Genomic DNA, 56,585 nt, shown 5'->3' with positions numbered 1-56,585 from the left:
CATTCGCTCGCATCCAAGGGATGGCCGACACCGCTTTCACCGAGCCGCTCCAGCCCCGCGGCGGCGAGCAGCGTCACGTCGGCTTCGCCCGCGGCCAGTTTGGCGATGCGGGTGGCGACGTTGCCGCGGATCGGCACCACGGTCACATCGGGCCGGTGGTGGAGCATCTGCGCCGCCCGCCGCGGCGCACTGGTGCCCACGCGCGCGCCTTCGGGAATGGCGCGGATGCTCGCCGCGCCGAGCAGCACGTCGCGCACGTCGGCGCGCGGCAGGACGGCGGCGATCGTCAGCCACTCCGGCCGGATCGTCTCGACATCCTTGAGCGAGTGCACCGCGCCGTCGATCCGGCCGTCGGACAGGCAGTCTTCGAGTTCCCTGGTCCACAGCCCCTTGCCGCCGATTTCGGCCAGCGGGCGGTCCTGCACCTTGTCCCCGCTGGCGAGCACCGGCACCAGCTCGACCGCGTTCTCGTCCCACCCATGCGCCTTGCACAGCCGTGCGCGCGCCTCGTGCGCCTGGGCGAGCGCGAGCGGGGAACGGCGGGTGCCGAGGCGGAGCTTGGTGGAGACGGTCATTGGGCGCGCTTGCCGTAGCCAAGCAAAGCCTTAAGGAAAAGCCGGATGGGCATCGTGCTGGGCATTGAATCGAGCTGCGACGAGACCGCGGCCGCGGTCGTGGCGCACGACCGCTCGATCATCGCCCAGGCCATCGCCAGCCAGGACGAGAGCCACGCGCCCTATGGCGGCGTGGTGCCGGAGATCGCTGCGCGCGCGCATGCCGAGCGTCTGGCGCCGATGATCGAGACGGTCATGCATGAAGCGGGCGTTGCGCTGGCCGATCTTGACGCAATTGCGGCTACCGCCGGACCGGGGCTGATCGGCGGCGTGATGGTGGGTCTCGTCACCGCCAAGGCGCTAGCGATGGCGGCGGATGTGCCGCTGATGGCAATCAATCACCTCGAGGGGCACGCGCTCAGCCCGCGACTGGCCGATGCCGAGCTTACGTTTCCCTACGCCCTGCTGCTGGTGTCCGGTGGGCACTGCCAGATCCTGCGGGTAGAAGGCGTCGGGCGCTATCGCCGCCTCGCAACCACCATCGACGATGCGCTGGGCGAAGCGTTCGACAAGACCGCGAAGATCCTCGGCCTCGGCTTTCCGGGCGGGCCGGCGGTCGAGCGGCTGGCGCGCGAGGGCGATCCGCGCGCGGTGCCCTTGCCTCGCCCACTGGTCGGGACCGCCGATCCGCAATTCAGTTTCGCCGGGCTCAAGAGCGCGGTTCTCCGGGCGAATGAGAGCGGACGCCATACCCCGCCCGACATCGCGGCGAGTTTCCAGCAGGCGGCGATCGATTGCGTGATCGACCGGCTGACCGTCGCGCTCAATGCGATGGAGCCCGTAGATGCGCTCGTGGTTGCGGGCGGCGTAGCGGCGAACGCGTCCGTTCGCGGCGCGCTCGAAGGCCTGGCATCCCGACGCGGTCTACGCTTCTCCGCCCCACCCCCGGCGCTGTGCACCGACAACGCGGCGATGATTGCGTGGGCGGGGCAAGAGCGGCTGGCGATCGGCGCGCCCGCCGACCCGCTCGACATCGCCGCACGGCCACGCTGGCCGCTCGACCCGGCAGCCGATCCGGTGCGCGGCGCGGGATACAAGGCTTGACGATCGCGGTCCTCGGCGCGGGCGCGTGGGGCACGGCGCTTGCGCAAATGCTCGCAAGCGACGGGCGCGAGGTGCTGCTATGGGCGCGCGAAAGCGAACTGATCGAGGAGATCAACGGCAGCCATCGCAACAGCCTGTTCCTGCCCTCCGCGAGCCTCGCGCCGACAGTTCGCGCGACCGGCGATCTGTCCGAGGTCGCGGACGCCGAAATCCTGCTCGCGGTTACTCCGGCCCAGCATCTGGCCAGCGTGCTCGGCGCGATGCCTTCACATCCTCGCGATCTGGTGCTCTGCTCAAAGGGCATCGAAGCGGGCAGCGGCCGCTTGATGAACCATGTCGCGCGTGATGCCGCGCCCGGCAGCGACATCGCGGTGCTGTCCGGCCCCACCTTCGCGCACGAGGTCGCGGCGGGTCTTCCCACCGCGGTCACGCTGGCCTGCGGCGGCGGCGAGGAGCAGTGGGCGCGGCTGCACCCGGCGATCGCCCGTCCGACCTTCCGCCCGTACTATTCCGACGACGTGACCGGTGCCGAGATCGGCGGCGCGGTCAAGAACGTGCTGGCGATCGCCTGCGGCGTGGTCGACGGGCTCGGCCTTGGCCAGAATGCCCGCGCCGCGCTGATTGCGCGCGGTTACGCCGAGATGCTGCGCTTCGGAGAGGCGCTAGGGGCCGAACGCGATACGCTAGCGGGCCTGTGCGGCCTGGGTGACCTGGTGCTGACCTGCTCATCGACCGCCAGCCGCAATTTCAGTCTTGGCAAGGCGCTCGGTGAGGGCGGCGATCCGGCCGCGCTGATGGCCGACCGGCGCACTGTCGCGGAAGGCGCGCACACTGCGCCGGTGCTGACCGAACTCGCCGCGCGTCACGGCGTCGCCATGCCGATCGTAGCGGCAGTCTATCGCCTGCTGCAGGGCGCCCCGGCAATCGCGATCGTCGCGGAACTGCTCGCCCGCCCGCTCGGCCCGGAAACCGACGCGTGACGGCAGAGCACGACCAGGGCGATATCCAGGCACTCGCCAAGGGAGGGCGGCAGAACTTCGTCGGCTTCCTCGTGCGGTTGGCGGGCATGCTGCCGTTCCTGTTCATCGCCGGCCGGCTCTACGGCGCCGCCGCGCTCGGCCGCTATGCCTCGGCGCTGGTGGTGGTCGAGATCGTCGGGCTCATATGCTCGATGGGTGAGAAGCGCGGGCTCGCCCAGCGGCTGACCGAAGGCTCCGACACGCACCCTGCCAACGTGGTGTTCGACGGGATGCTGGTCGCGACCCTTGCCGGACTCGTGGCGGCGGCGTTCTTCTGGCTGGTGCCCGCGCCGCTGTTCCCGAGTGGAGAGTACACCCAGCTCGATCGGCTGATCGTGCTCGCCATTCCCGGCTATGCGCTGACCGAGATCGTCCTCGCCGCGCAAGCCTACCGGTTCGACATCGCCACCACCGTTCGCGCGCGCTCGATCGTGCTGCCGTGGACGCTGTCGATCCTTGCTGGCGTGCTGTACTTTGTGCTCCCCAAGTCGGGCCTGTTGCTGGCCTATCTGGGGTCGATCTACGCTGGGCTCGCCACCGGCCTATGGGCGTTCCTCAAAACCTACGGCTTGCCCAAGCTGTGGCGGCCGCGTCCGCGCGAGATGGCCCGCTTGACCGCGCGTGCGCTGCCACTCGCCACCGCCGATGCGATCGAATGGGGGACGCGGCGGCTCGACATCTTCATCCTCGGCCTGTTCGCCGCCCCGAGCGCGGTTGGCGTCTACTACGTCGCGCAGCAGGTCGCTTCGCTGCCGCAAAAGCTGAAGACCAGTTTCGAGCCGATCCTGGGGCCGGTGATCACGCGCAACCTCAAGGAAAAGAACTACGACGCGATCGCCAAGCAGGTGTGCCAGGTCGGCTTCTGGATCACCGCCGCGCAGGCGGGCATTGGGCTCGCACTCGGCATTCCCGGCGAAGGGGTGATGGGTTTGGTCGGACCGCATTTCGTCGGCGGTACGGGCGCGCTTGCCTTCTTGCTTGCGGCGGAGGTCGTCGCGGCGACCGCGGTCGTATCCGAGGCGGCGCTGATTTACGTTGCGCGGTTGAAGAACCTCGTCATTTCGCTCGGCACCATCGGGCTGCAGGCCCTCCTCACCGTCGGCGCGATGCTCGCGATCGAGAACCTGAACCTGCCGGAGAACTACAAGGCTGCCGGTGCTGCCGCCGCGCTGATGCTGTCGCTCGCTACCGCGAGCTTGGTCAAATCGATCCTGCTCAGCCGCATCCTTAAGAAGCGGATCAATAATTGGCGCTGGGCGCTGGTGATCGCGGGCGCGCCGGCGATCATCGTCGGCTGGCTGGCGACCAAGCTGCCTGAGTGGGCGGAACTCGGGGTCGGCGTGCCGGCGATCCTGCTCGCTTATGGCTGGGTCATCTGGCGCTACGGCTTCGGTCCGGAGGACCGCGTGCTGTTCCGCCGCAATCTCGAACAGGCGGAGGATGCCGCCGCCCCACCCCTGACGGAGGTCCGCCCGTGAACGATCTTCTTGCCGAGAACTGGCCGCTGCTGCTCATCGGCGCCATCGTGGTCATGCTGCTGCTGTGGTGGCTGCTGATCGCCAACCGCAAGACCAGCGTCACCGTCGACCGGCGCGACACCCTTGACGAGGGCGCCGCACCCGCCGCGCGCAACCAGGCGCTGATCGACGCGCCCGCTGCCGCGGTCGTCACCCCGCCGCTGGTGCCCGATGCCATCGGCGGCGCGGGCGTAGCGGTCGCCGCCGCTGCGCAGGAAGCCCGGATCGAGGCTGAAGTCGGTGCGGACGATCTCACACGCATCAAGGGCCTTGGCCCCAAGCTCGCCGCGACGCTGGGCGAACTGGGCGTCACCCGCTTCGACCAGATCGCCGGTTGGAGCCACGCCGATATCGACCGGATCGACGCGCAACTGGGACGTTTTCAAGGGCGTATCCGCCGCGACGACTGGGTCGCGCAGGCGCGCTTGCTGGCTGACGGCGACACCGCCGGGTTCGAACAGCGCTTCGGCGCCACCTGACCGGGAACAAACGCCCGCGGTGCGAGTTAGAGCGCGGACCATCCTGTATCCCGCGGAGATTTGCCTCATGGCCCAGCAGTGCGTCCTCGTCGCCGAAGATGAGCTGATTATCGGTGTCGACCTGTGCGACACGGTCGAGGAAGCCGGTTACGAAGTCGCGGGGCCCTACGATTCGGCGAGTTCGGCGATCGACGCGCTGGAGCATCGCACGCCCGATCTCGCGATCCTCGACGTGCGGCTCGAGGATGGCGAGGTGTTCCCGCTGGCCGAGAAGCTGATGGCGGCCAACGTGCCGGTGATCTTCCATTCGGGCGAGGTCTCGCCGACCGAGGTCAGCGACCGCTATCCCAACGCCCACGCGCTGGCGAAGCCCTGCCCGCCCAACCAGATCATCGCGACCATGCGCGAGGCGCTCGCCGAAGCCTGACCTTGCGCGGCTCTCGCGGTCCTGCGAAGGACCGCGCATGACTCCATTCGATTGGCAGGACCCGTTCGGGCTCGACGCGCAGCTTACCGAAGACGAGCGGATGATCCGCGACGCGGCGCACGCGTTTGCGCAATCCGAGTTGCAGCCGCGAGTGATCGAGGCCTTCGCCAACGAGGCTGATGCGCCCGAGCTGTTCCCGCTGATGGGCCGCGCTGGCCTGCTCGGCGCGACAGTGCCCGAGGAATACGGCGGTGCGGGCGCGAGCTATGTCGCCTACGGTCTCATCGCGCGCGAGATCGAGCGGGTGGATTCGGGCTATCGCTCGATGGCGAGCGTGCAGTCGAGCCTCGTGATGTACCCGATCTTCGCTTACGGCTCGGAGGAGCAGAAGCGCAAATACCTGCCGGGTCTCGCCAGCGGCGAATTGATCGGCTGCTTCGGTTTGACCGAGCCCGATGCAGGCTCCGATCCTGGCGGCATGCGGACGTATGCCAAGCAGGACGGCGACGGCTTTGTCCTGTCGGGGTCCAAGACCTGGATTTCTAACGCGCCGTTCGCCGACGCGTTCGTCATCTGGGCCAAGAGCGAGGCGCACGGCGGCGCGATCCGCGGGTTCGTGCTCGAGAAGGGCATGGCGGGGCTTTCGGCGCCGAAGATCGAGAACAAGCTTTCGCTGCGGGCCAGCACCACCGGCATGATCCTGATGGATGAGGTCAAGGTCGGCGCTGAAGCACTGCTGCCCGAAGTCAGCGGCCTCAAGGGCCCGTTCGGCTGCCTCAACCGCGCGCGCTACGGCATCTCGTGGGGCGCGATGGGCGCGGCCGAATTCTGCTTCCACGCGGCGCGCCAGTACGGACTCGACCGCGAGCAGTTCGGCGTCCCGCTCGCTTCCAAGCAGCTCTACCAATTGAAGCTCGCCGACATGATGAGCGAGATCGCGCTCGGCCTGCAGGCGTCCCTGCGGGTCGGCCGGCTGATGGACCAACACCAGTTCGCGCCCGAGATGATCTCGATCGTCAAGCGCAACAACGTCGGCAAGGCGTTGGACATCGCCCGCAAGGCGCGCGACATGCACGGCGGCAACGGCATCAGCGGCGAATACCAGGTGATCCGCCACATGGTGAACCTCGAGACGGTCAACACCTACGAGGGCACGCACGACGTCCACGCGCTGATCCTCGGCCGCGCGGTCACGGGCATCCCTGCGTTTTGATGAAGCTCCACGCCTATTTCCGCAGCTCGACCAGCTACCGGCTGCGGATCGCGCTGAACCTCAAGGGGCTCGACTACGAAATCGAGCCTGTCAACATCGTCAAGGGCGAGCAGCGCGGGGCCGAGTTCCTGTCGCACAACCCGTTCGCCGGGGTGCCGCTGCTGCAGGCGGGCGGCCGCGACCGGGCGCAGTCGGTGGCGATCCTCGAGTGGCTCGACGAGGCCTATCCCGATCGCCCGCTGCTGCCGCGTGATACCGAAGATCGCTTCACCGCGCGCGAGCTCGCCTATGCGATCGCGACCGACATCCACGCGATCAACAACCTCTCGGCGCTGCAGTACCTCAAAAACGAATTGGGGCAGGAGCAGGACGCGATCGACACCTGGTACCGCCACTGGCTGGTCAAGACGCTGGTCCCGGTCGAAGCGCGGCTGGCGCAGGTCGGCAGCGGCGACTACCTGTTTGACGCTCCGGGCCTGTTCGAGGTCGTGCTGATTCCGCAGATGTACAACGCGCGCCGGTTCAACCTCGACACCGGCGCGATGCCCCACATCGAGCGGATCGAGACAGCCTGCCTCGCCCTCCCCGCATTCCAGCGCGCCCATCCCGACAACCAGCCGGATAGCCCTCCAACATGAAACTCGCCTCTCTCAAGCACGGCCGCGACGGCAAGCTCGTCGTCGTCTCCAAGGACCTGACGCGCTACTCCTCGGCCGAGCACATCGTGCCGACCATGCAGGCCGCGCTCGACAACTGGGAGCAGGTGGCACCCTACCTCGGCGCGCTCTACCGCGACGTCGAGCACTGGAGCGTGCCGTGCGGCCGGTTCCACGAGCATGACGCGGCGAGCCCGCTCCCTCGCGCCTACCAGTGGGCCGATGGCAGCGCGTACATCAACCATGTCGAGCTGGTCCGCCAGGCGCGCGGCGCGAAGGTGCCCGAGAGCTTCTATCACGACCCGCTGATGTACCAGGGCGGCAGCGACGGCTTCCTTGCCCCGCGCGATCCGATCCCGCTCAAGGACGTCGCCTGGGGCTGCGACATGGAGGGCGAGATCGCCTGCGTGGTCGACGACGTGCCGATGGGCGTCTCGAAGGAAGACGCCGCGGAGCACATCAAGCTGCTGATGCTGGTCAACGACGTATCCCTGCGCGGCCTCATCCCCGGCGAGCTGGAAAAGGGCTTCGGCTTTTTCCAGTCGAAACCCGCGAGCGCGTTTTCACCGGTCGCGGTGACGCCCGAGGAGCTCGGCGACGCCTGGGCGAACAGTGTGATTAATCTGCCGCTGATGGTCGACTACAACGGCCAGCCGTTCGGCCGCGCCAACGCTGCGCAGGAAGCAACCTTCAGCCTCGCCGACCTCGTCGCGCACGCCGCCAAGACGCGCTCGCTATGCGCGGGCACGATCATCGGCTCGGGCACGGTGAGCAACAAGGGCGCCGATGGCGGCCCGGGCACCCCGGTCAGCGCCGGCGGGGCGGGTTATTCGTGCATCGCGGAGATCCGCATGATCGAGACCATCGCCGACGGGAAGCCGGCGACCCCCTTCATGCAACCCGGCGACACCGTCTCGGTCGAGATGCGCGATGCGGCGGGGCACTCGATCTTCGGCAAGATCGAACAGGAGGTGGTCGCCGCGTAAGACGCTTGCGCGAGCGGCCTTTCGAAATCATGGTATCTCCCCAGACAAGGGAGAGAGCCATGACCGATCCATTCGACCTCACCGGCAAAGTCGCCGTCGTCACCGGTTCCTCGCGTGGGATCGGGCGGGCGATCGCCGAACGGCTCGCGCAGCGCGGCGCCAAGGTGGTGATCTCCAGCCGCAACCAGGACGCCTGCGAGGAAGTCGCCAGCGCGATCAACGCCGAGCATGGCGAAGGCAGCGCCGTCGCGATCGCCGCCAGCATTTCTTCGAAGGACGCGCTGACCGCGCTGGTTGAGAAGACGCACCAGGCGTTCGGCCCGATCGACATCCTCGTCTGCAACGCGGCGTCCAACCCGCACTACGGCTCGCTCGACACGATCGAAGACGGGGTCTTCCAGAAGACGCTGATGAACAATGTCGTGTCTAATCACTGGCTGATCCAGCTCGCGCTGCCCGACATGCGCGCGAAGAAGGACGGCGCGATCCTGGTGATCAGCTCGATCGGCGCGCTGCGCGGCACGCCGGTGCTCGGCGCCTACGCCATCACCAAGGCGGCCGACATCCAACTGGTGCGCAATTACGCGGTCGAGAACGGCAAGCACGGAATCCGTGTCAACGGGATTGCGCCGGGGCTGGTGAAAACCGAGTTCGCCCGTGCGCTCTACGAGAACCCCGATGCCGCCGCCGCCGCGGTGGCTCGCACGCCGATGGGCCGGCTTGGCGAACCCGACGATATCGCCGGGCTTGCGGTCTACTTGTGCAGCCCGGCCGCGAGCTGGACGACCGGGCAGACTATGGTGGTGGACGGCGGCTCGACCGTCTGAACCGGAGGGCCTCTTAACCGCTACCCTCATCGTCACCCCGGGCTTGACCCGGGGTTAGGCTTCTCTTCGCCGAGCTCGGAAGAAGAAAAGCACTGGCCCGGATCAAGTCCGGGCCGACGAGGTAGTGTTGTCATCGTGGCACCCGCTTGCCGCCATTCCAAAAAGCGGTATGCTCGATTCGTTGAGCCGCGAAACAGTGGCCGGCGGGAGAGTTACCGATGGCGTGGGATTTCGAAACCGATCCCGAATTTCAGGCGAAGCTCGACTGGATGCAGTCGTTCGTCGACGAGAAGGTCGAACCGCTCGGCTACCTCGGCATCCACCCCTACGATGTGAAGAACGAGCGCCGCAATGCGCTGGTCCAGCCGCTGCAGGACGAGGTCAAGCGCCAGGGCCTGTGGGCCTGCCACCTCGGCCCCGAACTCGGCGGCCAGGGTTACGGCCAGGTCAAGCTCGGCCTGATGAACGAGATCATCGGCGGCGCAAGCTTCGCACCGATCGTGTTCGGATGCCAGGCGCCCGACACAGGGAATGCCGAGATCATCGCCCACTACGGCACGCCCGAGCAGAAGGAGCAGTACCTCCAGCCGCTGCTCGACAACCGGATCGTCAGCGCATTTTCGATGACCGAACCGCAGGGCGGATCCGACCCCACTGCTTTCGTCACCCGTGCCGAGCAGGACGGCAATCACTGGAAGATAAACGGCGAGAAGTGGTTCTCGACCAACGGCAAGTGGGCCGAATTCCTCATCGTCATGGCGGTCACCGATCCCGACGCACCGCGGCATGAGCGCATGAGCATGTTCATCGTGCCGATCGACACGCCCGGCGTAGAGATCGTCCGCAACGTCGGCGTCTACGGCCAGCCCGATGGCAGCGAGAGCTACGTCCGCTACACCGACGTCCGCGTGCCCGCCGATCACCTGCTGGGTGAGCGCGGCGGCGCTTTCGCGATCTCGCAGACTCGCCTCGGCGGCGGGCGTGTGCACCACGCCATGCGCACGGTCGGAAACTGCAAGAAGCTGCTCGACAAGATGAGCCGCCGCGCGGTCAGCCGCACCACCCGCACCGGCACCTTGGCCGATTACCAGGGCGTGCAGTTCGACATCGCCGACAGCTATATCGAGCTCGAGCAGTTCAAGCTGTTCGTGCTCAAGACCGCGTGGACGATCGACAAGTACCAGGATTACCGCCGCGTGCGGAAGGACATCGCCGCGATCAAGGCGCTGATGCCGACCGTCTATGCCAACATCGCCAAGCGCTGCATCCACATCCACGGCTCGCTCGGCGTGTCGAACGAGATGCCGTTCGTCGGCGGGCTGATCGGCGCGATGGTGATGGGTATCGCCGATGGCCCGACCGAGGTGCACAAGGTGACCGTCGCCAAGCAGCACCTCAAGCAATACCGCGACGTCAAGGATCCGGTGTTCCCGGACTACTCGCTGCTCAATCGCCGCGCGCTGGCGCTGGAGCTCTATCCCGATCCCATCGGCGATATCCAGGACGCAGCGGAGGCAGTCGCGTGAAAGCAGACGTCGCAATCCCGCCGCTCACGCGCGGCGTCCGCACCGCCTACGGCTTCGGCGCGATGGCGGACGGCATCAAGAGCACCGCCTTTTCCACCTACCTGCTGCTCTACTTCAACCAGGTGCTCGGCGTTTCCGCGGGCATCGTCTCGACCGCGATTGCGCTGACGCTGCTGGTCGATGCAATCGCCGATCCGGTGATCGGCCGCCTGTCCGACCGCACCCGTTCACGGCTCGGCCGGCGGCATCCCTACATCTACGGCGCGGCGATCCCGACGGCGCTGTTTTTCGCCCTCACCTGGTTCCCGCCGTCGGGGCTGAGCGACATGATGATGGGCGTGTGGATCTTCGCCTTTGCCTCGCTCGCGCGGCTGGCGATGAGCGCGTACCAGATTCCCGCCAATGCGCTCGGCAGCGAGCTCACCCAGGACTACGCCGAGCGCACGCGCCTCTATGGCCTGCGCTACTGGTTCGCCTACGCCGGTACTTTCGCGTTCGCGGCGTTCGCGCTGAAGTTCTTCTTCGTGGCGACGCCGGAATTTCCCAAGGGTCAGCTCAACCCTACCGGCTACGTGCCTTTCGCGCTCACCGGCGCGGCGCTGATCATGATCAGCATCCTGGTGTGCGGCTGGGGCACGCGCTCGCGCATCCCCTACATCCGCCAGAAGGATGAGCGGCCTGTCATTCCGGGCCTGCTGACGCATCTCAAGGAGATGGTCTCGGCGTTCCGCAACCGCGCGTTCCTGACGATCTTCGGCTTCGCAATTTTCAAGTGGACCGCGATCGGCGTGTACGGCGCCACCTCGCTCTATTTCGGCACCTACGTCTACAAGCTCAGCTCGGGGCAGCTCGCACTGCTGACGCTCGACGGGTTCCTCGCCGTCTGCATCGCCCTGCCCCTCGCTCCGAAATTCACCAAGTGGTGGGGCAAGCGCAACGCCGCGCTGTGGCTGGCGATGTTCGGCGTGCTGCTCGGCACCTTCCCGCTGGTGCTGGTCTATTTCGACCTGTTTTTCACGCCCGGCCACCCGCTGCTGCTGCCGACCCTGCTGCTGGTCGGCGCAATCTATGGCGCGGCTGTCGCGATCAGCTTGATGACGGCGTCGTCGATGCTGGCAGACGTGGTCGAGGACGATGCGGTCCGCTCCGGCGGGCACAACGCCGGCATCTACTTCTCGGCCGCCAGCTTTTCTGCGCAATGCGCGAGCGGGCTCGGCATCCTCGCCGCGGGCGTCGTGCTGGAGACCTCGCGTTTTCCGGCCGGAGTCGACCCGACGAAAGTGACCGAGGCGATGACCGACAGCCTGATCATCCACTATGTGCCGATGGTCGTCGGCCTGTGGGCGATCGGCTGCCTGATCATCTGGTTCTATCCGATCACCGAGGCAAAACATCTTGCCAACGTCGAGCGCTTGCGCGCACGAGAGGCGGAAGCAAAGAGCCGCGAGATTCAGGACGCCCCGCTGGGCGCTCCCGCTCGATAATTGGCCCGATAAGGAGAGAGAAATGGCGACCCTGGCCGAGCCCAAAGAGGCGACCACCGACGACGCATTCCGCGAGGAAGTGAAGGCGTTCCTCGCCGAAAACTTTCCGGCCGAGCTAAAAGGCAAGGGCAACGCGCTCGCCACGGTTGAAGGCCCGACCCGCGAAGGGCCGGCCGAAAAGGCCTGGCGCGAGGCGATGGGCGAGCGCGGCTGGGGCGTGCCCACTTGGCCGAAGGAATATGGCGGCGGCGGGCTCAGTAAGGCGCAGGCACGCATCCTGCAGGAAGAGATGGCCAAGGCGGGGGCGTGGAACCCGATCGGCGGCATGGGCGTGATGATGTTCGGCCCCACCCTGCTCGAATTCGGCAGCGAGGAGCAAAAGCGCGAGCACATTCCCGCGATCGCGCGCGGCGAGATCCGCTGGTGCCAGGGCTATTCGGAACCCAACGCCGGGTCCGACCTCGCCAACCTGCAGACCTTCGCCGAGGACAAGGGCGACCATTACCTCGTCAACGGGCAGAAGACGTGGACCAGCGGCGGCCAGTGGGCGGACAAGTGCTTCGCGATCGTCCGCACCGACCGCAGCGACAAGCACAACGGCATCTCGTTCATGCTGATCGACATGAAGGACCCGGGGGTCGAAGTGCGCCCGATCCAGATGATCAGCGGGATGAGCCCGTTCTGCGAGACCTTCTTCACCGATGTGAAGGTGCCCAAGGAGAACCTGGTCGGCAAAGAAGGCCAGGGCTGGACGATCGGCAAACGGCTGCTTCAGCATGAGCGCACCAACCTTTCGGGCGGCGGCGGCATGGCGAGGCTGATGGGTGCCAGCCTCGGCGACATTGCCAAGAAGTACGTCGAAACCGACGATAGCGGCGCCATCGCCGACAAGGTGCTGCGCGACAAGATCGCCGATTTCGAGATCCGCTGGCAGTCGTTCCTGCTCACCGCCCGCCGCGCGGTCGAGGAATCCAAGGCCGCCGGGGGCGTCAGCGAGATCAGCTCGGTGCTGAAAAAGCTCGGCACCAAGCTCGGTCAGGAACGCGCCGAGTTGATGATCGAGATCCAGGGCCTGCAGGGCCTTGGCTGGGAGGGCGAAGGCTTCTCCGAGAGCGAACTCGCCGGCGTGCGCGCCTGGCTCTTCGGCAAGGCGACCACGATCTACGGCGGCTCGACCGAAATCCAGAACAACATCATCGCCAAGCGCGTGCTCGGCATGTTGGACCACCAGTAAGAGGCGCGCGACAATGGCTGTACTGAACGAAGAACAGGAAATGCTGCGCGACATGGCGCGCGGCTGGGTGACCAACGAGAACCCGGTCGCCGCGTGGCGCAAGGTGCGCAGCGAGAAGCCCGTCGAGGGCTACTCGGCGGATGTCTGGGGCACGATGGGCGAGATGGGCTGGGCCGGGATCGTCATCCCGGAACAGTTCGGGGGCAGCGATTTCGGCTGGATGAGCGCCGGCCTGGTGGTCGAGGAGCTCGGCAAGACGCTCACCGCCAGCCCGCTGGTCGCGACCACCATCGCCGCGAGCGCGATCGTGCTCGGCGGCAGCGAAGAGCAGAAGGCCAAGTGGCTGCCCAAGCTCGCTACCGGCGAAGTGGTCGGCACGCTCGCGGTCGACGAAGGGCCGCGCTTTACCGGTACGTCTACGGCCAAAGTCGAAGGCGGCAAGCTCACCGGCACCAAGGCGTTCGTGCACGAGGCGCACGGCGCTTCGCTGTTCGTCGTCGCAGCCGCTGACGGGCTCTATCTGGTCGAGAAGGGCGATGGCGTTTCGCTGTCGGACCGCAAGCTGACCGACCAGCGCAGCCATGCCGAAGTGACCTTCACCGGCGCGGCGGCGGACAAGCTCGCCGGCGGCGGCGACACGCTGCTCGACGATGTGCTCGACCGCGCGCGCATCCTGACCGCGGCCGAGATGCTCGGCATGGCGCAGCAGGTGTTCGACGTCACACTCGACTACCTGAAGCAGCGGGTGCAGTTCAACCAAGTGCTCGCATCCTTCCAGGCGCTGCAGCACCGCATGGCGGATCTGTTCGGCGACCTCGCGATGATGCGCTCGGCGGTCGAGGGTGGACTGGAGGCGCTCGACAGCGGGTTCGGCGTCGCCCGTGCGGCGACTGTCGCCAAGGCCGAAGCCAACCGCGTGCTGCACACGATGAGCCGCGAGGGCATCCAGCTCCACGGCGGCATCGGCATGACCGACGAGTACGACGTGGGCTTCTACCTGAAGCGCGCGCGCGTGCTCGAATCCGCGTGGGGTTCGACAAGCTTCCTCAAGAACCGCTTCGCCACCCTGGCCGGCTACTGAGTTCGGTCGAGCCTATCGAAGACGACGTCCTCGCCCAGCCGGGCGAGGACGATGCGTTCGCCCGGCACCGGGCGTTCGTCGAAGCGAACCTCAAGCGCAACTACACGGCCAACTTCGTCCACGGCGTGCTGGGCATGACCGGCTTCCGGCTGATCTACGCGCCGACGATCATCCCCGCATATCTGCTAGCCATTACCGGCAGCGCGGCGGCGGTGGGACTTGGCACTGCACTGCTGCAATTAGGCGCAACGATCAGCCCGATCCTGTCGGGGGCGCGGATCGAGCATCGCAGTCACATCCTCCCCTACTCGATCCGGGTCGGCTCGATGATGCGGCTGGCGATCCTTGGCATGGCGCTCGCGGGATGGTTCCTCACCGGCCACACGCTGGTGATCGTCACCCTGGCGCTGTTCCTGTTCCTGGGGTTCTTCAACGGCGCGCAGCGGGTCGCCTTCCAGATGATCATGGCCAAGGTCATCCCGATCGCCCGCCGCGGCCGGCTGCAAGGCTACCGCAACATGGCGGGCGGGCTGATCGCCGCGGTGCTCGCGTGGGTCGCGGGCAAGTACTTCATCGCCGATCACTGGTTCGGCAACGGCTACTCGACCACGTTCCTTTTCGCGTTCGCGCTCACCAGCGCCGGGCTGCTGGTGTTGCAAACAATGATCCGCGAGCCCGCCGCCCCCGCCTCGCGCCCCATCATCCCCTTGCGCGAGCGCATCCGCCAGTTCCCGCAGCTCCTCGAAGACCGCGATTTCGCGCGCTTCATCAGCGCGCAGGCCTGCGCCACCGCAATCCGTATCGGCGGCCCGTTCTGGACGGTCTATGCGGGCCAGCGCCTGGGGATGAGCGGCGCGCTGATCGGCGGCCTGAGCTTCGCGTTCCTGGGCGCCGATACGCTGTCCAACCTGCTGTGGGGGCCGATGGGCGACCGGCTGGGCTTCCGCATCGTCTATATTCTGTCGCTCGCTTGCGCGGCACTCGGCGTAGTGCTGCTGATGACCTTCGGCACCGCGACGGCGATCTATGTCGCGTTCGTACTCCTGGGCGTCGGCGGCTCCGGCTGGATGCTGGCGGCGACCACCATGGTGCTGGAATTCGGCTTGCACGAGGATATCCCGATGCGCCTCGCGTTCGTCACCACGGCTGAAGGGGCGGTAGCGGCGATCGGGCCGGTCCTGGCGGGCCTGCTGGTGGCGGCCGCCGGGTTCGAACCGCTGTTCGCGCTGGTCCTTGCCGGCATCGCCATTGCCCTCGCCCTGATGGTCTTCGCCGTCCGCGAGCCGAGGCGCCGCGAACCCGTTTAGATTCGCGGTTTGGCGTTGCGCCAAGTCCGCAGCATTCCGGTAAAAGACGATTACCCTACGGAAAACGGACGATTGTTGCTTGACAACGCTCCCCCAGTATCATTGAATTTCGAGAAACGGGTATCCACCGAAAGGTAGGAACAAGCCCGAACGTAAGGGAGAGAGTGATGACCAAGACGACTTTGCGCCACACGTGTGCCTTCTTCGCCCTCGGGGTCAGCCTGCTGGGGAGCCAGGCCGCTTTCGCCCAGACCGATCCCGGGCCTGAGGCTGCCGAGGAAGAAGCAGCGCCGCAGATCGTCGTCACCGGCTCGCTGATCCGCGGATCGACCGAAGACCAACCGGCCCCGGTCGATGTGATCTCGGCCGACGAACTGGCCAAGCAAGGCTCTCCCTCCGCGATCGACCTGCTCAAGAACCTGCCGACCTCGAACGGCATCATTGGTGACGCCAACCAGTTCGACGCCCGCGCGCAAGGCAACGAAGGCGTCGCCTCGGTCAACCTGCGCGGCCTCGGTCCGCAGCGCACGCTGGTGCTGCTCAACGGCAAGCGCATCGTCCAGTCGGGCGGCAGCGGCATCCCGATCGTTGACATCAACCTGATCCCTTCCGCCGCCATCGGGCGGATCGAGGTCCTGAAGGATGGCGCCGCGGCGACCTATGGTTCGGACGCGATCGGCGGCGTGGTCAACTTCATCACCAAGACCCAGCAGGACGGGTTCCTGGTCTCGGGTGATTATCGCTATATCAAGGGTTCGAAGGGCGATTACGGCGGCGCGATCAGCTTCGGCAAGGACATCGACGGGTTTCGCGTGTTCCTCTCCGCGGGATACCAGCGCCGCTCGGAACTGCAGACGATCGATCGCGATTTCGTGATCCAGCCGTTCGAAAACAATCCGCAAGGCGGATACACGGGCGGCGGAAATCCGGGTAACTTCGACTTCAACGCGACGGTTGGCGGGCTGAACTTTACGGCCGACCAGGGTTGTACGGCTCTCGGCGGCTTCCGCACCCTCCCCGGATCGACCACCGATCGCTGCTTCAACCAGTACGGCCTGTTCGGCAACCTCGTGGAGCCGGAAGAGCGCTTCCAGATCTTCAGCGATCTCGAATTCGACATCGGCCAATCGGGCACGCTGCGGGTCAACGCGCTGTGGGGCCATTCGGAAACGCAGATCACCACGTCGCCCACTTACCTGCCGACGTTGCCCCCTTCGGGCTATTCGGCGAACACCCTCACCACCGTTCCCGCGAGCGGCGTCCTCACCCCCGCGCAGGCCGCCGGTCCCGGCGTGTTCGTGATCCCGACTTACGCCCCCGCACTGCGCGACTACTGCCGCGTCTACGGCGCGTCGTCGGGCTGCTTGACCGACGCTGGAGGCAATCCGCTGGCCCCGGCGCTGGCATTCCCGGTGTTGTTCCGCCCTGCCCTGCTGGGCGGCAACCCGCTGTTCTTTGGTGACAACGAACGCGGCTCGGCGACTTCGCCCCGTGTGTCGGACGAAATCATGCTGAGCGCGGAATTCCGCACCCCGCTCAGCGACAAGCTCGATCTGACCACCAGCGCGACCTACAGCGAGTACGACCGTTACTTCGAAGGTACCGACACTTTCGGCGATCTGCTGCAGAACGCGCTCGCCGGCTTCGGCGGACCGAACTGCGCTTACGCGTCGGCTCAATCCCGTCGCGGGCTCACCGCGGCACAGTTGGCCGCGCTCGCCGGAACCAACGGCTGTACGTATTTCAACCCGTTCTCGACCGCGGTTCAGGCCAACGCGGTCACCGGCCAGGTCAACCCGAACTACGCGGGCAGCCGTCCGACCAACGGTCTTTCGACCACGCCGGGCGCGGGCCTGATCAACGACGCGGCGACCTTCGACAACTTCTTCCAGACCACGGGAACACGCGCGCTCACGCGGCTGTTCGTCGCCGATGTCGTTCTCTCCGGGCAGAGCGGAATTTCCCTTCCCGGCGGGGAGATCGGCTTCGCGATCGGCGCCCAGTACCGGAAGAACTGGTACAACCGCGATTACAACTACGTCAGCAACCTCGACTTCTTCCCCTGCCCGGGCTCGCCGCTCGACCCGAACGCGGTCTGCACGCAGCAGACCGGCGCGCTGGGCTTCCTCGGCACCAACCGGCCGGGCAGCTCAAAGGGTGATGTGAAGGCGGCCTTCGCCGAGCTCCAGCTGCCGGTATTCGACAAGCTGCAGGTCCAGCTCGCGGCCCGGTTCGAGGACTACGGCGGAAACGTCGGCTCCACGTTCGACCCGCAGGCGCGCGTGAAGTTCGAGCTGACCGATTGGCTCGCCATCCGCGGCGGCATCGGCACCACGTTCCGCGGCCCGCCGGCGCAGCAGCTTGGCGGCAACCTGACCTCGCTGCAGATCATCGGCACCGCGTTCCGCGCCGTCGACGTGAGCGGCAACCCGAACCTCACCCCGGAACGGGCGACCACCTACAACGCCGGTGTGCTGGTCGACACCGGTCGCTTCAACGCCAGCATCGATTACTTCCGTTATGACGTGAAGGATCAGATTGAGGGCGAGCCGGTGCAGGGCATCCTCAATGCGTTGTTCGGCGCCAGCGGCACCGCCAACTGCGCCAACGCGGCCTATGCGGCGCTTGCGGCACGCTTCACCTTTACCGCCGCCGGATGCGGTCTTGCCAACGTGCAACGACTGCGCACGCAGATCATCAACAGCGCCGGTCTGCGCACGTCGGGCGTCGACTTCCAGGCGAACTACAACATGCCGTTCGGTGACGGCGGCTCGATCTCGGCGGGCGTCGCAGGCACGTACGTGATCGAGTACAAGACCAACGACGTCTTCGTGGAAGGCATTCTGGTGCAGCCGGCCTTCGACGCGGTCGGCCTGCTCAACTACCAGACCACCGCCTATCCGCTGCCGGAATGGAAGGGTAACGCGTTCGTCCAGGGCGATTTCGGTAACCACTCGCTCCGCGTGCAGGTGAACTACATCGATGGTTACACCGACCAGCGCGGCGCGACGATCTTCGGCCCGAACGCCGCGGCGCTGGCCGGCCAGACCGTGTCTGCGGGCAAGGAGATCGGGGCCTTCACCACGGTCGACGCGACGTATCGTCTGGTCCTGCCGACGCGCACCACGATCGCGGTTTCGCTGCAGAACCTGTTCGATAAGGACCCGCCGTTCGCGCGGCTCGACCAGAACTACGATCCGTTCACGGCCAGCCCGCTCGGCTTCACCGCCAAGCTTGCGGTCTCGCAGGCGTTCTGATCGCAGGGTCACGGAGGGAGAAAGGGCCGGGCACCGTGGAGGTGTCCGGCCCTTCACTTATCCGGGCTGGGTGAGAGTCAGCCGACTTCGGGCGGATCGCTGAACACGCCCGCGCACAGCGTCCAGGCGTAAAGCTTGACCGCCAGCGCGGGGTCGGGCTGGCGCGCCGCCCAGCCGCGCGCTTCGTAGGCGGCGTTGAGCGCGGGCATGATCAGCTGGCTCGCCACCAGAGGGTCGACCGCGCGGACCGAGCCGTCGGCAATGCCGTCCGAGAGCATCCCGGCGAAGCGGTTGGCGAGGCGGTTCGATCGCACCACCACGCTGCCGCGCTCGCCTGCGGGAAGCGCCTGTAGCGCGGTCGTGCGCAAGAGCGGCATCGGGTCGCGGAATTGCAGGTCGATCAGCTCGGCGAGCGCGCTCGCGATGCGCGTCCACCAGTCGCCCTCGATCTCGCTGGCCGCGAGCTGCACCGCCGACAGCCGGTCGTAACTGCGCTCGAAGCAGTCGAAGACCAGATCGTCCTTGGCGCTATGATGGTGGTAGAAGCTGCCCTTGGTGACGTTGAGCGCGGCAGCGATGCGATTGACCGAGGCGCCGCGATAGCCGCGCTGGTTGATCATCACCGTGGCCGACCGCAGGAAGGCGTCTGTCCCTTCGTCCTCGCTCCGCCAGTCGTTGTTGGCGAGCGCGTGCGGCTGCCAGCCGCACCCCTGCCCCGCCAATCCGCGCGAAAAGATGTCGACCATCCGCGCTTCGAGGCGGTCGAAATCACGCGTGGAATAACGCAGCGACCACACCGGCCACCAGAACATCGCCTCCAGCAGCACGTGCGCGCGCGCGGTGTCGAGCGAGCGCTTCAGCCCGTCGCGCCCCTCGCCAAAGAAAGAGCGCACGTGATCGACCACCCGCGCATACTGCGCGAGCAGCGGGGCCTGCAGCGCCTCGTCGAGCGTGCGGATTTCGCTGAGCGCGGTGATAAGCCCGCTCTCGCCGTCGCGGATGCGCCGCCGCAGAGCGACCTGGGCGGCGATGAAGGCCTGGAGGCGCTCCGCCGGTGTGGCCTTGCCCGCGGCTTCGCGCGCGGCTTCCTCAAGCCAGTCGAGCGTCGCTTCGTAAACCGCGACGACCAGCTTATCCTTGCGGTCGAAGTAGTAGGTGATGCTGGTGGCGTTGAGGCCGACCGACCGGGCGAGCTCGGCAAAGGTGGTGCCCTTGACCCCGAGCTCGTTGATCAGCGCCGAGGCGGCGTGGATGACATCCTGCCGCCGCCGCTCGAAGCGCTCGGTCTCGCTTGCCTTGGGTTGGGTCCCCTCGCCCATTAGATCGCTATAGCCCTTCCGGCTCCTTTTCGAAGAGCGATTTCAGGTCTTTCTTCAGGATCTTGCCGTTCGCGTTGCGTGGCAGTGTCTCCTCGGAGAACAGGATCCGCACCGGCACCTTGAACTTGGCGAGCCGCTCGGCCACCCAGGCCTTGAGCTCAGCCTCGGTGGCCGAAGTGCCCGGCGCGAGGTGGACGACTGCAGCCGGTTCCTCGCCCAGCTGGGGGTGCGGGATGCCGACCAGCGCAGCGTCGGTTACCGCGGGGTGATCGTAGAGCACGTTCTCGACCTCCGAGGAGTAGATGTTCTCCCCGCCGCGCAGGATCATGTCCTTGGCGCGGTCGACGATGTAGCAGTAGCCTTCCTCGTCGAGCCGCGCGAGGTCGCCGGTGCGCACCCACCCGTCGATGAAGGTCTCCGCGGTCGCCTCGGGCTTGTTCCAGTAGCCCTTCACCACCATCGGCCCGCGCGCATAGAGCTCGCCCACCTCGCCGACGGGCAGCTCGCGCGTGCCCTCCTCGTCCATGATCTTGAGGTCGGCCACCGCGACGGGCGGGCCGCAACTCGTGGGGCGATTGAGGTAGTCCTCGCTCGAGATGCCGGTGACCGTCGCCATCGTCTCGGTCATCCCCCAGCCGTTGCCAGGCAGGGCGCCGAACTCGTCGCGGATCTTGCGCACCAGCTCGGGCGCCGAGGGCGCGCCGCCGTAGGCGATCGCCTCGAGGCTGGAGAGGTCATACTTGTGGCGATTGGGATGCTCGAGCAGCTGCCAGGCGATCGTCGGCACGCCGCCGGTCGCGTTGACCTTCTCGCGCTCGATGATCTGCATTGCCTCCTCGGCTTCCCACCGGCGCATGAAGATCGTCTTCGAGCCGCTCGCGACGAGGCCCATCAGCCCGGCCGAGCACGCAGTGACGTGGAACAGTGGGATCACCGTCAGCATCGTGCGCGGCTGCGGCTCGGGGATTTCGTCGCCCCGCCGGAGGACCGCGACGGCCGCACCGTACCCGCTCGAGAATATGTTGGTCACCAGGTTGCGGTGCGTGCCGAGCGCGCCCTTAGGTTTGCCGGTGGTGCCACTGGTGTAGAAGATCGTTGCATCGTCGTCGGAGGCGATATCGACCGCCGGGATGTCGGCGTCGGGCAAGTCCTTCCACGTCGCCGATGTTCCGACGAGCTCCTCCAGCCGCGCTGCCGGGGGCGCGAGATCGCCCATGCAGCGGGCGACGAACACGTGCTGCAGCGACGGAATGTCGGCGGTGTGCGGAGAAATCCGGTCCCACCGCTCGGCGTCGGCGATCAGCACCGTAGTGCCCGAATCCGCGAGCCCGTAGGCCATCTCGCCCCCAGTCCACCACGCATTGAGCGGCACGCAGATCGCGCCGATCGTCACGCACGCGAAGAATGCGACCGGCCATTCGGGCAGGTTTCGCATCGCGAGCGCGACGCGGTCGCCCTTCTTCACGCCGTGCGCCTGCAGCACCTGCGCCAGCTTGGCGACCGCGCGGTGGAAGGCGGAAAACGTGATGCGCTCATCCTCGTATATGACGAATTCGCGGTCGCCGTACGTGCGAGCCAAAGCCATCAGCGCACGCAAGTTTTCAGGCGCGTTCTTCCACGTCCGTGTCGGTATCCCACGGATGTCGACCGTCTCCATCTCGAAGCGTTCGCCGGGCGCGGTCAGACGGGCCTTGATCTCGTCGCGAGTCGCAGCGGGCCAGCCGGCGGGCGGAGTCCAGCCGAGCACCTCGGCCAGGTTGGTTTCAGGCATCTCGATCCCTTACGTGTTCTCTTTGAGCGCGAGTGTATGGCCAATCGCGCGCCCTTCGCAAGCGTGCTTTCCTAATGCAGGTATGGCGGGCGGCGGCGGAGAGTATTTGCCCTCGCCCGAAAGCTGGGTATGGCTTGGGCAAGACGCGCTCCATGCGCCTCGCGGGAGAGAATCATGCTGGACACGACTGCCTCGGCGGCCCTCGGTTTCGACCAGGAACGCCTCGACCGGATCGCCCCGTTCCTCAAGACCGCCTACCTCGACAGCGGCCGCCTGCCGATGATGCAGCTGGTCGTCGCGCGCGATGGGCAGCCCGTTTACCGCACGCAGATGGGCACGATGGGCGAAGGGCGCGAACCTTTGCGCGAAGATGCCCTGTTCCGCATCGCCAGCATGACCAAGCCGATCACCTCGATCGCGTTCATGCAGCTGGTCGAACAGTGCAAGGTCGCGCTGGAAGAGCCGGTGACCAAGGTCTTCCCCGAGTTCGCCAACCTGCAGATCTTCGCCGGCGGCGGCAGCCCGCAGGTGCCGTTCTATCCCGGAAAGCCGGCGGGGCCGATGCGCTTCGTCGACCTGCTGACGCACATGTCGGGCCTCAGTTACGGTTTGCAGCAGCGCAGCAATGTCGATGCGGCCTACCGCGAGAGCAACCTCGACATGGCCCGCGCGCACCTCGAAAGCGACGAGTACATCGCGCGCCTCGCCAAATTGCCGCTCGAGTTCAATCCGGGCGAACGGTGGAACTACTCGGTCTCGACCGACGTGCTGGGCGTGGCCGTGGAGCGGATTAGCGGGATGCGGCTGGGCGACTATTTCGAGCAGCACATCTTCCAGCCCCTCGGCATGACCGACACCCGTTTCGGGGTCGCCGAGGGCCAGCAGGACCGGCTGGTCGACGCCTACCAGTACATCCCCGGCAAGCCGGCGAAGATGATTGACGCCGGCAAGACCAGCAACCTCCACCGCCCGGGCAAGTTCGACAGCGGCGGCGGCGGCCTGGTCGGCACGATCGGCGACTACGAGAAGTTCACCGCCATGCTGGTCGGCCGCGGCGAATTGGACGGGGTGCGCATCGTCAGCCCCAAGACGCTCGACCTGATGACTGCCAACCACCTGCCGGGCAACCAGGACCTGACCCAGCTCAGCCAGTCATTGTTCTCGGAAAGCCAGAACGCGGGCGTCGGCTTCGGCCTCGGCTTCGCCTGCATCATCGACCCGGCCAAGACGCTGATGCCGGCGAGCAAGGGCGAATTCTACTGGGGCGGCGCCTACTCGACCGCGTTCTTCGTCGATCCGCTCGAAGGCATCACGATGGTGTTCATGACGCAGGTCTATCCGTCGAGCGCCTATCCCATCCGCCGCCAATTGAAGACCCTGATCTATTCGGCGCTCGCCGACAGCCGCGCCTGAGGAGCCACCAATGACCGATCCGATTTCGTCCCACCGCGACGGCGAAGTGCTTGTCGTCGTTTCGAACAACCCGCCGGTCAACGCGCTCGGCCAGGCGGTGCGCGCCGGCCTCCAGCGCGAGATCGCCGCTGGGCTGGCCGACGACGCGGTGAAGGCGATCGTCATCCGCTGCGACGGGCGCACGTTCTTCGCCGGCGCGGACATCACCGAGTTCGGCAAGCCCCCGCAAGGTCCCAGCTTGCCCGAAACGCTCGACGCGATGGAAGCGAGCGACAAGCCGGTGGTCGCCGCAATCCACGGCACCGCGCTCGGCGGCGGATGCGAGGTCGCGCTGGCCTGCCACTACCGGGTGGCGGTGCCGAGCGCGAAGCTCGGACTGCCCGAGGTCAAGCTCGGCCTCATTCCTGGAGCCGCTGGTACGCAACGCATGCCGCGGCTGGTCGGCGCCGAAGCGGCACTGCCGCTGGTTGTCGGCGGCGACCCGATCTCGGCGAAGAAGGCGGAAAGCATCGGCCTCGTCGATGCGATCGTCAGCGAAGACAACCTCGAAGCCGATGCGGTCGCTTTCGCGCGGAGCAAGATCGACCAGCCGGTACCGCGCGCTTCGGAAGGCACGAAGAACGAGGATGGGGTGCGCAATCCGGCGATCTTCGACGACTTCCGCCGCAGCCAGGCGCGCAAGATTCGCGGCTTCGACGCGCCCAACGCCGCGATCGAGGCGGTCAAGGCGGCTGGCGAGCTCCCTTACGCCGAGGGCGTGAAGAAGGAGCGCGAGCTGTTCATGAAGCTCATGACCGGCACCCAGTCGGCAGCGATGCGCCACTACTTCTTCGCCGAGCGCGCCGCGAACAAGATCGACGACGTGCCCGCCGACACCCCGCTGATTCCGATTAACAAGGTCGGCATCATCGGTGCGGGCACGATGGGCGGCGGCATCGCGATGAATTTCCTGAGCGCCGGAATCGCGGTGACGATCCTGGAGATGCAGCAGGACGCGCTCGACCGCGGCACCAAGACTATGCGCCGCAATTACGAGAACACCGCCAAGCGCGGCCGCATGACCGACGAGGCGGTCGAGAAGGCGATGGGCCTGCTTTCGCCGACGCTGAACTACGATGAACTCGCGGACTGCGACCTCGTGATCGAGGCGGTGTACGAGAACATGGACGTCAAGAAGCAGGTCTTCGCCAAGCTCGATGAAGTGGTGAAGCAGGGCGCAATCCTGGCATCGAACACCAGCTATCTCAACATCGACGAGATCGCGACCGCGACCAAGCGGCCCGGTTACGTCCTCGGACTACACTTCTTTTCACCCGCCAACGTGATGAAATTGCTTGAGATCGTGCGCGGGAAGGAAACGCGCGACGATGTGCTGGCAACCTGCATGAAGCTCGCCAAGACCATCGGCAAGGTTGCCGCTGTTTCGGGCGTGTGTCCGGGCTTTATCGGCAACCGTATGCTCAGCCCTCGCCAGCAGCAGGCCAATGCGCTGATCATGGAAGGCGCGAACTATTGGGACATCGACGATGTCCTGCTCGAATTCGGTTTCCCGATGGGCCCGTTCCAGATGGGCGACCTCGCCGGCACCGACATCGGCTGGCATCGCGATCCGAGCCGGATCGAGACGATCCGCGACGCGCTGTGTGCCAGGGGCCGCTTCGGCCAGAAGGCCGGCAAGGGCTATTACGACTACGACGAGGCGCGCAACCGAACCCCGTCGGACGAGACCAAGCAGATCATCGCCGATTTCGCCGCCAAGGAAGGCAAGCCGCAACGCGAAATCTCGAAGGACGAGATTCGCGAGCGGCTGCTCTATCCGATGGTCAACGAGGGCGCGAAAATCCTCGACGAGAAGATGGCCCAGCGCGCGAGCGACATCGATGTGGTGTGGATCAACGGCTACGGCTGGCCGCTCTACACCGGCGGGCCGATGTTCTGGGCCGACACGATCGGTCTCAAGACCGTGGTCGAAGGCCTTGAAAAGCATGACCTTCCGGTGAGCGACTTGCTGCGCCGCAAGGCCGACGCGGGCGAGAAGTTCAACCGCTGATGAACCCGTCAACGCCGGTCATTGTCGGCGTCGGCCAGGTCGTCGAGCGGATCGGCGAGGCGGAGTGGCAGGGCCGCTCTGCTGCCGATCTCGCGGCCTGGGCGGCCGAGCGGGCGATCGCGGATGCCGGCGCGGCACGCGACCTGAAGCCTTCGATCGAGGTGGTCTCCGCAATCCGCACGTTCGAGGATTCCGGCGCGGCGCCCTCCCCGTTCGGCAAGCCGGACAAGTTTCCGCTCGCAGTCGCGCGGCGAGCGGGCCTGAAGCCCAAGCAGGCGATCCTCGAAGCGGTCGGCGGCCAGTCGCCGGTTACCGCGCTGGTGGAAATGGCCGAGCGGGTGGCGCGCGGCGAGATCGCGGCAGGCATGGTGTTCGGTGCGGAAGCGATCTCGAACGCCCGCCACCTGTCATCGCAGGGAGAGGCCCGCGACTGGGCCGAGCACGACGAGGGCGAGATCGAGGATCGCGGCTCGGCACGAATGCTCACCAAGCAGGGCATCGTCCACGGCATCGTCAGCGCGCCGATCGCCTACGCGTTGCTGGAGAACGCCCGCCGCGCGCGCCTCGGCATGAGCCGCGAGGACTACCGCGCGGCGATGGGCGAGCTGTTCGCCCCGTTCAGCGCGGTGGCGGCGCAGAACCCCTACTCCAGCGCGGCGGGCGAGCCGCTCTCGGCCGGAGCCATCGCCACGATCACGCCGAAAAACCGGATGATCGCCGACCCCTTCCCGCTGAAGGTGGTCGCCCGCGATCAGGTCAACATGGGCGCCGCGATGCTGGTAATGTCCGCCGCCGCGGCGCGCGAGGCCGGTATCCCGGAGGACCGCTGGGTCTACATCCACGGCGCATCGGCGTCCGCCGAGCCCGACATCCTTGAACGCGCCGACCTGGGCGCATACCCCGCCGCCGAAGCCGCACTCGACGCGGCGCTGGGCGCGGCGCTGGGCGCGGCGGGCAAGAGTATCGGCGAGGTCGAGGTGCTCGACTTCTACTCGTGCTTCCCGATCGCGGTGTACTCGACCGCCATCGACCACCTCGGCCTCAGCCAGGACGACCCGCGCGGGCTGACCGTGACCGGAGGGCTTCCCTACTTCGGCGGTGCGGGCAACGGCTATTCCAGCCACGCCATCGCCAGCACCGTCGAACGCCTGCGCGAACGGCCCGGCGCCTTCGGCCTCGTCGGCGCGAATGGCGGCTTCCAGAGCAAGTACGCCGCGCTGGTCCTTTCGACCGCACCCGCGCAATTCGCCGGCTGGAGCGAGGCCGTCCAGCACCGCCCCGCCCCGCCCGAACTCGCTGACCTCGTTGAAGGCAGCGGCACGATCGAAACTTACACCGTCGTCCACGGCCGCGGGGGCCCGACCTATGCGGTCGCCATCGGCCGCCTGTCCGACGGCCGCCGGTTCATCGCCCGGAGCGACGATCCGGCTACGCTCGCGGCGATGGAAGCAGACGATCCGCTCGGCCGCCAAGTGGCGCTTTCGAATGACGGAGAACGCAACGCGTTCACACTCGCTGGCTGAGCCGCTAGGCTGACCCAAAGCCTGGGAGAGCCACATGACCGACGCCGCCGCGCATCACGACGAATGGGTGCGCCGCCCCGCCTCCACCGCCGACGGCACCAACTGCACGCCGGAGCAGTACGCCGCGATGTACCGCCGGAGTATCGACGACAGCGACGGGTTCTGGCTCGAACAGGCGCAGCGGCTCGACTGGGCTGGGGCCCCAACCAAGGCAGGCGACTGGAGCTTCGATCCGGTCGCGATCAAGTGGTTCGCGGACGGCAAGCTCAACATCTGCCACAACGCGGTCGACCGCCACGTCGCCGCCGGCCAGGGCGACCGCCTCGCGCTGATCTTCGAACCTGACGATCCCGACGGCGAGATCCGCCGCATCACCTACGCCGAGCTCCAGGCCGAAGTGATCCGCATGGCGAACACGCTCAAGAAAATGGGCGTCGCCAAGGGCGACCGTGTCACCATCTACATGCCGATGGTGCCCGAGGGCGCTTTCGCCATGCTCGCCTGCGCGCGCATCGGGGCGGTGCACTCGGTGATCTTCGGCGGCTTCAGCCCGGAAGCGATCGCCGGCCGGATCGACGACTGCGCAAGCGATTGGATCGTCTGCGCCGACGAGGGCCTGCGCGGCGGCAAGACCGTGCCGCTCAAGGCCAACGTCGATGCGGCGCTGAAGAAGGTATCGGTCAAGGCGGTGCTGGTGACACGCCACACCGGCGGCGGGGTGGAGATGACCGAGGGCCGCGATCACTGGTACCACGAACTCTCGAAAGACGTCCCCGCCGACTGCCCGTGCGAGCCGATGAACGCCGAAGACCCGCTATTCATCCTCTACACCTCGGGCTCGACCGGCAAGCCCAAGGGCCTGCTCCACACCACCGGCGGCTACGCGGTGTGGACCGAGACCACCTTCCGCTACACTTTCGACTACCGCGCGGGCGAGGTGTTCTGGTGCACCGCCGACATCGGCTGGGTCACCGGCCACAGCTATGTCGTCTATGGCCCCTTACAGAACGGCGCGACCGCGTTGATGTTCGAAGGCGTGCCCAACTGGCCCGACCACGACCGCTTCTGGGCGACCGTCGCCAAGCACAAGGTCAGCATCTTCTACACCGCCCCCACCGCGATCCGCGCGCTGATGCGCGAGGGAAAGGAGCCGGTTGAGCGGCATGACCTCTCCTCGCTCCGCCTGCTCGGCACCGTCGGCGAGCCGATCAATCCCGAAGCGTGGCGCTGGTATTCCGACACCGTCGGCAAGGGCGCGCTGCCGGTGGTCGACACTTGGTGGCAGACCGAAACCGGCGGGGTGATGATCACCACGCTTCCCGCCGCGCACGACATGAAGCCGGGCAGCGCAGGCAAGCCGTTCTTCGGCGTGTGCCCGCAGCTGGTCGATGCCGACGGCGAGGTGCTGGAGGGGGCGGCGAGCGGCAACCTGTGCCTGGTCCGCTCATGGCCCGGCCAGGCGCGGACAATCTATGGCGATCACCAGCGCTTCGCCGAGACCTACTTCACCACCTACCGCGGCAAGTACTTCACCGGCGACGGCTGCCGCCGCGACGCCGATGGCTACTACTGGATCACCGGCCGGGTGGACGACGTCATCAACGTCTCCGGCCACCGGCTGGGCACCGCCGAAGTCGAAAGCGCGCTGGTGCTGCACGACAAGGTCGCCGAAGCCGCGGTGGTCGGATACCCGCACGATATCAAGGGCCAGGGCATCTACTGCTACGTCACCTTGAACGCCGGCGAGGAGCCCTCCGACGCCCTCGCCGCCGAGCTGCGCCAGCAGGTCCGCAGCGAGATCGGCCCGATCGCCAGCCCCGACCACATCCACTTCACCCCCGCCCTGCCCAAGACCCGCTCAGGCAAGATCATGCGCCGCATCCTGCGCAAGATCGCCGAGAACGAGGTGAGCGCGCTGGGGGATGTTTCGACGCTGGCCGATCCGAGCGTGGTGGAGACGCTGATCGAAGGGCGCCTCAACCGGTAGTCACGCAGCGCGCGCGGGCGCATTTACGCGCACGGAGATTGGGCAGAGAATACCTCGCAAGGGGGAAGCGATGTTCGACGTCTACGTCCGCCACCACGCGCACCTGCGGCCGGATGCCCCGGCGATCGTCCTTCCATCGGGTCCGATCAGCTTTGCCAGGCTCGATGCCGATGTGACCCGCACCGCGGGCTTCCTGCAATCGCTCGATGGCGGGCCCGATCGCCCCGTCTCGGTGGCGATCGAGGATTTCTACCTCAACTGGGTGGTGATGCTCGCCCTCGCCCGGCTCGGGTTTCCGTCATCGCCGGGGGTCGATCGCGAATGCCCGCTGCGTGTGTCGCAACGGGCTGAGGAGAATCCCGCGGTCCTGGTCGACCAGCAGCAGGTCGCCGCCATGCTCTCGGGCCCCGTACCGGAGTTGACTTCACGGGCCATCCCGCCGGATGAGCTCGGCCGAATTCTCCTGTCATCGGGCACGACCGGCGAGGAGAAGCGCATCGCATTGAGCTGGCAAATGATCGAGGCCAGCATCCGCAACGTCCCCATTGCATACGGCACGCCGCCGGGCCCCTGGTTCATGGCGACGGGGACACACACAATCCTGGGCTTTGTCCTCACTCTCGGGTGCTGGGCGATTGGCAATGCCGTCATGATGGTCGCTGACCCGCTGCACCATGCCGATCAGGTGTTGGCGATGAAGCCCGGGCTGATCGCGATGACGCCGGGCCAGCTTGGGCAGTTCATCGAGGGGACTGGCAGACGATCATCCGCCGCAGCCCCTGCGGGCCGTGACCGGCGGCGGGCCGGTTCCCCGCAAGCTGCTCGCCCGAACTCAAGCCGTGCTCACGCACGATTTTCGCAGCGTGTACGGGGCCTCGGAATGCGGGGCGGTGGCGATTGCCTCGCCGGCGCTGATCGAGCGATCGTCCGCCGCGGCGGGGTATGTCTTACCCGGCGTGACCGTACAAATCGTCGACGAGCATGGCGTTCCCGTGGCCTCGGGAGAGCTGGGCCACGTGCGAATCCGTAGCGACCGGGTGGCCAAGGGATACCTGCGCGGGAAGTCGGAGGCATTCCAGGATGGCTGGTTCATTTCGGGAGACATCGGCCGGCTCGACCCGGATGGCCTCCTCACTCTCGAAGGCCGGGCCGACGACCTCTTGAACCTGCGCGGGCAGAAGGTCCTGCCGGCGTGGGTCGAAGCGGCCGCGGAGCGGGCCCCGGGCGTGGTCGAAGCCGCGGCATTCTCGGTGCAGGACGAGGACGGGTGGGAGCGCTGCTGGATCGCGGTCGTCGCGGGCGGCGCGTTCAGCGAAGCGGCGTTCACCGATGCGATGAAGGTGCCGCTGCTCGTCGCTGAAAAGATCAGTTGGGTGCTGCTGGACGAGCTGCCGCGCAACGCCATGGGCAAGATCGACCGCAACGTCCTGCGTGAGCGCGCTAGAAGCACCGAGCTTGGCCGGGATTGACGGACCATTTTGGCGCGCATCTATGCGTGTCGCGAAGCTCGGAGAAACCGCGACACGACGCCCGTTTAACCGTCGCCCCGGGCTTGACCCGGGGTGGTGCTTCCTTCTGGCCGGAGCGCTGAGAAAGAAGCACTGGCCCGGGTCAAGCCCGGGCCGACGGATGAGCTAGGCCGGGTGCGCCTCAAGCCACCGCGCCAGGTCGCCGATCACCGCGTCCTTCTCCGGCTCGTTGTAGATCTCGTGGAACAGACCGGGGTAGATGATCACGGTCTTGTCGCTCGCGCCGATGGCGTCGATCGTCGGGCGGGCGCCGGCGAGCGGGACGAGCGCGTCGGCCTCGCCGTGCTGGATCAGGACCGGCACCTTCATCTCCGGCGCGCGCTTGAGGTAGCCCGGCAGCGGAGCGAACAGTTCGTGCGCGGTGCGGGCGGGGACTTTGCCGATGGTGACAAGGATATCGTTGAGATAATCGTCGACCACTTGCGGATCGCGGCTCACGGCCCCCGGAGGCAAGTCGACGGTACCTAGCGTGGGCGCGATGGCGGAAAGCAGCTTGACCGCCAGCCGCTGCGCCGCCGGTGCGCTGCCGCCGATCAGCGGGCCGGAGAGGATCAGGCCCGAGAGGTCGTCCGGCCAGCGCAAGGCATAGCCGAAGGCGACGTTGCCGCCCATCGAGTGGCCGAGCAGCTTTATCTTCTGCCCACCATGCCGCGCGCGCACTTCGGCGACGAACTTGTGGAAGTCCTCGATCACCCAGTCCATCCGGTCGACCAGCGCGCGCTTGCCGCCGGACTGGCCGTGGCCGCGGTGATCGATGGCGTAGATCGCGTATCCTTGCGGCACCAGTCGTTCTACAAGGTTGCCGTAGCGCCCGCCGTGCTCGGCATAACCGTGCGCGATAACGATCACGTCGCGCGGTTCGCCCTCGGGCAGCCAGCCTTGCGCGAACAGCTTGACCCCGCCGTGGCCGGCCAGGTGCCAGAAGGTGTGCTTCATCCGAACTTGCCCCGGTTGGGGCCCAGGTAGCCGAACAGGTACGCGCCCACCTTGCGCATCTGGATCTCTTCCGCGCCTTCGGTGATGCGGTAGCGGCGGTGGTGGCGGAAGATGTGCTCGAACGGCTTGTGCCGCGAATAGCCGATGCCGCCGTGCACCTGCATCGCCCGGTCGGCCGCCTCGCACACCAGCCGGTTCGCCCAGTAATTGCACATGCTGACCTTGTCGGAGATCGTCTTCTCGATCTCCTCGTGCGGCATGTTGTCCATCTCCCACGCGGTCTTGTAGATCAGCAGGCGCAACATCTCGCACTGCGTCTTCAATTCAACCAGCGGGAACTGGATCGCCTGGTTGCGCGCCAGCTCCTCGCCGAATGGCTTGCGCGCCCTCGCATACTTCACGCTCTCGTCGATGCAGTGGAGCGCGGCGCCGAGGCTGCTCGCGGCCTGGCGGATGCGGTTCTGGTGGACGAAGCTCTGCGCCAGCGCGAGGCCGCGGCCCTCCTGCCCCAGCATCGCGCGCTCGGGCACCCACACGTTGGTGAAGCTGAGGCGTGGGTGATCGGTGGGCATGTTGAAGGTCCACATCCACTCCTCGATCTTCAGCCCCTCGGTGGGGTTGGGAACGAGCAGGCAGGTGATCCCGCGCGCATCGCCCGGCTCGCCGCTGGTGCGGCAGAAGGTCGCGCAGTGGGTGGCGACGTGCATTCCAGTGATCCACATCTTCTCGCCGTCGATGCGCCAGCCGGGGACCCCGTCGCGGGTTTCGCGGACGGCCTTGGTTTCCATCCAGGTGGCGTCGGAGCCGTGGTGCGGCTCGGTCAGCCCGAAGGCGACCCGGCGCTTGCCCTCGAACCCGCCAAGGATGAATTCGTCCTTCTGCTCCTCGGTGCCGAAGGTTTCGAACATCGCCACGAACGGGAAGTTGCCGACGATCGAGTGCTCGTTCTGGAGGTCGTTGTGGAGGCCCAGCCCGCGCCGCGCGAAGCGTTCGCGGATCACCGCCATCCACAGGTTGGAGCCGTCCTTGCCGCCGTACTTCTTGGGCGCCGAGAAGCGCCAGTGGCCGGCCGCATCCGCCGCGCGGCGGGCCTTGCCGAGCAGTTGCTCCCACTCGTGGTTGGGCAGCCCCTCGCGCTCCCAATCGGTGCGCGCATCCTCGCGGCGGTGGTCGAAGAAGCGGATGTTGTCGTCGGCGGCGACCAGCGGTTCGATCTCCGCCTCGATGAAGGCGATGAGCTCGGCGTAGTAGTCTTCCAGCTCCTGCGGAATCGCAAAGTCCATCGCCGTCTCTCCCAGTTATCCGTCCTGAGAGGAAACCTATCGGGCGGACGGGTTTACGCAAGCGTCAAGTGACGGCGCTGCGCACTTTGTATTCCGGCCGGTCCCATTCGCGCGCCGCCATGACGGCATCGATGTGGCCGGCCGCGGCGGCGACCTCGGCGTGGGTGGTGTAGAGCGGGGTGAACCCGAAGCGCAGGATATCGGGCGCGCGGAAATCGCCGATCACTCCCCGCGCGATCAGCGCCTGCATGATCGCGTACCCCTCGGGGTGGCGATACGAGACCTGGCTCCCCCGCTCGGTCGGATCGGCCGGGCTGGCGAGCGCGAAGCCCCACCGCTCGGCGAGCGGCGCCATCCGCTCGCTGAAAAGCTGCGATAGCGAGATCGACTTGGCCCGTACCGCCGCCATGTCGGCCTCGAGAAACAGGTCGACCCCCACCTCCAGCGCCGCCATCCCCAGCACCGGGGGCGTGCCGATGAGGAACCGCGCAATCCCCGGAGCCGGCTCGTAACAATCCTCGAAAGCAAACGGCGCAGCATGGCCGAACCACCCGGTCAACGCCGGGGTGACCGCATTCTGATGCCGCTCGGCGACATACAGGAAGCCCGGAGCCCCCGGTCCGCCGTTCAAATACTTGTACCCGCACCCGACCGCGAAATCGGCATTGGCGGCAGCCAAGTCGACCGGGATCGCTCCCGCACTATGGCTGAGGTCCCAGATCATCAGCGCGCCATGGTCTTGCGCCAACTCGGTGACCCGCGCCATGTCGCGCATCTTGCCGGTCTTGTAGTGCACCTGAGTCAGCATTACGGCCGCGACGCTATCGTCGATCGCGCCCTCGACCTCGTCAGGTTGAACCATTTGTGCGCGGACTTCGCGGCCGGTCAGCGCCTCGATTCCCTGCATGATGTAGATGTCGGTCGGGAAGTTGCCGCTCTCCGACAGGATCACGTTCCGGCCCGGCTGCAAGGCGATCGCCGCCGTCAACGCCTTGAAAACATTGATCGAAGTCGAATCGCACGCGACCACTTCGCCCGGCCGCGCCCCGATCAGCCGCCCGATCTTGTCCCCGATCCGCTGCGGCATCCCGACCCAGTCCGCCTTGTTCCACGAGGTGATCAACCCCCCACCCCACTCGCTCCGGACCGTCTCCAGCACCCGCGCCTCGGCCGCTTTTGGCAATGCTCCCAGAGAGTTACCGTCGAGATAGATCAACCCTTCCGGCAGCGCGAAACGATCGCGGAAATGGGCCAGCGCATCGGCGGCGTCGAGCTCTTGGGGCGTCATCACCGGGGCATAGAAGCGTTTGCCAGCCCAGCGCAAATCGCGCACGGTGCCGGGCGATGGGAGATACCGAAGAACTGGCGAACGCCCTCCGCGACGCCGCCCGCGAAGCCGGCCTTGCCGCCGCGGCGGTCGACGGCCTGCGTCTGTTGTCGGGCGGCGCGAGCAAGGAAATGTGGGCGTTCGACCTCGTTGGTGAAGACGGCGCTGCGACCCCGCTCGTGCTCCGCCGGCAACATGCCGGACGTCGCTTTTCTTCGCAGGGCCTACCGAGCGTCGCCGCCGAAGCGGCGCTGGTCCGGCTGGCGGACAGCGTTGGCGTGCCGGTCCCCTCGGTCGCGTTCGAGCTCCCGCCGGGATCGCCCGCAGGCGACGGTTACGCGATGGCGCGGATCGTCGGCGAAACGGTCGGCGGCCGCGTGCTCAAGCTGCCTGAACTGGCCGAGGCACGCGCCGGTATGGCCAGGCACTGCGGTGAAATCCTCGCCCGGCTCCACGGCGCGAGCGGATACGAAGACCTCGGCCTGCGCCGCATCGGCGCGCGGGAAGAACTGGCCGCGCTGGAGGAGCGCCACCGCGCGACCGGTCACGACCGCCCGGTGTTCGAACTCGCGCTACGATGGCTCAAGGACAACCTGCCCGAGGAGCGAACCCGCGTCCTCCTCCACGGCGACTTTCGTAACGGCAACGTGATGGTCGGGCCCGACGGCATCCGCGCGGTGCTCGACTGGGAGCTCGCCCATGTCGGCCCGCCGGTCTACGACCTCGCGTGGCTGTGCGTGACGAGCTGGCGCTTCCAGCGGCCTGAGCTGCCGGTCGGCGGGTTCGGCACGCGCGAGGATCTGCTTGCCGGTTACGAGAGTGCCGGCGGCGCGCCGGTTGACCGCGCCGAGCTCCACGCGTGGGAGGTGTTCCAGACGATGAACTGGGGCGTCATGTGCGCCGGGGTGGCAGAAGCCTTCGTCGAGAGCAGCCGCTCGATCGAGGCCGGGGTCATCGCCCGCCGCGCGTCGGAGACCGAATTCGACCTTATGCGCTTGCTCGCGCCGGACCACGAGGCGTGGAATGTTCGATAGACCCGCCCCCTCTCTCCTCATCGCCGAAGCTCGCCGCGCGCTCGACGCGGGCGTAGCCGCCGGCTTCCCGCAAAAAGTGGTCGCCAACGCGCTCGGCATCGCGCAGCGGCAGCTCGAGACGGGGCCGGCGTTAGCCGAGGCCGAGCACGCGCGCCTGCGGGAATTGCTCGATCAGGACGGCGACCTGACGACGCTCAACGCCGCCCTAGCGTCGGCCATCCGTAAAGGGTCGATCGCGGTCGAAGCTCCGCAACTCGTCGAGCATCTGATCCTGACGACGGTGGCCAAGCTGGAGATCGACCAGCCCGCCTACCCCGCGTTCAAAGCCTGGCGCGAGGGCGCTTAGTCTCCGCCGAGCGAGGCGAGGCTGCGCGCCCCGTCGACAACCTGCTTAGCGACCAATTCCAGCTGCCCGCGCGAGCGTTCGTCGAGCCGCTCCCCGTCATGCGCGAACATGTCCGGCCCGACCCGGATCGTCGCGCCGAGAGGGGTCGGCCAGCCGCGCAAGGCGTGCACCACCGTGCGCAGCGTCTGCATCGTGTTGACCGTCGCCTGGTCGCCATAGGCCGTCGCAATCAGGCCTACCGCACGCCCGTCGAGATATGGCCGGGCGTCGTTCGCGAGGTCTTCCAGATAATCGAGCGCGTTCTTGACCAAGCCCGACACCGTGCCGTGATACCCGGGCGCGGAGATCAACAGTCCGTCCGCATTGCGCACCGCCTCGACCATCTCCGCGCCATGCTCGAGCGTGTGCCCGGGTCCCCGATAATGCGGCAGACCAGCGAGGTAGCTCCCGTCGAACAGCGTCACCGCCGCGCCCTCGGCCTCGGCGGAAGCAATCGCTGCCTTGAGCGCGAGTTCGGTCGCGCTGCCGGGCGAAACCGTGCCGCCGATGGCGACGATGCGGGGGGTCAAACGGGCTGCTCCTGCGCGAGAAAGTGTTCCAGCGCCTGTCGCTGATCGGCCGAGAAACGCAAGCCCAGCTTGGTCCGCCGCCACAGGATGTCGTCGGTGGTAACGGCCCATTCGCGCTGGATCAGATGGCGGACTTCACCGGCGGTCAGGCCGTGACCGAGATGCTCGCCGCCCACGATCTCGGCCGCCAGCGTGCCGTAGGCCTTGACCAAGCGGTCAGCCCATTCGGGGCGAAGGAATGGATGTCGTGCCATCAGCTCTGCGACCAGCGCTGGCTGGCCGTCGAGCGGGAAATCCCCGCCCGGCAGCGGCGCACTCGCGGTCCACCCCGGACCGCCGAGCTCCGGCAACCGAGTGGCGAGGAGTTCGACCGCCTCCTCAGCGAGGTGCCGATAAGTAGTGATCTTGCCGCCGAAAACGCTGAGGATCGGCGCGCCTTCGCTCTCGTCCGATAGCTCGAATCGATAGCCGCGCGTCGCCGCCTCGGGCTTGCCCGAGCCATCGGCGACCAGCGGCCGCACGCCTGCGTAGGACCACACCACGTCCTCAGGCCGCACCGGCTGGCGGAAAAAGCGGCTTGCCCCCTCGCAAAGGTATTCGATCTCCTCCGCGCTCGCTTCGATCGACGCGCCGTGCGGATGGTCGCGGTCCGTGGTGCCGATCAGGGTAAAGTCGCGCTCGTACGGGATCGCGAAGAAGATGCGCCCATCGGGAAGCTGAAAGAAGTAAGGATAGGGGTGGTCGAATAGCTTCGGCACCACGATGTGCGAGCCGCGCACCAGGCGGATGCCGCTGTCGCTATCCTCGTGCGCCGTGCCGAGCACCTTGAGCACGGCAGGACCGGCCGCATTGACGATGGCGCGGGCATTGTACTCGCCCTGCGGCGTCGCGATCCGCCAACCGCTTGCCGCGCGCTCGATCCGCTCGACTGGACACCGCGTGCGCACCTCGGCCCCGCGATCGGCCGCGTCGCGCGCGTTGAGCACCACCAGCCGTGCATCGTCGACCCAGCAATCCGAATAGACGAAACCGTGGGTAAATTCGGGCTTAAGCGGCGCGCCCGATGGGTGCTGGCCGAGCCGGATGGTCTCGGTCGCGGGCAGCTTTCGCCGCGCGCCGATGTGGTCGTAGAGGAACAAGCCCAGCCGCAGCAGCCAGCGCGGGCGCAGGCCGCTGACATAGGGCAACACGAACCGCATCGGCCAAATGATGTGCGGCGCGATGGCCCACAGCCGCTCGCGCTCGCCGAGCGCCTCGCGCACCAGGCCGAACTCGTAGTGCTCGAGATAGCGCAAGCCGCCGTGGATCAGCTTGCTGGACGCCGAGGAGGTCCCGCTCGCGAGATCGCCCGCCTCGAGCAGCAGCACGCGTACACCGCGGCCCGACAGATCGCGCGCGATCCCGGCGCCGTTCACCCCGCCGCCGATCACCGCGACATCGAACTCTGAGCTGTCGATAGCCGCCATCGTTCCTTGCGCTCGCCCCTCGTTCGCATGCACGGTAATGGCCGGCGCGGGAAGGGAAAGCGACGATGACTGCGAAGAACGCCTCCTCGCCGATCGACTGGGACACCCTGCCCTATGGCGGCGACCTGTTCGGCGAGATGTACCTGGCCGACCAGGAAGCGCAGGCGGTTACGACTCCCGCGCCCGCGCACACGCTGTTCCCGGGGCTGATAGCCTGCGCCGTGGCGGCAGCGGCAGCGGCCTGGCTGGCTGAGCATTACGGCTTCCCGATCATCCTGCTCGGCCTGCTGGTCGGGCTGTCGCTCAATTTCGTGGCGCGCGAGCCGACCACGCATAGCGGACTCGACTTCGCCTCGCGGACCTTCCTGCGCTGGGGTATCGTGCTGCTCGGGCTGCAGGTGACGTTTGGCCAGATCGGTTCGCTCGGCGCGGCGCCGTTCGGAGCGCTGGTGGTCGTCATGGCCGTGACGTTTGTCGCCGGAATCGCCGGAGCGCGCGTGGCGGGGCAGTCCCGCTACGCCGGCATCCTCGCCGGCGGCGCGACGGCGATCTGCGGTGCGAGTGCGGCGCTCGCGCTGTACGGCGTGATCGGCAAGGAGCGGCTCAGCCAGGCGCAGTTCGCGCTCACCCTGGTCGGAGTATCGCTCGCAAGTGCGTTGGCGATGTCGCTCTATCCGCCGCTCGCCGCGCTGTTGGGGTTGGACGACCGGCAGGCGGGGTTCCTGATCGGCGCCTCCATTCACGACGTCGCGCAGGCGATCGGCGGCGGTTATGCGTTCTCTGACAGCGCAGGCAGTTATGCGACAGTCGTGAAACTCTCGCGGGTCGCGCTGCTCGCGCCGCTGGTGGCGCTGGTCAGCGTGTGGATCGGCAGCGGCGGCGGTACGGGTCGCCCGTGGTTCCGCCGTCTCGCGCCGCCGTGGTTCATTGTCGCATTCCTGGGGGTGGTGACGCTCAATTCGCTCACGGTCATGCCCGCGCAGTTAACCGCGGGCGCGCTTACCGCTTCGAAGGGGCTGTTGCTGTTGGCGGTCACCGCAACCGCGATGCGCAGCCGGATGGACCTGCTGATGCAGATGGGCTGGCGCTCCACCGTACCGGTCATCGCCGCCACCCTCGCCAGCTTCGCGGCTGCGCTGGGGTTCGTGCTGGTCCTGGTCTGATCAGGCCGCGCTGATCGACGCGACGAGACCGAGCACGCGCTCCGCCCATTCCTGCCGGCAGATCAGCAGGTCCGCCATGTAGGGATTGGGCTGGTTGTATTCGAGCGGCGAGCCATCGACCCTGCTGACGTGAAGGCCATGCGCGAGCGCGACCGCGGCGGGTGCGCAGCTATCCCATTCGTATTGCCCGCCGGTGTGCAGGTAGATTTCGGCCTCGCCGCGCACCACGGCCATCGCCTTGGCCCCGGCGCTGCCCATCGGGACGAGTTCTGCGCCTACTGCTTCTGCAACCAGTTGAGCCTCGCGCGCGGGCCGGGTGCGGCTGACGACCATGCGCGGCGGCGAGCGGACGGGGGCTAGAGCCTGCGGCCGATCGGTGCGCAGCACCAGCCCGAGCGCGGGCAGCGCCACCGCACCAACCGCTGGATAGCCCGCGACCGACAGCGCGACGTGCACCGCCCAGTCGCTCCGCTCCTCGCCGTATTCGCGCGTGCCGTCGAGGGGATCGACGATCCATGTGCGCTCTTTGCCCAGGCGGGCCGGACTGTCCTTCTCCTCTTCCGACAGCAGGCCATCGTGAGCCCGGAGCTCGCGCAATGCGGCGACCAACAGGGCGTTGGCTTCGGCATCGCCCGTGCGGCCGAGCTCCTTGCCATGATGCTTGCGACTGTCGCGCACCTGAAGCAGGATACGCCCCGCCTCCTCGGCGAGATGCGCGGCGAGTTCGTGGTCGTTCATTTCAGCGGCAACAGCTTGTCGATTATGTGCTGCGCCGCCTGCTCCGGCGTCATCTCGACGGTGTTGACGACGATGTCGGGCCGCTCTGGCGGTTCGTAGGGACTGTCGATGCCGGTGAAGTTCTTGAGCTCCCCGCTTCTAGCCTTCTTGTAGAGCCCTTTCACATCGCGTGCTTCGGCCACCTCGAGCGGGGTGTCGACGAAGATCTCCACGAACTCGCCCTCGGGCAGCATCGCACGCACCATGTCCCGCTCGGCGCGGAAGGGGCTGATGAACGCGGTGAGGACGATGAGACCCGCGTCGGCCATCAGCCGCGCGACTTCGCCCACCCGGCGGATGTTCTCGATCCGGTCGGCCTCGGTGAAGCCCAGGTCCTTGTTGAGCCCGTGGCGGACGTTGTCGCCGTCGAGCAGGAAGGTGTGCCGGTTCATCAGCGCGAGGCGCTTTTCGACCTCGTTGGCGATGGTCGACTTGCCCGACCCGCTGAGGCCGGTGAACCACAGCACCCGCGGCGCCTGGTTCTTGAGCGCGGCGTGGTGCTGGCGGGATACGTCGGTCGGCTGCCAGTGCACGTTCTGGCTGCGGCGTAGGCTGAAGTGCAGCATGCCCGCTGCCACCGTCGCGTTGGTGATCTTGTCGATCAGGATGAAGCCGCCGAGCGTGCGGTTGTCGGCGTAAGGCTCGAACACCACCGGCTTGTCGGTCGTCAGCTCGGCAACCCCAATCTGGTTCAATTCCAGCGTCTTGGCCGCGAGATGTTCGAGGCTGTTGACGTCGATCTCGTACTTGGGCTCGGCGATGGTCGCCGAGACGGTCTGGGTGGCGAGCTTGAGCCAGTAGCCGCGGCCCGGGATCAGCGCCTCGTCGGCCATCCACACCAGCGTGCTTTCGAACTGGTCGGCGACCTGCGGCGGATCGTCCGCGACCGCGATCACGTCGCCGCGGCTGCAGTCTATCTCGTCGGCGAAGGTGAGCGTGACCGACTGGCCGGCGACCGCCTCGTTTAGGTCGCCGTCGAGCGTCACAATGCGGGCGATGGTAGTGGTCTTGCCCGAAGGCAGCACGCGTACCGCGTCGCCCGACTTCACGCTGCCGGTCGCGATCTGGCCGGCGAAACCGCGGAAGTCGAGGTTGGGCCGGTTGACCCATTGCACCGGCATGCGGAACGGCTTGCCGGCATCGACGCCGCTCAGCACCTCGACGCTTTCGAGGTGCTCGACCAGGCTGGGCCCGTCGTACCACGGCGTACTCGCGGAGGGCGCAGCAGTGATGTTGTCGCCCTTGAAGCCTGAGATCGGGATCGCGGTGAAGCTCTCGATGCCGATGCTCCGGGCGAACGCGGCATAGTCGGCGACGATCGTGTCGTAGGTGGCCCGGTCATACCCGACGAGGTCCATCTTGTTCACCGCCAGCACTACGTTCTTGATACCGAGCAGGTGGCACAGGTAGCTGTGCCGCCGGGTCTGAACCAGCACGCCCTTGCGCGCATCGACCAGGATCACCGCCAGGTCGGCGGTGCTCGCGCCGGTGACCATGTTGCGGGTGTACTGCTCGTGCCCCGGGCAGTCGGCGACGATGAACTTGCGTTTCTCGGTCGAGAAAAAGCGGTAGGCGACGTCGATCGTGATGCCCTGCTCGCGCTCTGCGGCGAGGCCGTCGACCAGCAGCGCGAAATCGATCTCCTGCCCTTGCGTGCCGACGCGCTTGCTGTCGCTTTCCAGCGCGGCAAGCTGATCTTCGAAGATCATCTTGCTGTCGTAGAGCAGCCGCCCGATCAGGGTGGACTTGCCGTCGTCGACACTGCCGCAGGTGATGAAGCGCAGCATCGTCTTGTGCTGGTGCTGCGCGAGGTAGGCCTCGATATCCTCGGCGATCAGCGCGTCGGTCTGGTAGATCGGCTCGGAATTCATCGCACCCACTCTCGTCGCCCCGGACTTGATCCGGGGCCAGGCTTTTTGTTTCCGTCGAGTTCGAAGGCAGCACGACCCCGGGTCAAGCCCGGGGTTGACGTTGCGGAACGCTTCGCATTCCGTGGCACGTCAAAAGTACCCCTGCTGCTTCTTCACTTCCATCCCCGCACCGCCGGCGTCCTTGTCGATCGCGCGGCCCTGGCGTTCGGAGGTGGTGGTGAGCAGCGTCTCCTGGATCACCTCGCTCAAGGTTGCGGCTTCGCTCTCGACCGCGCCGGTCAGCGGATAACAACCGAGGGTTCGGAAGCGGACCGAGCGCATCACCGGCGTCTCGCCCTCGCGCAATGGGAAGCGCTCGTCGTCCACCATCAGCAGCAGCCCGTCGCGCTCCACGGTCGGGCGCGGAGCGGCGAGGTAGAGCGGGACGATGTCGATTCCTTCGAGCTGGATGTATTGCCACACGTCGAGCTCGGTCCAGTTCGAGATCGGGAACACCCGGATGCTCTCGCCCTTGGCCTTGCGCGCGTTGTAGAGGTTCCACAGCTCGGGCCGCTGGTTCTTGGGGTCCCACCCGTGGCTGGCGGTGCGGAAAGAGAATACTCTTTCCTTTGCACGAGACTTCTCTTCGTCGCGCCGCGCGCCGCCGAAGGCCGCGTCGAAGACGTAGTGGTCGAGCGCCTGCTTCAGCCCTTCGGTCTTCCACATGTCGGTGTGTAGCGGGCCGTGGTCGAAGGGGTTGATCCCGCGCGCCTTGGCTTCGGGGTTCTGCCACACCAGCAGCTCCATCCCGGAATCGCGCGCCATGCGGTCACGCAGCGCGTACATGTCCTTGAACTTCCAGGTGGTGTCGACGTGGAGCAGCGGGAATGGCGGGGGCGCAGGATAGAACGCCTTGCGCGCCAGGTGCAGCATCACCGCGCTGTCCTTGCCGACCGAATAGAGCATGACCGGGCGCTCCGCTTCAGCAACCACTTCGCGCATAATGTGGATGGCCTCGGCCTCGAGGCGCTGGAGGTGAGTCAGGGTCAAAATCGTCTCTCAAACTGCACCGGGACGGTATCCACGATGCCTATCGGGCGCGCAAACCTGTTGTGGACGGGCATGTAGCGAGCGATGCGGCATGCTGCTTTCCAAGCTTTCTTCGACCCCGCGAAGCAGCACTTCCCCACACTGATCTGCAGAAACATCACATTTCAATGTTTGGATGTGCGGCCCGATGTGCTAATCGAGTCGCCATGGATACATCAGTGATCACGCGCGTCCGCGCACTCGTCGAACAAGGTGGCATGTCGCGCACGGCGCTCGCGCGCGCGGCCGGCCTCCACGCCAACTCGCTGCGCGATTGCACCAAGCCGAGCTGGAACCCGACCGCCGATACCCTCGACAAGCTCGACCGCTTCCTGAGCGACAACGACGAGCGGCCGGTGATCGTCGGGATCGAAGCGATCATCGAGGAAGCACGCAACGGGCGCATGTTCATTCTGGTCGATGACGAGGACCGCGAGAACGAGGGCGACCTCGTCATCCCGGCGCAAATGGCGACGCCGCAGGCGATCAACTTCATGGCCACGCATGGCCGCGGGCTGATCTGCCTGGCGCTTGCCAAGCAGCGCGTCGACCAGCTTGGGCTCGGTCCGATGAGTGCGCGCAATCGCACGCGCCACTCGACCGCCTTCACCACTTCGATCGAGGCACGCGAGGGTGTGACCACCGGCATTTCCGCCGCCGACCGTGCGCGCACCATCGCGGTGGCGATCGACGCCGCGAAGGGCTCGGACGACATCGTCACGCCCGGGCATGTCTTCCCGCTGGTCGCGCGCGACGGAGGCGTACTGGTGCGCGCGGGTCATACCGAAGCGGCGGTCGATATCTCGCGCCTCGCGGGCCTCAATGCTTCGGGCGTGATCTGCGAGATCATGAACGACGACGGCTCGATGAGCCGGATGGACGACCTCGTCCGTTTCGCCCGCCAGCACGACCTCAAGATCGGCACGATCCGCGATCTTATTTCCTATCGCCGCGAACACGATCACATGATCGAGCGGCGCGGACAGCGGGCCTTCACCAGCCGGTGGGGCGGCGCGTGGACCGCGATCGCGTTCCACAACCGGGCGACCGGCGAGGAGACGATGGCGCTGGTCAAAGGCGCGATCGATCCGGCCAAGCCCACGCTGGTGCGCATGCACATGCTGTCGGTCTTCCCCGACGTGTTCGGCGAGACGGGCGAGCGCGATTCGCTGGTCCGCCGGGCGATGGAGATCATCGGCGAGGAGGGCTCAGGCGTGCTCGTGCTGCTCAACCGGCCCAGCCCCGATTATGTCAGCCGCGCCATGCAGGCGGCCGGCGGCGAGCCGAAGACGGATGACGGAGACGAGACGCCCGTCCAGCGTGACTACGGCGGCGGCGCGCAGATCCTCGCCGAACTCGGGATCCGCGAGATGGTCCTGCTGACCAACACCCATCACGCGCTCGCGGCGCTGGAGGGCTACGGCTTGTCGATCGTCGGCGAGCGGCCGATCGATTGAGGCGCTTGGATTCGGGAATGGTAGCGGAGGAGGGACTTGAACCCCCGACACGCGGATTATGATTCCGCTGCTCTAACCAGCTGAGCTACTCCGCCCCAGGGGCAGGCCGGGCGGTGGCCCGGACAGGCGGCGCATTTAGGGGCGGTGCCCCATGCGGTCAACCGCGGAATGACCACCGTTTCACGAGCTCCCACGGCCCGCCGCGATAGCGGTGCAGCGCAAGGCCCGCGAAGGCGAAATCGCGCGGCTCGATCGCCGCTGCAAGGTGCGCCTGAAGTGCCTTGGCTTTCGTGCTTGAGACCTTGTTCTGCACGGTCACGTGAAGGCGCGGCGCCTGCTGGTCCTGTACGGTGAGCAGGCCGTGGAAGCGATCGGCGATGCGCTCTCGGAGTTCGAGCATGGCCGGGCTGGACAGCTTGAGCGCGGCGCCCCCGCCGAGCGACATCACGCCTTCGAGCCGCGCCGGCACCGGCTTGGCGCGCGCCTCTGCCGCGAGAACGTCTTTCAACTCGTCCTCGTAAGGCGCTGGAACCGCATGAAAGAGCGTGACGTGCGCATTGAGGTAATTGCGCTCGGGCGGGAAATGCTCGCGGCGCAGTTGATCGGCGCGCGATTGCAGCGCCTCGGGCAGTTCGGCGGTGACGATCAGCGGCGCGAGATCGCGCACGAACTCACTCGAGCTCCCCGCGCGCGCGCCGGATGGCGAACCAGCGCTGCACGTTCGCGTTGTGCTCGGCGAGTGTGCTCGCGAACACGTGCCCGCCCTTCCCGTTCGCGACCATGTACAGCGCGTTGGTGGCGGCGGGATTGAGGACCGCGGCAATGCTCTGCCGCCCCGGGTTGGTAATGGGCCCCACCGGCATGCCGCTCATGGTGTAGGTGTTGTAGCCGTTGACCGCGGCGATCTCGCTCTGTCGGATGCGGCGGCCGAGCGGCTTGCCCTTGGTGATCGGGTAGATGATCGTCGGGTCAGCCTGCAGCGGCATCCCCTGCTTGACCCGGTTCGAATAGAGGCCTGCGACCATCCGCCGCTCGCTCGCGACCCCGGTTTCCTTCTCGACAATCGAGGCGAGGGTCACCGCCTGCTGCGGCGTCGTGACCGCTATGCCGCTCTTCCGCTTCGACCACGCTTCCGCGAGGTACTTGGTCATCGCCGCCTGCATGCGGGCGAGAACCTTCACCCGGCTCTCGCCGCGCTCGAAGTCGTAAGTATCGGGGAGGACCGAGCCTTCCTCGGGCACCGGAATCGGCCCGGTGAGGAGCGGTTCCGCCATCAGCTTTTCGTAGACGCTGATCGACGGCAGCCCCTCGGGCACGGTAACGAAGCGGCGGATGACCTGGCCATGCTGCAGCGTGCCGAGGATCGTCGCGGCGCTGGCGCCAGCCGGGATCGCGAACTCGCCGCGTTGCACGGGGTCGCCGCTGCCGAGGATCTTGGCGCGGAGCAGGAAGCTGTTCCTCGATCCGACCAGACCCTCCTTTTCGAGCTTGCCAGCGACCGAGGTCAGCGTCGCGCCGTCGGGCACGGTGAATGCGGTGTCCTTCTCGATCGGCCCACCGCCGTACCAGCCCCATGCGAACCAAGCGAAAGCCAGCGCGGCGACCGCGAGAAGCGCCAGCGCGGCCTTGCGCATGTCAGTCGACCTTTTTGAAGATCACGCTCGCGTTGGTGCCGCCGAAGCCGAAGCTGTTGCTGAGCGCGGCGTTCACTTCGCGGTGCTTGGCCTTGTGCGGCACGAGGTCGACGCCCTCGGTACCCTCGTCGGGATCGTCGAGGTTGAGCGTCGGCGGCACCACCTGGTCGCGGATCGCCAGGACGCAGAAGATGCCCTCGACCGCGCCGGCACCGCCGAGCAAGTGGCCGATCGCACTCTTGGTGCTCGACATCGAGGCGCCCGACAGGTCGTCGCCCAGCACGCGCTTGACCGCGGCGAGCTCGATCGTGTCGGCCATCGTGCTGGTGCCGTGCGCGTTGACATAATCGATATCGCCCGGGCCCATGTGCGCCTTCTTAAGCGCCATCTTCATCGCCAGTTCGGCACCGCGCCCCTCGGGGTGCGGCGCGGTGACGTGGTAGGCATCGCCCGACAGGCCGTAGCCGACGACCTCGGCGTAGATCTTCGCGCCGCGCGCCTTGGCGTGCTCGTACTCCTCGAGCACCATCACGCCTGCGCCCTCACCCATCACGAACCCGTCGCGGCCCTTGTCGTAGGGGCGGCTCGCCTGCTCGGGCCGGTCGTTCATGCTCATGTTGAGCGCCTTGGCCTGCGCGAAGCCGGCGAGGCCGAGGGGGTTGATGGTCGATTCCGCGCCGCCTGCGAGCATCACGTCCGCATCGTCGTCCTTGATCATGCGCGCCGCATCACCGATCGAGTGCGCGCCGGTCGAGCAGGCGGTCACCACCGAGTGATTGGGGCCCATCAGGCCATACTTGATCGACACCTGCCCGCTGGTGAGGTTGATCAGCCGTCCGTGCACGAAGTGAGGGGACACGCGGCCCGGGCCCTTCTCCGCCAGCACCAGCGATTCGCTCTCGATCCCCGGCAGCCCGCCGATGCCCGAACCGATCGAAACGCCCGCGCGCTCCTTCTCTTCGTCGGTCATGTTGTCGAGGCCCGCGTCTTCGAGCGCCTGGCCCGCCGCGTCGATCGCGTAGACGATAAACGGATCGACCTGGCGCTGGACTTTGAAGTCCACGCGCTTGTCGGGGTCGAAGCCGTACTCATGGTCCTTCGGCTTCACCTCGCCGGCGATCTTGGCCTTCTGGTCGGAGACGTCGAAGCGGGTGATCGGCGCGATGCCGCTCTTGCCCGCAATCAGGTTCTTCCACGTCGTTTCGACATCGCCGCCCAGCGGGGTGACGAGGCCCAGTCCGGTTACGACCACTCGGCGCATATCAGTCTCCGTAAATGCAACAGGCCCGAACCCCGCGAAGGGTCGAGCCTGTCGTAAGCCCCGCCGACTGGCCGTCAGGTGAGCACGGCGGGATGGGCTATCAGCCCTTGTGCTCTTCGATGTACTTGGTCGCGTCGCCGACGGTGGTGATCTTCTCGGCCGCGTCGTCGGGGATTTCCACGCCGAACTCTTCCTCGAAGGCCATCACCAGCTCGACGATATCGAGGCTGTCCGCGCCCAGGTCGTCGATGAAGCTCGCGTCCTGGGTGACCTTGTCGGCCTCGACGCCAAGGTGTTCGACGACGATCTTCTGCACGCGTTCAGCGGTATCGCTCATGAGTGTTTCCCTCTTGAGTTGGGGTTTCGAATTAGCTGTCGCCCTAATGAACGCGGTTACGGCTGGCAAGTGCCCGCCCGCGCAGGCTGATGTCAGCCTAGAGCGCGCCTTCGACGTTCATCACGTTGTAGCGGCGCACCTCGTCCTGCGTGAGGCAGTAGCGCGTGCTGGGGTTCTCGGCCGACTTCACCGCCTGCTGGCGATACATGACGTCGGTCAGGAGCTTGCGGCTAACCCCCATGCGGATGAGGAAATCGTTGTCGTCGCTCGCGAGCAGCGCACTCGACTGCTCGATCTCGCCGATCAGGCCGGCGGTCGCGTTGGTGCCTTCGGCGATGGTCTCCTGGATCACGTCGCGCTGGTTGGTGTGCGTGAACATGTGCACCATGAACACGCCTCCCGGCTCGACCACACGTCGGTCGCCGCCCATGAAGACGAAGTTACACGCGGAAAAACACGCCCACCCCGAAGGTATGCGGGTCATCAGGCCGGGAAACGAGCGAATGACCTTGCCCGCAGCGTTGCCCGCCGCGGCATCGCCGCCACCCGAACGAAGCCAAATCTCCTCGATCCGGTCGTCCTTCTCGATCGCTGCCCGCAAACGCGCAGGTAGGCCGGTGTCGATCTTGCCCTCGGCGATGAGCACACGGATGCCGTTTCTGTCCGTAGGCGTCAGCGTCATTGCGGCCGACGGCCCGAAGTCGGGTGCGGAAGGGCACGTCGGATTGTCAGGATCGGCTGCTCCGGTAAGCAGCGCGAATGCCCCGAGCGCTACCGCGCAGCGCGCGAAGGCTCTCACGCGACTAGCGCGTAGCGCGCGGCGGGCGGCTTGCGGCACATGCGCTTGTCGGCGCGGGTTTCCTCGCCGGACACGATAATCACGTCGGATACGGTGATGCACTGGAGACCCGCAACGTCGCTGTCGTTGCGTGCGACCACGGTCGAGGTTCCGGAAACATCGGCGCGCGTACCCGAGGTCCACGCTGCCGACGAGCCCACCGCAACCTCCGCGGCCTCGCCCTCGCCGCGCGTGGCGTCGAGAGTGGCTTGGGCCGCCTGCTTCTGCTCCTCGGGATCGAGCTTGCAAGCGATCGCGGCGGTGAGCTGGTCGGTCAGGCCGGAGATCGGCACCCATCCGCTCACCCCCGCCCGCGATGCCGCATTGCCGGCGACCGTACCCGCGATCGACCCGAAGATCTGCGAACCCACGCTCCGCTTCTTGCCTTTGGGGCAGCCGTTCTGAGTCGGCTCCGACGACGATCGGCCGATGTTGTTGAGCAAACCGCCAAACTGCGCGTGCGCCGGTACCGCGAGCGCCAGCAGCGCCAACGCGGCTCCACTCACGCCCAGCAGGCGCGGAATTCCGTTCCTCATCCGCCTCGACCCCTTCCAGCGCACACTGCGATAAACGCCGCGCGCGACGGAAATTTACGCCTTTAACAGGCGCGGGTCAAACGCCGCTCATCCGGCCTTGGGATCGACCAGCGCATCCGGATTGGGCACCGCCGCCTTGGGCTGTTCCATCAGCCGGATGTGCACGTCGCGGAGCTGCCGCGCCGACACTTCGCTCGGCGCGCCCATCATCAGATCCTGCGCGCGCTGGTTGAGTGGGAAGGCGATGACCTCGCGGATGTTGGGCTCGTCGGCGAGCAACATGACGATGCGGTCGATGCCGGGGGCGGAACCGCCGTGCGGCGGGGCGCCGAGCTTGAACGCCTCGATCATGCCCGAGAAGTTGGTGTCGACATCTTCGCGGCTGTAGCCGGCGACCTCGAACGCCTTGTACATGATGTCCGGTCGGTGGTTCCGGATCGCGCCCGACGAGAGCTCGTAGCCGTTGCAGACGATGTCGTACTGCCAGGCAAGGATATCGAGCGGGTCCTTGCTCTCCAATGCCTCGAGCTCGCCCTGCGGCATCGAGAACGGGTTGTGGCTGAAGTCGACCTTCTTGGCGTCCTCGTCGTACTCGAACATCGGGAAGTCGACGATCCAGCAGAAATCGAACCGGTCCTGCGGGATCAGTTCCAGCACTTCGCCGACGCGGGTGCGCGCGGCGCCGGCGAGCTTGGCGGCGTCCTTCTCCTTGCCGGCGGCGAAGAACAGGCCGTCGTTCTCGCCCAGCCCCAGCTCGGCGTAGAGCGCGTCCATGCCTTCGGTGCCGTGGTTCTTGGCGATCGGCCCGCCGAACTCGCCGCCTTTGCGGGTGACGTAGCCGAGGCCGGCGAAACCTTCGCGGCGCGCCCAGTCGTTCATGTCGTCGAAGAACTTGCGGCTCTTCTCGTGCGTCGCCGGCGCCGGAATCGCGCGGACCACGCCGCCGGTGCCGACGATCTTCTCGAACAGGCCGAAGCCGCTCTGAGTGAAGTGCTGCGAGACGTCGGAGATGATCAGCGGGTTGCGCAGGTCGGGCTTGTCGGTGCCGTACTTAAGCATCGCCTCGCGGTACGGAATGCGCGGGAAGCTGCCCGCCGGGGTCACCGCCTTGCCGTTCGCGAACTCCTCGAACACGCCGGCGAGCACCGGCTCGATCGCCTGGAACACGTCTTCCTGAGTGACGAAGCTCATCTCGAAGTCGAGCTGGTAGAATTCGGGGCTGCGGTCGGCGCGCAGGTCCTCGTCGCGGAAGCACGGCGCGATCTGGAAGTAGCGGTCGAAGCCGGCGACCATCAGCAGCTGCTTGAACATCTGCGGCGCCTGCGGAAGCGCATAGAAGCGGCCCGGGTGGAGGCGGCTCGGCACGAGATAGTCGCGCGCGCCTTCGGGGCTCGATGCGCCGAGGATCGGGGTCTGGAACTCGGTGAAGCCCTGGTCGATCATCCGCCGCCGCAGCGAGGCGATGACGCCCGAGCGCAGCATGATGTTCTTGTGCACCCGCTCGCGCCGCAGGTCGACGAAGCGGTACTTGAGGCGCGTCTCTTCCGGATAATCTTCCGCCGAGTTGACGATCAGCGGCAGATCGCTCGCGGTCGATTGTACGGTGACCGCCTTGGCGAACACCTCGATCTGCCCGGTCGGTAGGTTCGGGTTCACCGCCACGTCGGTGCGCGCCTTGACCGTGCCATCGATCGTCACGACCGATTCCAGCCGCAGCTTCTCCAGCACCGGCAGCGCCGGGCTGTCGCTGTCGGCGACGATCTGGGTGATGCCGTAGTGGTCGCGGAGGTCGACGAACAGCACGCCGCCATGATCGCGCTTGTTGTGCACCCAGCCCGACAGGCGGACGTCCTGGCCCACTTCGTTCGCGGTCAAAGCGCCGCAGCTGTGGGAACGATAGGCGTGCATCTTAAGTCTTTCCAATTAGACGGGTAAGGCGCTAGGGGCGCGGCGCGCGCTTCCCTAGGCGGAAATCGCGCGCGCTAACAGGGGAACGGGGGTGCTTTGTCAAGCATCCGGCGGTCCCGGGGGCGGTACTCCGCCCGATGCTAAGAAAAGTACCGATGAAAATACATGATCTGATTACCACGACCGACGCGCTCGCCGACTTGTGCAGCCGCCTCGCGAAAGCCGATTTCGTCACGGTCGACACCGAATTCATGCGCGAGAACACCTACTGGCCGGAGCTGTGCCTGGTGCAGATCGCCGACAGCAACGAAGCCGCTGCAATCGACCCGCTAGCGCCCGGCATCGACCTTGCACCGCTGCTGGACCTCCTGTGCGAGAACGAGGACGTGCTGAAGGTCTTCCACGCCGGCGGCCAGGACGTGGAGATCGTCTACAACCTCACCGGCAAGACCCCCCACCCGATCTTCGATACGCAGATCGCGATGATGGCGGTGAGTCAGTCGGAGCAGATCGGTTACGCCAACCTGGTCGAAAGCTGGCTCGGCTTCACGGTCGATAAGGGCGCGCGCTTCACCGACTGGAGCCGGCGCCCGCTGACCGACCGGCAGATCGAATACGCGATCGGCGACGTCACGCACCTCGCGGTGATCTTCCCCAAGATTCTCAAGAAGCTGATCAAAACCGGCCGCGGCTCGTGGCTCGACGCCGAGATGGACAAGCTCGCCGATCCGGCGAACTACGCCAACGACGCCGAAGCAGCGTGGGAGCGCATCCGGCCGCCCAGCCGTAACGCCGCTGTGCTGGGGCGTTTAAAGGGCCTTGCCGCGTGGCGTGAGCAGGAAGCGCAGCACAAGAACATCCCGCGCGGCCGGATCATGCGCGACGAGACGCTGGCCGATCTCGCCAGCCATCCGCCCAAGAGCCAGGGCGACCTCGTCAAGGTGCGCGGGCTGTCCGCCGCGTGGAAGGACAACGACATCGGCAAGCGGCTGATGAAGGTGCTCGAAAAGGCCGAGCCGCTGTCTGCCGACGAGATGCCCGACAAGCCCAAGCGCGGCGCGCCGCTGGGCAAGGAAGGCGTGCTGGTCGCGGACCTCCTCAAGCTGCTGCTCAAGATTCGCAGCCGCGAGATCGACGTCGCCGCGCGGCTGCTGACCCGCAGCGACGAGATGGAAGCGCTCGCCGCCGGGGTGCGGGACCTGCCGGTGCTCAAGGGCTGGCGCTACGAGGTGTTCGGCAAGGACGCGCTCGAGCTGGTCGAGGGCCGCCTCGGCTTCGGGGTGGAGAGCGGGCGACTCAAGATGACGCGCATCGAGCACGAGCCCGCGCCAGAACCCGCAGTGGCGCAACTGGCGGCGGAGTGAGCACTTACCTCCCCACCATCAAGCAGCTCCAGTACCTCGTCGCGCTGCACGAGCATGGCCATTTCGGCCGCGCGGCCGACGCCAGCTTTGTTTCTCAATCGACGCTTTCGGCGGGTATCCGCGAGCTGGAATCGCTGCTCGGCGTAACGCTGGTGGAACGCAGCCGGCGGGTGGTCCGCTTCACCCCGCTCGGCGAGCAGGTGGTCGCCAAGGCACACCGCCTGTTGCGCGAAGCGGAGGAGCTCAGCGACCTCGTCCAGGCGAGCGGCAAGCCGCTGTCGGGCGAGCTGCGGATGAGCGTGATCCCAACCATCGCACCATTCCTGCTGCCGCGCATCCTCCCGCGCCTGCGGCGCGAGCGCCCCGCCCTCAAGCTGTTCCTGCGTGAGGAGACCACCGGCGACGCGCTCGAAAGCCTCAATCACGGCCGCGCCGACTGTGTGCTGCTCGCCCTCCCCTACGCCACCGGCGAGATCGAGAGCGCGCACATCGCCGACGATCGCATTTTCGTGGCCTTCCCGAAGGACGATCCGCGCGATCCGCCGAACGAAATTCCGCCGTCGATGATCGACGAAGGGCGCCTGCTGCTGCTCGAGGACGGCCACTGCCTGCGCGACCACGCGCTGGCTGCCTGCAACCGCCCGGAGATGCGCGCGAGCGCGACGATGATCGGCACCTCGCTCCACACCCTGGTGCAAATGGTCGACAACGGCCTCGGCGTGACGATGCTGCCCGAAATGGCGATCGATGCCGGTATCCTGCACGAGACCGAAGTCGTCGCCCGCCCGCTGAAAGGCAACGCCGCCAATCGCGAGATCGCGCTGATCTGGCGCAAGAACTCGCCGCGCGGCGAGGAATTCAAGTTGCTGGCGGAAGAACTGCGCGCCGGTTGAATCAACGCGGGAGCGCAACTCCCACCCGTTCGTTGGCCAAGCGTGACCGACACTCTCGAAACCCTCCGCGCGAAGATGGCTGCTGCAGCCCAGGCGCTGGACTTCGAAGAGGCGCAGCGATTACGCGATCAGATCACCCTGATGAGCGGCGGCGCGAGCGTGACCGATGCCGAGCAGGCTCATGCCGCGGGCATCATCCGGCAAGCGCCCGGCGCGATGGGGCTAGGAACTGACCAGCAGCGAGTCGCTCCCCCGGCTGGTTGGAAGCCTCCCGCCAAGCCCGACCCCTTGACCCGCGGTCGAAGCCGCCGGCGCTAAGCGCTGAATTCCCGCGACGATCCCGGGCACCGTCGGGAGAAGGTCGCGCGCCAGATAGCCAACCGTCGCAAACGCCCCGGCCGCTCGTTCGCCGGCGGTGCCATGGACGAATACGCCCCACGCCGCTGCGACCATCGGCTCGGCACCGCGCGCCGCGAATCCTCCGACGAGGCCGGCGAGAACATCGCCCGAACCGCTGGTGGCGAGGCCGATGTTGCCGCCTTCGAACCGCGCCGGTGGGCCATCGGGAGAGGCGACCACGGTCTGCTCGCCCTTGAGTGCGATCGCAGCATTGAATTCGCGCGCGGCGCGTTCGGCGACCGCCTCGGGATCGGCGGCGATGTCCTCGACCTCGAGGCCGGTCAGCGCACTCATCTCTCCGTGATGCGGCGTCATGACGGTACGGCCATGCCGCGCGATCGCGTCCTTCAACGCGCCCGCCACGCTGAGCGCGCCGGCATCGAGAACCAGTGTCAGGCTGGCCGGAGCTGATTTCAAAACGTCCGCGACCAGCCGCTCGGTCTGGTCCGTCGCCGACATTCCGGGGCCGAGAACCAGCGTATCGCAACGATCGAGCTTCGCGACGATTTGCTCTGCGGCGCTTGCCGCAAGCTCCCCCTCGTCGTCCGATGGCAGAGCGGTCATCGACGCCTCGGGGACCAGCACCCCAAGCGGCGTTGCCGCCTCCCGCACCGTCGCCAAGCGCAGCTTGCCCGCGCCCGCGCGCAATGCCGCTTCACCGGTCAGCCGGAGCGCGCCGGGGACGAATGCCGCGCCGCCCACGATCATCACCACCCCGCGGGCGTGCTTGTCACCGCCTTCGTCGAGCCGCGGCAGCGGGTGTGCCTGCAGCCAGGCGCGATCGAGCCGCTCCATCAGCCGCGCGCGCCCGCGATCTGGTCGGGCGCGCTGGTGACCGGGGTCGCCTGCTGCTTCATTGGCGCGGTGACGTTGTAGCGCGCCAGCGCCAGCTTGCCGCCCGTTCCCGCCGCTGGATTGAAGCGGTATTCGGTGATCGCGCAATTTGCGACGTCGCCTTCGCGGTCGATCGCCAGGATCGCCGCTTCGTCGAGCGTCTCGATGATGTAGCGCAGACACAGTACCACCACTTGGTGGGTGAAGATCATCACCCGCTGCCCGCGATGATGGAGCGAGATCGTATCGAGCACCGAGCGCAGCCGCAGGATCACGTCGCACCAGCTCTCGCCGCCGGGCGGCCGGTGGTAGAACTTTCCAAGCAATCGCCGGAACTCCGCCTGATCGGGAAACACGTTGGCGACACCCGAGGTGGTGAGGCCGTCGAGAATGCCGAACTCCTTTTCGCGCAGGCGCTCGTCGAAGCAGATCGGCTCGTCCGCGTCGCAAGCGCCGCCCGCGGCGCGGAAATGCTCGGCGGTCTGAAAAGCGCGCAGGTATGGCGAGGCGAGCAGGACTTGCGGACGTTCGCTCGCGGGCAACTCGGCGAACCACGCGCCGAGCGCCTGTGCCTGCTCGCGCCCGAGATCACTCAGCGGCACGTCCGCATCGCGATTGGTCAGCGCAATCCGGTCGAGCTCCGCCTCGTGCGCCGCATCGCGCGCAACGTTACCCGCGCTCTGACCATGGCGCACGATGATGAGCTGCGCAGGCCAGTTCATCGTCGGCTTGTCGGAAGGAGTTGTCGGCGGCACGCAGCTTTCCTCGTCGTTTCGCGAGGACAGCGATCAGCCGCGCCGATGGGTTCCGGCGGCCTGCGTCAATCCATGTGCTTGAGGCCGACCCGCAGGTAATCCCACCCGGTCACCAGCGTCAGCACCGCGGCCGCCCACAAGCTGGCGAGACCGACGAGGTGAATCCACTGGTCGGCGAGCGGACCGCAATCGCCGCGGATCACGCACGGCGGCCCATGTACCGCTCCACCGAGGATCAACGCGCCAAGGCTCATGAGCTGGAAAGTGGTCTTCCACTTGGCGAGCTTGGACACCGGAATCGAAACTTTGAGCGGGCCAAGGAACTCCCGCAAGCCGGAGACGGCGATCTCACGCACCAAGATAATCAACCCGGCAATCACGTGCAGGTCGCCCACATAGGGCCCGCGCATGTAGCCCTGCGCCGCGAGCACCAGGATCACGGCGGCGACCATGATCTTGTCCGCGATCGGATCGAGGAACACGCCGAGCTTGCTCACGGTGCCCTGCGCGCGCGCCAGGTATCCGTCGAGATAATCGGTGAACCCGATCACGCAGTAGAGCACGAAGCCGACGCCGTAGCCGAAGCGCCAGTCCGGCCACCACAGCAGGAACGCCAGCAGCGGCACCGCGAAGATGCGGCTCATCGTCAGCAGGTTGGGCAACGACATCATTGCTGCAGTCCTTAGCGGTGCAAAAACGAATTTCCTACTCGGACCATTTCCGGCAAGGACGGCGCGATGCGCACGTGCCATTCTTTCGCAGCACCCGCCGCCCGGGTCGGCGGGCGATCGATTTCCGAGCCGGGCCGAAGGTTACAACCGAGACACCTCAATTCGCCAGTTCACCGAGGTAAAAGTCCGCGTGCGGAATTTCAAAAAACACCCCCGGTCAGTGTGACACCTGCGACCAGGGCCGACCGCCGCCGATGACCGTTTCCACGCACATGCTGCGCCGCCGGCGCTTCCTGCCGCTGTTCGTCACCCAGCTGCTCAATGCCTTCAACGACAACCTCTACAAGACCGCAATGGTGCTGTTCGTGGTCTATGAAGTGTACCGTTCCGAGGAAGCCGAAGGGATGTTCAGTGCGGTCGCTTCGGCTGTGTTCATCCTGCCGTTCTTCCTGTTCTCCGCCCTCGCGGGCCAGCTCGCCGACATGCGTGACAAGGCGCGCATCATCCGCATCGTCAAGGCGTGCGAGATCGGCATTATGAGCGTCGGCGCGATCGGCCTCGTCCTCGCGTGGAAGGGGATCGGCGTGCACACGCTGGCGATCCCGCTGCTGATGCTCGCGCTGTTCGCGATGGGCGTGCACTCCACCTTCTTCGGGCCGATCAAGTACGCGATCCTGCCGCAGCATCTGGAGGAGCACGAGGTGCTTGCCGGCACCGGACTGGTCGAGGCGGGGACTTACATCGCAATCCTGTTCGGCACGATTCTCGCCGGCTGGATCCCGGTCGAGGCGGCGGCGGCCGGCGTCGTGATCACCGCCGTCATCGGCTACTTCGTCGCGCGGCAAGTGCCAGAGGCGCCCGCGCAGGGTGAGCTCGAACCGCTCGATTTTCACTTCGTCCGCAGCTCGATAGCGCTGGTGCGCAACACCAGTCACGATCGGCGCGTATTCCTTGCGATCATGGCGATCAGCTTCTTCTGGACCATCGGCGCGGTGCTGTTCATCCAGTTCCCGCCGCTCGCCAAGAACGTGCTCACCGCGAGCAAGGAAGTCGCCAGCCTGTTCCTGGTGATTTTCTCGATCGGGGTCGCGATCGGATCGGTTTCGGTCAATGCGTTGCTGAAGGGGACTGTGTCGGCGCGCTACTCTCCCGGCTCGGTGATCGCGATGGGACTGTTCGTGCTCGGCTTCTACCTCGTCTGCCGCGCGTGGACGCCGGACGCGACCGGCTTGCTCGACGTGCGAGAGTTCGTGGTCCACCCGATGGCAATCCCGCTGCTGCTGTGCCTGCTCGGGATCGCCATCGCGGGCGGTATGTTCGTGGTCCCGCTCTACGCTTTCCTGACCACGTTCGTGCCGAAGACGCAGACTGCGCGCACGATCGCGGCGAATAATATCGTCAATTCGGGGGCGATGGTGATCGGGTCGCTGCTGGCGACTGGGCTATCGGCCGTGGGGCTCGACATCGTCCATCACCTTCTGCTGAGCGCGGCGATGTGCCTGGTTTCGGCCTGGCTCGGACTGATGCTGCTAAAGGCGGAACGCGCCGCTGCCGTCTAGACGATGAAGACCGCCACGGCCGCGAGACAGGCGAAG

50 protein-coding genes, 1 tRNA gene and 1 pseudogene (2 of these 52 cut by a window edge) are annotated in these 56,585 nt (G+C 66.9%); 29 read left to right on the top strand and 23 right to left on the bottom strand.

Features of this window, described 5'->3' with window-relative positions; translation table 11 throughout:
- Window positions 1-575, bottom strand: the 5' portion of a protein-coding gene (hemC, locus tag ELY12_RS06090) for a hydroxymethylbilane synthase (RefSeq protein ID WP_126175794.1). It extends 352 nt beyond the left edge of the window; the window shows 575 of its 927 coding nt (coding positions 1-575); its start codon is at window positions 573-575; the stop codon falls past the left edge of the window.
- A gap of 45 nt (window positions 576-620) precedes the next feature.
- On the opposite strand from hemC, the gene tsaD reads away from it, so the two are divergent.
- From tsaD to ELY12_RS06015, 15 genes are all read left to right on the top strand, one after another.
- A complete protein-coding gene (gene tsaD, locus ELY12_RS06085; protein ID WP_126175793.1) occupies window positions 621-1,658 on the top strand; it encodes a tRNA (adenosine(37)-N6)-threonylcarbamoyltransferase complex transferase subunit TsaD in 1,038 nt (345 codons plus the stop codon).
- Window positions 1,655-2,638, top strand: a complete 984-nt coding sequence (locus tag ELY12_RS06080) for an NAD(P)H-dependent glycerol-3-phosphate dehydrogenase (protein WP_126175792.1) — start codon at window positions 1,655-1,657, stop codon at window positions 2,636-2,638. The genes tsaD and ELY12_RS06080 overlap by 4 nt, the downstream gene beginning before the upstream one ends.
- Window positions 2,635-4,155, top strand: coding sequence for a lipopolysaccharide biosynthesis protein (locus ELY12_RS06075; protein ID WP_126175791.1), 1,521 nt, complete (start codon window positions 2,635-2,637; stop codon window positions 4,153-4,155). Before ELY12_RS06080 ends, ELY12_RS06075 begins: the two co-directional genes overlap by 4 nt.
- On the top strand, window positions 4,152-4,673 hold the full coding sequence (locus ELY12_RS06070; RefSeq protein WP_206435773.1) for a hypothetical protein: 522 nt from the start codon (window positions 4,152-4,154) through the stop codon (window positions 4,671-4,673). The genes ELY12_RS06075 and ELY12_RS06070 overlap by 4 nt, the downstream gene beginning before the upstream one ends.
- Before the next feature lie 67 nt (window positions 4,674-4,740).
- Window positions 4,741-5,100 (top strand): response regulator, encoded by a 360-nt coding sequence (locus tag ELY12_RS06065; protein ID WP_126175790.1) that lies wholly within the window; start codon window positions 4,741-4,743, stop codon window positions 5,098-5,100.
- A gap of 37 nt (window positions 5,101-5,137) precedes the next feature.
- A complete protein-coding gene (locus ELY12_RS06060) occupies window positions 5,138-6,313 on the top strand; it encodes an acyl-CoA dehydrogenase (RefSeq protein ID WP_126175789.1) in 1,176 nt (391 codons plus the stop codon).
- The gene (gene maiA / locus ELY12_RS06055) at window positions 6,313-6,951 is read left to right on the top strand and encodes a maleylacetoacetate isomerase (RefSeq protein ID WP_126175788.1); all 639 of its coding nucleotides are present in this window, start codon (window positions 6,313-6,315) and stop codon (window positions 6,949-6,951) included. The genes ELY12_RS06060 and maiA overlap by 1 nt, the downstream gene beginning before the upstream one ends.
- Complete coding sequence (locus ELY12_RS06050) at window positions 6,948-7,955, top strand: fumarylacetoacetate hydrolase family protein (RefSeq protein ID WP_126175787.1); 1,008 nt, start codon at window positions 6,948-6,950, stop codon at window positions 7,953-7,955. Before maiA ends, ELY12_RS06050 begins: the two co-directional genes overlap by 4 nt.
- A 59-nt stretch (window positions 7,956-8,014) precedes the next feature.
- Complete coding sequence (locus tag ELY12_RS06045) at window positions 8,015-8,782, top strand: SDR family NAD(P)-dependent oxidoreductase (RefSeq protein WP_126175786.1); 768 nt, start codon at window positions 8,015-8,017, stop codon at window positions 8,780-8,782.
- 218 nt (window positions 8,783-9,000) lie between these two features.
- Window positions 9,001-10,308 carry an acyl-CoA dehydrogenase family protein gene (locus tag ELY12_RS06040; RefSeq protein ID WP_126175785.1) on the top strand — a complete coding sequence of 436 codons (1,308 nt, stop codon included), beginning with the start codon at window positions 9,001-9,003 and terminating at the stop codon, window positions 10,306-10,308.
- Window positions 10,305-11,792, top strand: a complete 1,488-nt coding sequence (locus tag ELY12_RS06035) for an MFS transporter (RefSeq protein WP_241229738.1) — start codon at window positions 10,305-10,307, stop codon at window positions 11,790-11,792. The genes ELY12_RS06040 and ELY12_RS06035 overlap by 4 nt, the downstream gene beginning before the upstream one ends.
- Window positions 11,793-11,814: 22 nt before the next feature.
- On the top strand, window positions 11,815-13,026 hold the full coding sequence (locus ELY12_RS06030; protein WP_126175784.1) for an acyl-CoA dehydrogenase family protein: 1,212 nt from the start codon (window positions 11,815-11,817) through the stop codon (window positions 13,024-13,026).
- A gap of 13 nt (window positions 13,027-13,039) precedes the next feature.
- Window positions 13,040-14,107 (top strand): acyl-CoA dehydrogenase family protein, encoded by a 1,068-nt coding sequence (locus ELY12_RS06025; RefSeq protein ID WP_126175783.1) that lies wholly within the window; start codon window positions 13,040-13,042, stop codon window positions 14,105-14,107.
- Complete coding sequence (locus tag ELY12_RS06020) at window positions 14,053-15,414, top strand: MFS transporter (RefSeq protein WP_241229737.1); 1,362 nt, start codon at window positions 14,053-14,055, stop codon at window positions 15,412-15,414. The genes ELY12_RS06025 and ELY12_RS06020 overlap by 55 nt, the downstream gene beginning before the upstream one ends.
- Before the next feature lie 167 nt (window positions 15,415-15,581).
- Window positions 15,582-18,671, top strand: coding sequence for a TonB-dependent receptor domain-containing protein (locus ELY12_RS06015; RefSeq protein ID WP_126175782.1), 3,090 nt, complete (start codon window positions 15,582-15,584; stop codon window positions 18,669-18,671).
- A 77-nt stretch (window positions 18,672-18,748) separates the two neighbouring features.
- Here ELY12_RS06015 and ELY12_RS06010 read toward each other — a convergent pair whose 3' ends face one another.
- Both ELY12_RS06010 and ELY12_RS06005 read right to left on the bottom strand, forming a co-directional pair.
- Window positions 18,749-19,990: a TetR/AcrR family transcriptional regulator gene (locus ELY12_RS06010; protein ID WP_126175781.1), complete on the bottom strand. Its 1,242-nt coding sequence runs from the start codon at window positions 19,988-19,990 to the stop codon at window positions 18,749-18,751.
- 7 nt (window positions 19,991-19,997) lie between these two features.
- The gene (locus ELY12_RS06005) at window positions 19,998-21,761 is read right to left on the bottom strand and encodes a class I adenylate-forming enzyme family protein (protein ID WP_126175780.1); all 1,764 of its coding nucleotides are present in this window, start codon (window positions 21,759-21,761) and stop codon (window positions 19,998-20,000) included.
- 174 nt (window positions 21,762-21,935) lie between these two features.
- Between ELY12_RS06005 and ELY12_RS06000 the strand changes: the two genes are divergently transcribed.
- From ELY12_RS06000 to ELY12_RS05980, 6 genes and pseudogenes are all read left to right on the top strand, one after another.
- On the top strand, window positions 21,936-23,174 hold the full coding sequence (locus ELY12_RS06000) for a serine hydrolase domain-containing protein (protein WP_126175779.1): 1,239 nt from the start codon (window positions 21,936-21,938) through the stop codon (window positions 23,172-23,174).
- 10 nt (window positions 23,175-23,184) lie between these two features.
- Window positions 23,185-25,224, top strand: coding sequence for a 3-hydroxyacyl-CoA dehydrogenase NAD-binding domain-containing protein (locus ELY12_RS05995; protein ID WP_126175778.1), 2,040 nt, complete (start codon window positions 23,185-23,187; stop codon window positions 25,222-25,224).
- On the top strand, window positions 25,224-26,747 hold the full coding sequence (locus ELY12_RS05990; RefSeq protein ID WP_126175777.1) for an acetyl-CoA acetyltransferase: 1,524 nt from the start codon (window positions 25,224-25,226) through the stop codon (window positions 26,745-26,747). Before ELY12_RS05995 ends, ELY12_RS05990 begins: the two co-directional genes overlap by 1 nt.
- A gap of 34 nt (window positions 26,748-26,781) precedes the next feature.
- Window positions 26,782-28,734 carry an acetate--CoA ligase gene (gene acs, locus ELY12_RS05985; protein ID WP_126175776.1) on the top strand — a complete coding sequence of 651 codons (1,953 nt, stop codon included), beginning with the start codon at window positions 26,782-26,784 and terminating at the stop codon, window positions 28,732-28,734.
- A 788-nt stretch (window positions 28,735-29,522) separates the two neighbouring features.
- Window positions 29,523-29,729 (top strand): annotated as a pseudogene (locus ELY12_RS14630) (AMP-binding protein); the annotation flags it as partial.
- Window positions 29,730-29,750: 21 nt separating this feature from the next.
- Window positions 29,751-30,203 (top strand): class I adenylate-forming enzyme family protein, encoded by a 453-nt coding sequence (locus ELY12_RS05980; RefSeq protein ID WP_338142050.1) that lies wholly within the window; start codon window positions 29,751-29,753, stop codon window positions 30,201-30,203.
- Window positions 30,204-30,368: 165 nt separating this feature from the next.
- On the opposite strand, the gene ELY12_RS05975 is transcribed toward ELY12_RS05980, so the two are convergent.
- The 3 genes from ELY12_RS05975 to kynU all read right to left on the bottom strand — a co-directional run bounded on the left by ELY12_RS05975 (window position 30,369) and on the right by kynU (window position 33,770).
- Window positions 30,369-31,199: an alpha/beta hydrolase gene (locus ELY12_RS05975; protein WP_126175774.1), complete on the bottom strand. Its 831-nt coding sequence runs from the start codon at window positions 31,197-31,199 to the stop codon at window positions 30,369-30,371.
- Window positions 31,196-32,482, bottom strand: coding sequence for an acyl-CoA dehydrogenase family protein (locus tag ELY12_RS05970; RefSeq protein WP_126175773.1), 1,287 nt, complete (start codon window positions 32,480-32,482; stop codon window positions 31,196-31,198). The genes ELY12_RS05975 and ELY12_RS05970 overlap by 4 nt, the downstream gene beginning before the upstream one ends.
- A 64-nt stretch (window positions 32,483-32,546) precedes the next feature.
- Window positions 32,547-33,770 (bottom strand): kynureninase, encoded by a 1,224-nt coding sequence (gene kynU / locus ELY12_RS05965; protein ID WP_126175772.1) that lies wholly within the window; start codon window positions 33,768-33,770, stop codon window positions 32,547-32,549.
- A 56-nt stretch (window positions 33,771-33,826) separates the two neighbouring features.
- Between kynU and ELY12_RS05960 the strand changes: the two genes are divergently transcribed.
- The gene (locus ELY12_RS05960; protein WP_126175771.1) at window positions 33,827-34,843 is read left to right on the top strand and encodes a phosphotransferase family protein; all 1,017 of its coding nucleotides are present in this window, start codon (window positions 33,827-33,829) and stop codon (window positions 34,841-34,843) included.
- A complete protein-coding gene (locus ELY12_RS05955) occupies window positions 34,833-35,189 on the top strand; it encodes a DUF6285 domain-containing protein (RefSeq protein ID WP_126175770.1) in 357 nt (118 codons plus the stop codon). Before ELY12_RS05960 ends, ELY12_RS05955 begins: the two co-directional genes overlap by 11 nt.
- Here the strand turns inward: ELY12_RS05955 and ELY12_RS05950 are convergent.
- A complete protein-coding gene (locus ELY12_RS05950; RefSeq protein WP_126175769.1) occupies window positions 35,186-35,758 on the bottom strand; it encodes an NADPH-dependent FMN reductase in 573 nt (190 codons plus the stop codon). The two genes, ELY12_RS05955 and ELY12_RS05950, sit on opposite strands and share 4 nt — an antisense overlap.
- A complete protein-coding gene (locus tag ELY12_RS05945; RefSeq protein WP_126175768.1) occupies window positions 35,755-37,224 on the bottom strand; it encodes a glycerol-3-phosphate dehydrogenase in 1,470 nt (489 codons plus the stop codon). Before ELY12_RS05945 ends, ELY12_RS05950 begins: the two co-directional genes overlap by 4 nt.
- A 65-nt stretch (window positions 37,225-37,289) precedes the next feature.
- Here ELY12_RS05945 and ELY12_RS05940 point away from each other — a divergent pair, with 65 nt between their 5' ends.
- Entirely contained in the window at window positions 37,290-38,387 is a 1,098-nt protein-coding gene (locus ELY12_RS05940) for a YeiH family protein (protein WP_126175767.1), read from the top strand.
- On the opposite strand, the gene ELY12_RS05935 is transcribed toward ELY12_RS05940, so the two are convergent.
- The 3 genes from ELY12_RS05935 to cysD form a co-directional block, all read right to left on the bottom strand.
- Window positions 38,388-39,125 carry a 3'(2'),5'-bisphosphate nucleotidase CysQ gene (locus tag ELY12_RS05935; protein WP_126175766.1) on the bottom strand — a complete coding sequence of 246 codons (738 nt, stop codon included), beginning with the start codon at window positions 39,123-39,125 and terminating at the stop codon, window positions 38,388-38,390. It lies immediately after the preceding gene.
- Complete coding sequence (gene cysN, locus ELY12_RS05930; protein ID WP_126175765.1) at window positions 39,122-41,035, bottom strand: sulfate adenylyltransferase subunit CysN; 1,914 nt, start codon at window positions 41,033-41,035, stop codon at window positions 39,122-39,124. The genes ELY12_RS05935 and cysN overlap by 4 nt, the downstream gene beginning before the upstream one ends.
- 129 nt (window positions 41,036-41,164) lie before the next feature.
- A complete protein-coding gene (cysD, locus tag ELY12_RS05925; protein WP_126175764.1) occupies window positions 41,165-42,067 on the bottom strand; it encodes a sulfate adenylyltransferase subunit CysD in 903 nt (300 codons plus the stop codon).
- 203 nt (window positions 42,068-42,270) lie between these two features.
- Between cysD and ribB the strand changes: the two genes are divergently transcribed.
- The gene (gene ribB / locus ELY12_RS05920; protein ID WP_126175763.1) at window positions 42,271-43,560 is read left to right on the top strand and encodes a 3,4-dihydroxy-2-butanone-4-phosphate synthase; all 1,290 of its coding nucleotides are present in this window, start codon (window positions 42,271-42,273) and stop codon (window positions 43,558-43,560) included.
- Between the two features lie 18 nt (window positions 43,561-43,578).
- Here the strand turns inward: ribB and ELY12_RS05915 are convergent.
- From ELY12_RS05915 to aspS, 8 genes are all read right to left on the bottom strand, one after another.
- Window positions 43,579-43,655: transfer RNA gene (locus ELY12_RS05915), tRNA-Met, on the bottom strand.
- Between the two features lie 62 nt (window positions 43,656-43,717).
- Window positions 43,718-44,227 carry a 2'-5' RNA ligase family protein gene (locus ELY12_RS05910; RefSeq protein WP_126175762.1) on the bottom strand — a complete coding sequence of 170 codons (510 nt, stop codon included), beginning with the start codon at window positions 44,225-44,227 and terminating at the stop codon, window positions 43,718-43,720.
- 4 nt (window positions 44,228-44,231) lie between these two features.
- Window positions 44,232-45,194 carry an endolytic transglycosylase MltG gene (gene mltG, locus ELY12_RS05905; RefSeq protein ID WP_126175761.1) on the bottom strand — a complete coding sequence of 321 codons (963 nt, stop codon included), beginning with the start codon at window positions 45,192-45,194 and terminating at the stop codon, window positions 44,232-44,234.
- Between the two features lies 1 nt (window position 45,195).
- Entirely contained in the window at window positions 45,196-46,455 is a 1,260-nt protein-coding gene (gene fabF / locus ELY12_RS05900) for a beta-ketoacyl-ACP synthase II (RefSeq protein WP_126175760.1), read from the bottom strand.
- Window positions 46,456-46,555: 100 nt separating this feature from the next.
- Window positions 46,556-46,792, bottom strand: coding sequence for an acyl carrier protein (locus ELY12_RS05895; RefSeq protein WP_067683987.1), 237 nt, complete (start codon window positions 46,790-46,792; stop codon window positions 46,556-46,558).
- A gap of 97 nt (window positions 46,793-46,889) precedes the next feature.
- A complete protein-coding gene (locus tag ELY12_RS05890; RefSeq protein ID WP_241229736.1) occupies window positions 46,890-47,474 on the bottom strand; it encodes a hypothetical protein in 585 nt (194 codons plus the stop codon).
- A 113-nt stretch (window positions 47,475-47,587) separates the two neighbouring features.
- The gene (locus tag ELY12_RS05885; RefSeq protein ID WP_126175758.1) at window positions 47,588-48,166 is read right to left on the bottom strand and encodes a hypothetical protein; all 579 of its coding nucleotides are present in this window, start codon (window positions 48,164-48,166) and stop codon (window positions 47,588-47,590) included.
- Between the two features lie 87 nt (window positions 48,167-48,253).
- A complete protein-coding gene (aspS, locus tag ELY12_RS05880) occupies window positions 48,254-50,074 on the bottom strand; it encodes an aspartate--tRNA ligase (RefSeq protein WP_126175757.1) in 1,821 nt (606 codons plus the stop codon).
- Between the two features lie 155 nt (window positions 50,075-50,229).
- Here aspS and rnd point away from each other — a divergent pair, with 155 nt between their 5' ends.
- Genes rnd through ELY12_RS05865 form a run of 3 tightly spaced genes read left to right on the top strand, consistent with a single transcriptional unit; the run spans window position 50,230 to window position 52,649 of the window.
- Entirely contained in the window at window positions 50,230-51,438 is a 1,209-nt protein-coding gene (gene rnd, locus ELY12_RS05875) for a ribonuclease D (RefSeq protein WP_126175756.1), read from the top strand.
- Window positions 51,435-52,331, top strand: a complete 897-nt coding sequence (locus ELY12_RS05870; RefSeq protein WP_126175755.1) for a hydrogen peroxide-inducible genes activator — start codon at window positions 51,435-51,437, stop codon at window positions 52,329-52,331. The genes rnd and ELY12_RS05870 overlap by 4 nt, the downstream gene beginning before the upstream one ends.
- A 42-nt stretch (window positions 52,332-52,373) precedes the next feature.
- Entirely contained in the window at window positions 52,374-52,649 is a 276-nt protein-coding gene (locus tag ELY12_RS05865; protein WP_126175754.1) for a UvrB/UvrC motif-containing protein, read from the top strand.
- On the opposite strand, the gene ELY12_RS05860 is transcribed toward ELY12_RS05865, so the two are convergent.
- The 3 genes from ELY12_RS05860 to pgsA form a co-directional block, all read right to left on the bottom strand.
- Window positions 52,554-53,525, bottom strand: a complete 972-nt coding sequence (locus tag ELY12_RS05860) for an NAD(P)H-hydrate dehydratase (protein ID WP_126175753.1) — start codon at window positions 53,523-53,525, stop codon at window positions 52,554-52,556. The two genes, ELY12_RS05865 and ELY12_RS05860, sit on opposite strands and share 96 nt — an antisense overlap.
- Window positions 53,525-54,286: a histidine phosphatase family protein gene (locus ELY12_RS05855; protein ID WP_126175831.1), complete on the bottom strand. Its 762-nt coding sequence runs from the start codon at window positions 54,284-54,286 to the stop codon at window positions 53,525-53,527. The genes ELY12_RS05860 and ELY12_RS05855 overlap by 1 nt, the downstream gene beginning before the upstream one ends.
- Window positions 54,287-54,384: 98 nt before the next feature.
- A complete protein-coding gene (gene pgsA, locus ELY12_RS05850) occupies window positions 54,385-54,990 on the bottom strand; it encodes a CDP-diacylglycerol--glycerol-3-phosphate 3-phosphatidyltransferase (RefSeq protein WP_126175752.1) in 606 nt (201 codons plus the stop codon).
- Between the two features lie 254 nt (window positions 54,991-55,244).
- Between pgsA and ELY12_RS05845 the strand changes: the two genes are divergently transcribed.
- On the top strand, window positions 55,245-56,549 hold the full coding sequence (locus tag ELY12_RS05845) for an MFS transporter (protein WP_126175751.1): 1,305 nt from the start codon (window positions 55,245-55,247) through the stop codon (window positions 56,547-56,549).
- Here ELY12_RS05845 and ELY12_RS05840 read toward each other — a convergent pair.
- On the bottom strand, window positions 56,546-56,585 hold the 3' end of the coding sequence (locus tag ELY12_RS05840) for a hypothetical protein (protein WP_126175750.1). The gene runs 152 nt beyond the window's last position; only the last 40 of its 192 coding nucleotides appear in the window; the start codon falls outside the window, past its right edge; it ends in the stop codon at window positions 56,546-56,548. The two genes, ELY12_RS05845 and ELY12_RS05840, sit on opposite strands and share 4 nt — an antisense overlap.

Origin of the sequence: Tsuneonella rigui, assembly GCF_003958625.1 — a bacterium.
Classification (GTDB): Bacteria; Pseudomonadota; Alphaproteobacteria; order Sphingomonadales; family Sphingomonadaceae; genus Tsuneonella; species Tsuneonella rigui.
Note: the sequence above shows the minus strand (reverse complement) of the source record. Positions and strands in the feature narration are given on the sequence as shown.

Excerpts from the sequence above, each read along its gene's own strand:
- tsaD (WP_126175793.1), top strand. The coding sequence starts at position 621 with ATGGGCATCGTGCTGGGCATTGAATCGAGCTGCGACGAGACCGCGGCC.
- ELY12_RS06065 (WP_126175790.1), top strand. The coding sequence starts at position 4,741 with ATGGCCCAGCAGTGCGTCCTCGTCGCCGAAGATGAGCTGATTATCGGT.
- ELY12_RS06060 (WP_126175789.1), top strand. The coding sequence starts at position 5,138 with ATGACTCCATTCGATTGGCAGGACCCGTTCGGGCTCGACGCGCAGCTT.
- maiA (WP_126175788.1), top strand. The coding sequence starts at position 6,313 with ATGAAGCTCCACGCCTATTTCCGCAGCTCGACCAGCTACCGGCTGCGG.
- ELY12_RS06050 (WP_126175787.1), top strand. The coding sequence starts at position 6,948 with ATGAAACTCGCCTCTCTCAAGCACGGCCGCGACGGCAAGCTCGTCGTC.
- ELY12_RS06045 (WP_126175786.1), top strand. The coding sequence starts at position 8,015 with ATGACCGATCCATTCGACCTCACCGGCAAAGTCGCCGTCGTCACCGGT.
- ELY12_RS06040 (WP_126175785.1), top strand. The coding sequence starts at position 9,001 with ATGGCGTGGGATTTCGAAACCGATCCCGAATTTCAGGCGAAGCTCGAC.
- ELY12_RS06030 (WP_126175784.1), top strand. The coding sequence starts at position 11,815 with ATGGCGACCCTGGCCGAGCCCAAAGAGGCGACCACCGACGACGCATTC.
- ELY12_RS06025 (WP_126175783.1), top strand. The coding sequence starts at position 13,040 with ATGGCTGTACTGAACGAAGAACAGGAAATGCTGCGCGACATGGCGCGC.
- ELY12_RS06015 (WP_126175782.1), top strand. The coding sequence starts at position 15,582 with ATGACCAAGACGACTTTGCGCCACACGTGTGCCTTCTTCGCCCTCGGG.
- ELY12_RS06010 (WP_126175781.1), bottom strand. The coding sequence starts at position 19,990 with ATGGGCGAGGGGACCCAACCCAAGGCAAGCGAGACCGAGCGCTTCGAG.
- ELY12_RS06005 (WP_126175780.1), bottom strand. The coding sequence starts at position 21,761 with ATGCCTGAAACCAACCTGGCCGAGGTGCTCGGCTGGACTCCGCCCGCC.
- ELY12_RS06000 (WP_126175779.1), top strand. The coding sequence starts at position 21,936 with ATGCTGGACACGACTGCCTCGGCGGCCCTCGGTTTCGACCAGGAACGC.
- ELY12_RS05995 (WP_126175778.1), top strand. The coding sequence starts at position 23,185 with ATGACCGATCCGATTTCGTCCCACCGCGACGGCGAAGTGCTTGTCGTC.
- ELY12_RS05990 (WP_126175777.1), top strand. The coding sequence starts at position 25,224 with ATGAACCCGTCAACGCCGGTCATTGTCGGCGTCGGCCAGGTCGTCGAG.
- acs (WP_126175776.1), top strand. The coding sequence starts at position 26,782 with ATGACCGACGCCGCCGCGCATCACGACGAATGGGTGCGCCGCCCCGCC.
- ELY12_RS05975 (WP_126175774.1), bottom strand. The coding sequence starts at position 31,199 with ATGAAGCACACCTTCTGGCACCTGGCCGGCCACGGCGGGGTCAAGCTG.
- ELY12_RS05970 (WP_126175773.1), bottom strand. The coding sequence starts at position 32,482 with ATGGACTTTGCGATTCCGCAGGAGCTGGAAGACTACTACGCCGAGCTC.
- kynU (WP_126175772.1), bottom strand. The coding sequence starts at position 33,770 with ATGACGCCCCAAGAGCTCGACGCCGCCGATGCGCTGGCCCATTTCCGC.
- ELY12_RS05960 (WP_126175771.1), top strand. The coding sequence starts at position 33,827 with ATGGGAGATACCGAAGAACTGGCGAACGCCCTCCGCGACGCCGCCCGC.
- ELY12_RS05955 (WP_126175770.1), top strand. The coding sequence starts at position 34,833 with ATGTTCGATAGACCCGCCCCCTCTCTCCTCATCGCCGAAGCTCGCCGC.
- ELY12_RS05945 (WP_126175768.1), bottom strand. The coding sequence starts at position 37,224 with ATGGCGGCTATCGACAGCTCAGAGTTCGATGTCGCGGTGATCGGCGGC.
- ELY12_RS05940 (WP_126175767.1), top strand. The coding sequence starts at position 37,290 with ATGACTGCGAAGAACGCCTCCTCGCCGATCGACTGGGACACCCTGCCC.
- ELY12_RS05935 (WP_126175766.1), bottom strand. The coding sequence starts at position 39,125 with ATGAACGACCACGAACTCGCCGCGCATCTCGCCGAGGAGGCGGGGCGT.
- cysN (WP_126175765.1), bottom strand. The coding sequence starts at position 41,035 with ATGAATTCCGAGCCGATCTACCAGACCGACGCGCTGATCGCCGAGGAT.
- ribB (WP_126175763.1), top strand. The coding sequence starts at position 42,271 with ATGGATACATCAGTGATCACGCGCGTCCGCGCACTCGTCGAACAAGGT.
- mltG (WP_126175761.1), bottom strand. The coding sequence starts at position 45,194 with ATGCGCAAGGCCGCGCTGGCGCTTCTCGCGGTCGCCGCGCTGGCTTTC.
- fabF (WP_126175760.1), bottom strand. The coding sequence starts at position 46,455 with ATGCGCCGAGTGGTCGTAACCGGACTGGGCCTCGTCACCCCGCTGGGC.
- ELY12_RS05895 (WP_067683987.1), bottom strand. The coding sequence starts at position 46,792 with ATGAGCGATACCGCTGAACGCGTGCAGAAGATCGTCGTCGAACACCTT.
- ELY12_RS05890 (WP_241229736.1), bottom strand. The coding sequence starts at position 47,474 with ATGACGCTGACGCCTACGGACAGAAACGGCATCCGTGTGCTCATCGCC.
- ELY12_RS05885 (WP_126175758.1), bottom strand. The coding sequence starts at position 48,166 with ATGAGGAACGGAATTCCGCGCCTGCTGGGCGTGAGTGGAGCCGCGTTG.
- aspS (WP_126175757.1), bottom strand. The coding sequence starts at position 50,074 with ATGCACGCCTATCGTTCCCACAGCTGCGGCGCTTTGACCGCGAACGAA.
- rnd (WP_126175756.1), top strand. The coding sequence starts at position 50,230 with ATGAAAATACATGATCTGATTACCACGACCGACGCGCTCGCCGACTTG.
- ELY12_RS05860 (WP_126175753.1), bottom strand. The coding sequence starts at position 53,525 with ATGGAGCGGCTCGATCGCGCCTGGCTGCAGGCACACCCGCTGCCGCGG.
- ELY12_RS05855 (WP_126175831.1), bottom strand. The coding sequence starts at position 54,286 with ATGAACTGGCCTGCGCAGCTCATCATCGTGCGCCATGGTCAGAGCGCG.
- pgsA (WP_126175752.1), bottom strand. The coding sequence starts at position 54,990 with ATGATGTCGTTGCCCAACCTGCTGACGATGAGCCGCATCTTCGCGGTG.
- ELY12_RS05845 (WP_126175751.1), top strand. The coding sequence starts at position 55,245 with ATGACCGTTTCCACGCACATGCTGCGCCGCCGGCGCTTCCTGCCGCTG.